Here is a 57671-nt window from a genome sequence, read left to right on the forward strand (position 1 = left end):
CTCAGTAAATATATTCTCTTTAAGATCTGTTGACTGATTGCTAGGAGAGGGGTGTTTACCGGTTTGAATTAATTGAATAAGATTTTGTATGTCTTCTTTTGTTGCAGGTTGTTTCTCCTTCTTCAACATATATCCTAATTGTCCATTCACCTCTAATGTAGCATATTGGACATCGCTAACCGTAGTAACACCTACTTGTCGTAGAAGTGTTTCTAATTTATCTATCGTAAACCTAAGTTTTTTTAAATTTTTTTCATTTATTTCCCCTTTTTCAATAATGGGTATAGCTTTACCAGAAACAATAGATTCGAATCCATCGAATTTTAATTCAACGAACTCAATTATGATAAGAGCTAGTATTAATAAGGTTCCGACTCCAATAGTAGGCCAAAGCCCTTTACTTACCACTGGATGAATCAATAATGTACCAATCATGACCATGATCACTGTGTGTGGTACAGTCATTTTAGCTATCGACCGTCTCCCGCTAATCCTTAACAATATCAATCCAGCTACTAAAATGATGACAGTTTTCCAAACCCAATCTAAATCCATAAAGGATCTCCTCTTTTTTTTATTATTAGTATTACGAACTTTCTTTATGGATATACATTATTTTGAATAGGAAGGGACAGGCTCCTCGTCCCAATTACTTAAAGATGGGAGATTTCCTTAGTGGGACAAGGAGCCCTAGTCGCCAATAATTTGATTGGCATATTTTCGTTTTACGATAAAATAATAAATCAATTGGAAAAGTAAATAAACGCTGCTTATTGAGAGGCTGCTGCGGTATATTTCAACATTCATTCCTGATTCTTTAAAAAAGGTACTCGTGTATACAAGGGAGATCCCGATTCCGATCAAGGGAGCGGCGAAAAAGAGAATTTTTAATTCCCCAGCGATGATTTTGCGAATTTCTTTTTCGGTAATCCCAATTTTATATAGCTTTTTGTAATTTTTCTTTTCATCCTCCAGTTCGGAAAAGAGGCGTAAGAGCAAAATAATTACGGTCGCAATAAAAAATAGGATACTGATAAAGGTCACAAGATAGAGGACTAGCCCGCCGCCTTGCTTATTATAATCGTAGAGACCTATTTTTGACCCTGGCTGGAAAAATTCCTGTTCCGTCATCAATCTTCGCTGAATCAGGTTCGCAAATTCAGGTGTTACTTTATTCGCAGCCGTTAATTTCTCCTGCAGCTTCATGACAGCCTCTTTCGAATTCTTCCAGTCCTTCACATTTAAAAGCTGGATCTCCGCTGTTTGTACTTCCGAAGAATTATTTTTTAACTGCTGATAATCTGCTGAATTAAGGACAATTAAGCTATTATCGATATAGTTTAGGCTATTAATCAGCCGTCCAAACATCGCTGACTGCAGCTTATGAATACCTATATTGGGAAGATCCTGCTGGATATCGGCAACCATTCTTTTTCGCTCTGCTTTCCCCTGCAAGTTTAATTGAACAAGAATCAGGTAGCTGCCTTTGTCAACCTGAATCGGTTTGTTCGCAATAGCTGAAAGCTGATCATCAGCGACAAAAACGGTTCGGTAATTGTAGTTTGCCGAATCAAAGTAGTTGCTCACTTCGAGTGTTTTATGCTCGGTGATGGGATTTCCCTTCGTATCCATCATGGCAGACAGTTTTTCAAAAGGAATCTCCGTTTGAACAAACGCAATATCATAGGGATGTAGATCGGTCGCTGCTTTTTCTGCACCTAAAAAAATATTGAGAACAAAGCCGATGTAAAAAATCGTCACAATGACCATAACGGTGATGAGGTAGATAATTTTTTTCACTTGTTTAAACTTATAATCCAGATTCGTTAGTAATAGCAGGTGACGGTAATAACCTGAAGGTCGTCTTTTTATGATGTTTAGACAGAAGCTTCCTAACTGTGAGATCATTATATATAAGGTAATCATGATGGAAATCGTACAAAACAACAGCAGCTGTCCGTCATTTTCAGGGACTGTCCCGAAGTTAGCAAAGAGAATATATAAAGTTGAAAGCAGCGCGATAAACGCAATCGCTGCCATTACAGGGTTTGCGTGTTTATTTTTCTTAGACGTGCGCTCCTCCTTTAACAGCTTAACAATCTCAAACTTACTGGTTACCACCATCGTGCCCCCTACAGCAATGGCAAAGATCAGACTGAATAGGCCAATGGAATATAGATAACTGTTTAAATTGAGTTCAAACGAAACGCTCTTTACACCAATCAGGCTCATTATGATGAGGAAAAAAAATCGTGAAAATAGCGATCCTGCAATAATCCCTAAGCAAATGGAGGCGCCGGCTATGATGCTATTTTCTACTAAAATGATTTTCCGAATATCCTTAGTTGACATCCCTAATGTCATAAACAGCCCAAACTCTTTTTTTCTGCCTTTAATAAAGGCAGAGTGAGCATAGCTGATAAAGAAGATTGAAAAAATCAGTAACGCAACAGTAGGAATCATCACCGCTTCAGAGATGCCTTCTTCGATTTCTTTTGAACGATGCAGACTTTCATTAAAGAGGAGTGTTGAAAACATGAAGAACACCATGACGGCAAAACTGTTACAAAGAAAGTAAAAGAGATATCTTTTCAGATTACTTTTGAAAATTTTAATAGCGATTTGCTTAATCGTCATGCGTCCCACCCCCTAAGATGGCAAGGCAGTCGATAATCTGGTCTAAAAAGTCCTTTCGGTTCCCTTTTTTAACGAGCTGCGAATCAAGCTGACCATCTTTAATGAAAATGACTTTGTTGCAATAGCTTGCTGCAAAGACATCATGGGTCACGACAACAATCGTCGTTTCCATCTCTTTGTTTATTTTTTCAAAGCATTCCATTATCGTTTTCGAAGACTTTGAATCTAGGTTTCCCGTCGGCTCATCGGCAAAGATGATACTCGGATCATTGACTAACGCCCTGCTGACGGCGACACGCTGCTGCTGACCACCTGAAATCGCATAGGGATATTTATCGGCGATGTCATAAATACCAAACGTAGACATGATTTCTTTCGTCTTGTTTTCCATATATACTGCGTCACGCTTTTCTAAAATCATCGGTAACATCACATTTTCTTTTAACGATAAACTATCAAGTAAATTAAACTCTTGGAATACAAAACCGAGATGCTGCCTTCGGAATAAGGCTAACTCTTCCTTTTTCATCATACTGAGTTCTTTATTTGCAATATGAATCGTCCCCGATGTAGGGGAATCAATGCCGCTTAAAAGATTGAGCAGCGTCGTTTTGCCGCTTCCCGATGGACCCATAATTGCGACTAATTCCCCTTTTTCAATCGTCAAATTGATGCGATTAAGCGCCTTTGTGGCAAATTGATCCTTCTCATTATCATAGATTTTTACGATATTTTTTACCTCTAAAACTGCTGTCATGTTCATCCCTCCTTCCTCTATGGTAGTTTTTCTAGTTGTGGTAAACCATCGAATATCCTTACGGGAATCTTACAATTTTGCAAGGTATTTAATCGTTACCTCCGTACCCTTACCAACTTCTGAGGTGATTTCCAGCCGATGCCCTAAGCGGTCGGCAATTTTTTTACAAATGTATAGGCCAATGCCAGTGGAGTTACGAAACTTACGGCCATTTTCCCCAGTAAAGAAAGGGTCAAAGACTCGTGGAAGATCATAGGCAGGGATTCCGACACCTTCATCCTTAATGGAAAGACAGGTATATTCCTTCTCTTGAAAAATCGTCATCACTAATTTTTTATTGCTTGCTTCCTTGCCGGTATACTTAATGGCATTTGAAATCAACTGGTCAAGCAGAAATTGGTTCCATTTCTTATCCGTAATTATCGAGTACTCTTGCCCAGCATTGACGAGCGGATACACATGGTTATAAATGAATTGACTTTTCTTTTCGTTGATAACGGTTTTGACAGAAGCAACGAGCGGAACAGCACGAGGTTCAAAATCCATGGCAATGTTTTCAAACCTGATCATATTCAGCACCTGTTCAATACTAGCAAACATGCTGTCATTCTCCGCTTTAATATTTTTCAACACTTCAACCGGGAATGTTTGCTGTGCCGAATACTTTTGAATAATGAGCTCAATGACGGATATCGGCGTTTTTAAATTATGCATCCATTGATAAAGAAATTGGACATTTTCTTCATGGGTGCTTTTTAACTCATTGATCTCACGGACGTACTTTTTATTTAAGGTATGTACGAGTTTTGACACTTCTGCTTGTTCGTTCGTTACTGGTTGCAAATCTAAACGGTCATGATTCGTTTGGTGTAAATGATGGTTAAATTTATAGTATTTACTCCATTCCATCACAATTAAGATGGCTAATAGGAATAAGGAAATACTAATAGGATAGAGGATTTCCAGATTACCTGGATGGATCATATTAAAAAAAATAATTAATATGGCTGCATTGATTAGGTACATCAGAATAATCGACTTCTTATCTTTAAAAAAATTACCCAGTAGCACTTTATTCATCGCCCGAGAACCTCGCTAATAGTTGATGATTAAATAGGTACCCAACACTCCTTTTTGTTTGAATCAAACCTTCGATTCCTAGCTGTGAAAATTTGCTTTTTATCCTTGAAATGTTGACCGTTAACGTATTGTCATCGACAAAGGCGATGTCGTCCCAAAGCTGCTCAATCAGTTCCTCTCTCGTTATAATCCGCTCTTTATTTTCAATAAAATATTTGACTAATTTATATTCATTTTTACTAAGTTCGACGATTTTTTCGTTAAAGCTCATTTTAAAGCTATCCTCATAAAGGGTTAATTGGTGGACGGTTAAATGGCTAGTGGTGCTGGAATATTCACCGTAGGCTCTTCTAAGAGCGGCTTTTACCTTCGCTAGTAAAATTTCAAAGGTAAACGGTTTTGTGAGATAGTCATCGGCCCCAAGCTCAATCGCCATCACTTGATCTAATTCTCCACTTCTCGCAGACGTGATGATAATCGGTACTTTTGATTTTTTTCGCATCGCTCTGCAAAGATAAAACCCATCAAAATACGGTAAGTTGATATCAAGAAGAACTAAATCCGGCTGGACCTGTTCAAATTGTTCCAAAACAGAATTGAAATCCGTCTGTTCATAAACCAAGTATTTATACTTCTCAAGGCATTCCTTCACAAGCGAACAAAGCTCACAATCATCTTCGATAAGCATAATTTTATACATCAATAGCCCTCCAATCATTAGGAGGAGGCGCCTGTCCCTAGATGGGACGCGGGGACAGTACCTCGTCCCTTTTATTTTAATAGAGAAGCCATTATTTTGGAAATACGGGACCTATTTATAGATATTCCACTAGTTTCGCAAATTAATAACAAAGTAATTGCTACATTGAGTGATCAAGAAATGGTTGCCATTGCCCGCGATCTAACAGTCCGAATGAATATTGGGCTTTGGGACGCAATGACGCCAATTCAGGCAAAACAGGATTGGACGGCCTATTACCAGGAATTATACTTTCCCGATGCACTAACGGAATCGCAGCAACGAACTTATCAAAGTACTGACGATGTAAATAGTTATAAATACGAAGCGAAATCGTTTGAAAATGAAAGTGTTCAGAGGGAAAATGATTGTTTTATATACACTGGGGAATTACATGATTCATTGACGGATTCCGGCGGTAAAGAGACCACCTATATATCACTATATCGAGTGTGGATTGCCCTGGATTCAGAAACACAATCCTTTAAAGTGAAGAAAAGCCTTGGGGTGGATATTAAAAGATAAAATGATTATTCCACTAGCTCAGAATAAGTAATTCTTATCTTTTGCCATTATTGCTCGATCAGACCTCCCTTCATGGACCGAGTTAGCAGCTTTTTGTCATTTTCGGGCCATGAGACCACCTTTCTGAGTAAAAGGTATACTCATTAAAGATAATTATTTCAGTATGATGGGGGTGAGTGTTTAGCATTCGCCCCCTTTCATTTTATGGTCTGCACGGAAAAGGTGAAAAAAATGGAAATCACTCCGATTCTCGAATACTTATTATCTATTAGCCATCACTTACAACGCCTTTTCCTCCAAATGAGCAACAAAGAGATCGCCCTTAGTAAGATACCGCCGTTTCCTGCCAACCAGTCAACGGTAAGAGGTTTTTTAAAATGTCGAAATATTGTGTTTGTTTTTCATTGACCTTAACTTAAGTTTAGGTTAACATAAAAGTTGCGTAAAGGAAAAACAATTTACACAATATAAAAAACGTGGCATAGTATAAAAAAATTGCCGCAATACTAGAATTGGAGGGTTTGATTTTGTTTCAGATGATAAAAAAGTGGACGATGATAGGGCTTGTCCTAGTAGTTTCATTAGCAGGCTGTTCCGCTTCTGATGTATCGAAAGAAGGGAAAGAAACTGGGAAAATCCGTGTGACTACAACCATTGGAATGATTAATGATATCGTGATAAATGTCGGCGGAGAGCATGTGGAAACAACAGGCTTAATGAAATCCGGAGTGGATCCGCATCTTTATAAAGCCTCACAAGGTGATATTAAGAAGTTAGATGCTGCCGATATGATTTTTTACAATGGGCTTCATTTAGAAGGGAAAATGGTGGATATTTTTGAAAAGATGGCCAAGAAAAAGCCCACCATTGCTGTCTCGAAAAATATTCCCGAAGAAAAACTTCATACGACAAAGGACGGATCCAAAAGCGTTGATCCCCACATTTGGTTTAATGTGAAGCATTGGATTTCCGCAACCGAAACGGTCGGGGAGGAACTGTCTAAATTTGATCCTAAACACGCTGACGACTATAAACAAAACGCTGAAAAGTATATGGAGAAATTGAGACAGCTTGATGAATACGTAACAGCACAAATTGCCACAATTCCAGAACAGACTCGCGTCTTAGTGACTGCCCATGATGCCTTCGGATATTTTGGCGAGGCATACGATATTAAAGTGATGGGACTGCAAGGCATTAGTACAGCTTCCGAATATGGCTCAAAGGATGTTAGTGAACTACGAGACTATCTTGTCAAAAATAAAATTAAAGCCGTTTTTGTGGAATCAAGTGTTCCGAAAAAAGCGATCGAAGCGGTAATTGAAGGAGCAAAAGAAAAAGGACACGAAGTAAATATTGGCGGCGAGCTCTTTTCCGATGCAATGGGAGCGGAAGGAACGGAGGAAGGGACCTATATTGGTATGGTTAGACATAATGTCGATACGATTGTGAGTGCATTGAAATAAAAGGAGATGATGATGGATGGCGTTCCCTCTTACGGTAAAGAATTTAACGGTTGCCTATCAGAAAAAACCAGTATTAGAGGATATTTCGTTTCGTGTTCCGGAAGGGAAACTGATAGGAATTATTGGGCCGAACGGGGCTGGAAAATCGACGTTGATTAAAGCGATATTAGAATTAATCCCGTCCATTACTGGGAAAGTAGAAATTTTTGGCGATTCTTATAAAAATACAAGAAAACGAGTGGGCTATGTTCCGCAGAGGGAATCGGTCGATTGGGATTTTCCAACGGATGCTCTGGATGTGGTAATGATGGGGAGATATGGGCATTTAGGGTGGTTTAAGCGTCCCGATAAAAAAGATAAAGAATATGCCTTGGAATGTTTAGATCAAGTTGGCATGAGTAAGTATGTCCATCGCCAAATTAGTCAGCTCTCCGGCGGACAGCAGCAGCGTGTCTTTTTAGCGAGAGCACTTGCACAGGATGCGCAACTATATTTCATGGATGAGCCGTTTGTCGGAGTAGATGCGGCGACAGAAAAAGCGATTATCGCGCTGCTAATAAAGTTAAAAAGCCAAGGAAAAACCGTTCTCGTTGTCCATCATGATTTAAATACGGTAAAAGAATATTTTGATTGGATCATGCTGTTAAATGTCAAACTAGTTGGAATCGGTCCTACGGAAGAGCTGTTTACAAGGGATTATTTACAGAAGACATATGGTGGGAGCTTAACCATGCTTGATTCGAATACCTCTCCTATCATTGTCAGCCCGAGGTGATGACATGAATTGGCTTTCACTATTTTCAGATCCCAATACCCAATGGATATTAATGGGATCGATGCTTCTAGGACTCTGCAGCGGCGTGATTGGAAGTTTTGCCTATTTACGAAAACAATCGTTAATGGGCGATGCCTTATCCCATGCAGCTCTTCCGGGGGTGTGTCTTGCCTATATGGTAACGGGGACTAAGTCGATCTTTTTCTTTCTCATCGGTGCCATTATTGCCGGGATTTTGGCGACGGTCGCAATTGGCTATATTACGAGGAATTCGCGCATTAAACAAGACTCGGCGCTGGGGATTATTTTAACCGTGTTTTTTGGAGTTGGTATTGTTCTCTTAACACAAATCCAACATAGTAGTAGCGGTAATCAAAGCGGTTTAGATAAATTTCTCTTTGGCCATGCTGCCTCGATGATTAAACTGGATGTTTACACGATTGCCGGGATTAGTGCGGTTCTTGTGGCCTTGTGTTTCTTGTTTTTTAAAGAATTTAAACTCCTCTCCTTTGATCCCGGTTTTGCAAAAGGGATTGGGCTGCCGACGATTCTTTTGGATCAATTTATGATGCTGCTGATTGTGACCGCTGTTGTCATCGGGATTCAAGCAGTGGGTGTCGTCTTAATGGCAGCATTATTGATTACACCTGCGGTTGCGGCCAGGTATTGGACCGAGAAGCTGCATGTAATGGTCATCCTTTCGGGATTGTTTGGAGCTTTCAGCGGCTTTGCCGGGACCCTGGTTAGTTCAATGGTCAATAATCTGCCGACAGGCCCCTTGATCGTTTTATCAGCAACCGTCCTATTTATTATTTCTGTTCTCGTTGCCCCGAATCGCGGCGTGTTAGCGAAAACTAGATTACGATTTTCCGTCAAGAATGAACATAAACTATTTACTAACAAGCAAGTAAAGGAGAAATCCTTATGAATCACTTTTGGATCATCTTAATTGGAGCACTAGTGGGGTCATCCTGTAGTATTTTAGGATGTTTTCTCGTATTAAGAAAAATGTCGATGATTGGCGATGCCATCAGCCATTCCGTCTTACCGGGGATTGTGATTGCGTTTTTAATTAGCGGCTCAAGGGAATCGCTGGTGATGATGTTTGGAGCTGCCGCCATCGGACTAGTCACCGTTTTTCTCATTCAGATGTTTCAAAACAGTGGGGTCCAGGCAGATGCATCGATTGGCGTCGTCTTTACCGCATTATTTGCGGTTGGGGTTGTGTTAATTAGTTTGTACACAAGGCAGGTAGATTTAGATTTAGACTGTGTGTTATATGGAGAAATCGCTTATGCCCCGTGGGATACACTGCATATTGGCGGACAAAGTATCGGGCCAAAAGCCGTTTGGGGCGTAGGGGCAAGCTTTCTCCTAAATATACTTGTCATAGGTTTGTTTTATAAACAGTTTAAAATCAGCACGTTTGACCCGGCGCTTGCCGCTTCGTTAGGAATTCCGGTTGTGTTTTTCCATTATTTATTAATGAGCTTAGTTTCAATCTCAACTGTTGCTTCTTTTGAAAGCGTAGGAGCAATCTTGGTGGTAGGGATGATTATTGTTCCTGCAGCAACTGCCTATTTATTAACCGATAAATTGAGCAGGATGATTATCATTAGTATCGTCTTAAGTATTGTCAGTTCGCTGCTTGGGTATTACGTTGCTTACCTTCTAGATGCATCCATTGGTGGAACAATGGTGGCTGTGACAGGCGTACTATTTATCGTTGCGTTATTCTTCTCGCCCAAGCACGGGGTACTAATTAAAAAATGGAGCAGGAAAAAAGTGCTTCAGCAAAATTAAGTTTTCACGGAGGTTAAGCCCGCTAAATTGGCGTAATCTCCTTTTTGTATGCAGAAATACCTATTTTTGGATTATTGTATTTACTTTTTTGAATATTCATATTATGATAGTGGTAATTATTTTGCGCTAGGGAAACAAAATAAGTGATAGTCAACATTAATGAATTCCGCCCAGCATATTATTTTTAGGAGTATATATCTATGTTACATAAAGTAAAGGAACTACAATTGGCGAATCGAATGAAAAAGGTCCTAAAAAGGCATGCGATTGAAATTGCTCATCAGATTCCCGGGAGAATTCGTTTAAAGTCGCCTAATTGGAAAAATAATCCCCATATAGTAAATCCTTTAATCAATCAATTTAAGCATGAAACAAGAATTTTCTCGATTGATTATACAGCTGAAACAGGCAGTCTATTAATTACCTATGATTTTAGTCCTGTTGATCACCTAAAGCAGCTTGAAGAATGGGTAGAACAGATTGAAAGAATTTCAATAGAAGGAGAGAAGCAATGATATCTTCATTGGTAGGTTTAGGAGCGTCATTACTTGCTCCTAAACTATTATCTTCCATAACCGATCAAAAAATAGAAGTCGTTCACGCTATGCCCGGAAGATTAAGATTAAAATGTGACCGATGGAAAAATGAAGTGGTGGCTACTCATCTCGAACAAACGTTTAGTCAGCTTACCATTATTAAATCCGTGAGTGGCTCTCCGATTACGGGGAGTCTCGTCATTGAATTTAACGTACCGACGCTTACCCCTGAACAATTTGATGAACTCCTAAAACTTGCTGTTGACACCTCAGTAAGTGCCTACCCCTATGTAGAAGCACAGCTTATGAAGACAATGAAGAAGACCGTTTCCACTGTAGATGGACTCATTAAAAAAAGATCTTCCGGCAAGGCAGATGTTGATTCGTTACTTTCCTTATTTTTATTAGTCTATGGAGTGACTAGATTTCCAGTGAATCCTGCTTTTTCCAGTAGTGTATTATACTGGGCATACACGATTATTACGAACGAGAAAGGGCCGAACAATGGTACATAAACTGGCCTTAATCCATTCGATTCCAGGAAGAACGAGATTAAGCTTAGGCGTTACCTATGCAAATGGGAAGGAAATTGAAGCCTTGTTTCGTTCTTTACCATATGTGTACTCGGCTTCCTATACAAATGAAACGGGATCATTACTCCTCTATCATGATGATTGCTTGACATGGAAAGAACTTTTTTTATTACTCGGACAACTTTTTCCGGAGCCAGAGGCAGTTGAAAAAAAGGAGCCATCGAAAGCAAAAATCCCGTTTATTGAAATTCTCGTCTGTTCGAGTGCTTTTATTTTTGAAATGTTAAAAACGACATCACTCCCTGCTCAAGGAATGAGAAACCTGACAAAAGCATCTTCTCTAGCCGTTCTGCTTTCTTCTTACCACATTTTAAAAAATGGATTTATATCGGTTATGACAACCGGAAAGCCAAATGCAGATACGCTAACTTCTGCTGCATTACTTGCATCAATCGTAAAAGGCAATCCAAAATCTGCGCTTATCATTTATTTAATGTCGACGATTAGTGAGTGGTTAACCGACTTTACTGCCTATAAAACAAGAAATTATGTTAGAGATATGTTAAGTGTCAAGGCAGACTTTGTTTGGAGAGTCGACCAAGCTGGAAAAGAAGTAAAGGTTTCGATTGAAGAAATTTCCGCTGGTGATCAGATAGTTGTTTTTCAAGGGGAGAAAGTAGTCGTAGATGGAACGATTCTGGAAGGAACGGCAGTTGTGGATGAATCATCGATAACGGGTGAATATATCCCACGGGAGCTGACAACTGGGGAAAAGATCTTTGCTGGATCAATCGTGGTCGAAGGCAGCATTAACATTCGCGTCGAAAAAGCCGGGGATGATACAGCCATATCAAGGATGATTCACCTTATTGAAGAAGCACAAACGAAACAAGCTCCGATCCAATCTGTCGCCAACCGTTTGTCGGAAAAATTAGTTCCTGTCTCGTTTGTTCTCGCCGGTTTAATCTTTGTTGTCACAAGGGATTGGAATAAAGTATTGAACATGTTAGTCATTGATTATGTATGTGGTCTAAAGCTTTCAACTGCAACCGCTATCTCATCGTCCATTGGCTTAGCTGCGAAAAATGGCATTTTGATCAAAGGCGGTCAAACCATCGAAAAGCTAGCCCAAATTGACACGGTTATTTTGGATAAGACGGGAACCATCACCGAAGGCAGGCCGATTGTGACAAAGATTATTACAGTAGAGAACATGTCAGAAAATCAGGTGCTCTGTTTAGCAGCGTCGGCTGAAGAACATTCCTCGCACCCGATTGCTGAAGCAATCTGTAATAAAGCGAAGGAACGTAATCTCGACGTACCTGAACATCAAGAAATTGACATGATTGTCGGAAAGGGAATTAAGGCAATCATCAATGAAAAATTAGTCCTCGTGGGCAGCAAATTATTTTTATCGGATTGGAATATCACGCTTGAGCCATTAAAGAAGCTGAACAACGAGATTAACCCGGAAGAAAATATGGTCTATGTCGCTTATGATCAGCAATTAATCGGCATTATTATTTTACAAGATAAAATCAGAGAAGGAATGAAGCGATCGATTAATCAGATGAGGCGAAATGGTGTGGACGAATTCATTATGTTAACGGGAGACCGTTATCATCCAGCGAAAAAGATCGTCGATGAACTGGGAATGGATGCCTTTATTGCGGAAGCACTTCCTGAAGATAAAGCAAACTTTGTCATGAATTATAAACAAAAGACAGATGCTTTAATGATGGTTGGCGATGGTGTCAATGATGCTCCGGCGCTTGCTTATGCAAATGTTGGGATCACGCTCGGAACGAAACGAACAGATATCGCCGTCGAAACAGCTGATGTCATTGTGACGACTGATGATCCATTAGCGTTGGCCGAAGTCATTAAAATGGCGCAAAAAACGATGAAACTCATTTACCAAAATATCGTCGTGACCATCTTAGTCAATAGCGGGGCGATTTTATTAGGAACGCTGGGATTTATATCACCTGTCCTTGGGGCTGCGATTCATAATGCGGCGACTATTGCTGTTGTTTTGAACAGTGGAAAAATTATTTTTTTAGGGGGAAAAGCGAGTGGAAATTAATTATCGGATCGCTCACAGTATTCCCGGCAGGCTGCGGGTCATTATTCCTGCCCTCAAAAACAACACTGCTTATATAACGATTGAACGGATGTTTTCTAGTTTAAAAGGAATCAACAAGGTTCGAATTGAACCATTAATTCAATCGATGGTCATAGTATATGAGCCTGATGTGGTAGGAAGAAACATGATTCTTCGCTATATTTCGTTATTTTTTAGACAGTCGCGGTTCGATTCACTAGACCGATTTACGTTCCAAGCCGGACCTGACTTAAGGAGGGACGTTTTTCGTTCCCTATGTACAGGGTTCCTTATTTTGACTGCGTATTTACGAAAAGGTTTCAGTCCTAGACCTGATTTCTTGGTGTATGCAGCAGTTATTTCGACAGCCTATATGGTCCTCACGCATGGGGAAAACAAATTCAGACACCCTGACGTGATAACAGGGATTGCGAGCATGTTCTCGTTAGGAGTAAGCAATATGTTACAAGTTGCCATGATCACTTGGGCAGTGAATGCGCTTGAAATTTTTCATGATATGAGGAGAAGTCACAGACTTCTTTACATATAAAATTATTTTTAGGGGGGAAACAAAATGGCATTAAACCGTGATTTCTTAATGGGTTTTCTTTCGGGAACAGTTGTTGGCGCGGTAGGATACCGTTTGTATGAACAAAACAGCGGCCAGCTTAAAAGCTTAGTCCAAAGCAATGTACCAACACTTAGCTTTCAATCACCCAGGGGAGAACTGACCGTAGAAGAACTAGTCAACCAAAAAGAAAGATTAGAAGATTTAATCGCAGAAAAAAAGGCCGTAGTAAGTATATAACATGAAGGGACAAGGGGCCTGTGGTCTTTTTAATCATTCTTTCTTGACTATTTTGCTATTCCGGACTATAATTTGATTAAATTTTCAAACAAAATACTGATTTAAAGCGTTGAAGAGGGAAAGTACGATTATGTTATTTTTCACAGAGAGCTTCGGGAGCTGAAAAGAAGCAAAAATACGAATCCGAACAATGGCCTCCGAGCTTCGTGCTGAAACAATCTGTCAAGGTTGGAGTAAGTTCCGACGAGATTTGGTACTCGTTATCCATACCACAGTATATGAAGCATCATTTGCGCTCACGTACTTGCAGAGGCTGATTTGCGTGAGCAAACAGTAAATTAAGGTGGTACCACGTGGATCTAAACCACGTCCTTATCTATTTTCTTGAAATAGATAGGGGCGTGGTTTTTTTATTTTTTTCAATAAGCTTAGGGACAGTAAACATATTAAAGGATGGAGGAAAATAGAATGAATAACAATCTCGTGTTACAAACTGATTTTGGGACAAGTGACGGTGCCGTTAGCGCTATGTATGGTGTGGCGATTTCTGTGAATCCAGCCATTCGAATATTTGATTTAACCCATGACATTCCCCAGTACCATATATGGGAAGGTTCCTACCGATTATATCAAACGGTTTCCTATTGGCCGGAAGGGACGGTGTTTGTATCGGTTGTTGACCCGGGCGTCGGCTCCGAGCGCAGAAGTATTGTTGCGAAAACGGCTTTAAATCACTATATTATTACCCCGGATAATGGAACGCTCACCCATATTAAAAACAGTATTGGGATTGAGGAAGTGAGAATCATTGATGAAAGCGTCAATCGTTTGCCGCGTTCAGGTGAATCATATACGTTCCACGGCCGTGATGTCTATGCCTATACCGGGGCGCGACTCGCTTCAAATTTAATTACTTTTGAGGAAGTCGGTCCTGAGGTGCCGGCTGAATCCGTCATCGAGCTGCCAAAAGCGGAGCCGAGCATTAGCAATCATATCCTCACAGGGAATATCGATATACTTGATATTCGCTTCGGCAATTTATGGACCAATATTGACCGCGTCCTTTTCAATGATTTATCGGTCGAATACGGCGATTCCTTTGAAGTGACGATTGAAAATGACACCCGTCAAGTTTATAAAAATATTATGACATACGGCCGGACATTTGCCGACATCCATTTAGGCGAGCCGTTGCTTTATGTGAATTCACTCGACAAAATTGGCGTGGCAATTAACCAGGGATCGTTTGCCAAGGCATATCATATTGAAACAGGGGCAGCCTGGAAAATTTCTATTCGCAGGATTCCGAAAATTGTATATAATTGAATTTTAAAAAAAATTTTGGGGGTTGAGGAAGTGAAAAGAAAGAATTTATCAATAAAAACGATCGTGGCAATTGGGATTGGCTCAGCCGTATTCGCAATTTTGGGCAGGTTTGCCGTCATTCCAACAGGGGTTCCAAACACAAATTTCGACACATCGTACGGCTTTTTAGCATTAATGGCGATTGTATTCGGACCGATTGCCGGCGGGCTGATTGGGTTAATTGGCCATGCCTTAAAGGATGCCATTTTCTACGGAACGCCGTGGTGGAGCTGGGTCGTCGTATCTGGCATTGTTGGTTTCTTAATTGGTCTGGCATCGAAGAAAATCAATATTGAGGCAGGAAAGTTTCCTGTCAAAAATATCATTCTGTTTAACGTGATTCAAATTGTCGTTCAAGCAATCGGCTGGTTCGTGATAGCACCATCGCTCGATATTTTCATTTATGTGGAACCAGCGAATAAAGTTTATTTGCAAGGACTTGTCGCCGGCGGGTTAAACATGGCGGTTGTTGCTGTCCTTGGTACGCTGCTGCTTAGCATCTATGCAAAAAGCCGCAGCCAAAGCGGCAGCTTGACGAAGGATCTTTAATTAGAAGGTTTGCAGTAGGGAAAAAATGTAAACATTGATATTTCTAACTTAAAAAAGAGGTAATTTGCTGTAAAATCACCCATTGTTATCATAACACATGATTTATCCGCGGAAAATTGACATTTATCTGCGATACTGGGTTATATATCTACGATACCGAGCTATATATCTGCGATACCGAGCAATATATCTGCGATGCCGGACTATATATCTGCAAAGCTTAGAAAAGAACAATTTTTTAAATAGAAGAGCACAGCGTTGCTAGGAGAAATTACATGAAAAAACCGGTTATTCAATTTGAAAATTATAGCTTTCAATACCGCAGTCAGACGGCACCAACACTGCATGAGATAAACCTAACCATCTATGAGGGGGAAAAGGTTCTCATTATCGGTCCCTCAGGGTCTGGAAAAAGCACACTTGGCCATTGTCTCAATGGCCTTGTTCCCTTTTCCTATAAAGGGGAAGTATCAGGAAGCTTGAAAATCAGTGGTGAGAACACAAAGAATTTAGACATTTTTTCCCTATCGAAAAAAGTCGGAACCGTTCTCCAAGATCCGGATGGTCAATTTATTGGACTTACGGTAGCTGAGGATATCGCTTTTGCGCTCGAAAATGATGGTGCACCGCAAACCCAAATGTTCGCTAAGGTTGCAGAAGTATCGAAAATGGTCGATATGGCGGATTATTTGGACTCCTCCCTGCACCAGCTTTCCGGGGGGCAGAAGCAGCGGGTCTCACTTGCAGGGGTCATGGTCGATGATGTGGAGATACTGTTATTTGATGAACCGCTGGCCAATCTTGACCCAGCGACAGGAAAATATGCGATTGAGCTCATTGACCGGATCCAAAAAGAAACAAACAAAACAGTCGTAATCATCGAGCATCGGCTAGAGGATGTTTTGCACTGCCATGTTGACCGCATCATTGTCGTAGATGATGGCAGGATTATCGCGGATATGACTCCAGACGAACTTTTAGCTTCACCTATTTTGGAGCAGTGCTCCATCCGCGAGCCATTATATGTGAAAGCGGTGAAATACGCCGGCTGTGAGATAACACCGGAAATGCAGCCTGCACATATCGAATCCTTTCAAGTGGATGGCTGCAAAGACCAGCTGGCAAACTGGTTTAGAAAAGCAGATGCCTCTATCCCTAAGCAGAAATCAGAATCCATTTTGGAATTAAAGGATATTACGTTTGGCTATACAACGGGGAAAAAAACGATTCAGGGTGTTTCTTTTTCAATCGAAAAAGGGGAAATGGTTAGTATTGTTGGAAAAAATGGTGCCGGAAAGTCGACGCTTTCGAAATTAATTTGTGGCTTTGAGAAGCCGAACGCAGGCCGGATTTATTATCGCGGTAAGGATATTAGCGAGGATACGATTAAAGAGCGAGCAGCAAGGATTGGGATGGTGATGCAAAACCCGAATCAGATGATTTCAAAGCAGATGATTTATGAGGAAGTGGCGCTAGGGCTCGTCATTCGCGGTGTACCAGAAGCCGAAATAAAAGAGCGCGTTTTGAAGACGCTGAAAATTTGCGGCTTGTATCCATTCCGTAACTGGCCGATATCAGCATTAAGCTTTGGCCAGAAAAAGCGGGTAACCATCGCCTCGATTTTGGTATTGGAACCAGAGATTATCATTCTGGACGAGCCAACCGCAGGGCAAGATTTCCGTCATTATAGCGAAATCATGGAGTTTTTGGCTGAGCTTAATCGCCATGGTGTCACGATTATCATGATTACTCATGACATGCACCTCATGCTTGAGTATACGCCGCGGGCGGTTGTGATTGCCGGCGGGAGAAAAATCGCCGATGATACTGCCGTCAATGTCCTAGCAGACTCGCAAATTATTAAAGAGGCAAACTTAAAGGAAACATCCCTTTTTGAGTTGGCAATTCGGTCGGGAATAGGCGAACCAAAAGAGTTTGTCCGCCGGTTTATTGCTTATGATCGGGAGGTGCGGCAGCAATGGCAGTAGAAATGCTTTCATATATAGAGCGAAAATCACCGGTCCATCAGCTTACAGGTGTAACCAAGCTAGTTTGCTTTCTAATCTGGTCGACCGTTGCGATGCTCACTTATGATACGCGGGTATTGCTCTTCCTCTTCCTATTCAGTATCTGTGTGTTTATCGTTTCCAAGGTAAAATTGAAGGAAGTTGCCTTTGTCCTGCTGTTTATATTGTTTTTCTTGATGATTAATAATCTTGCAATCTATGTCTTTTCGCCGCAAGAAGGGGTAAAAATTTATGGGACAAGCCATGTGCTAGTTGAAATCAGCGGGCGCTATACGATAACAATCGAGCAGCTTTTTTATCAAATAAATGTCACACTCAAATATTTCACCGTCATTCCTGCGGCGATTTTGTTTATCGTCACAACCAATCCGAGTGAATTTGCGGCGTCATTAAACCGCATCGGTGTCAGTTACCGTATTTCTTATGCTGTTGCGCTTGCGTTACGTTACATTCCCGATATTCAACGGGATTTCCGTACGATTGCACTTTCCCAGCAAGCCCGCGGGATTGATATGTCACGCAAAGAAAAGCTGCCAAGGCGAATCAAGAATGCCGCCTCAATCATCATCCCGCTTATCCTGTCCAGTCTCGATAAAATCGAGATGATCAGCAATGCGATGGAGCTGCGCGGCTTCGGAAAAAACAAACAGCGCACCTGGTACCGGGCCCGTCCATTTCAAAAAATTGATATATTAACCTTAATCTTATTTACATTGATTCTACTAGTATCCCTTTATGTGACCTTTCATGATGGCAATCGTTTTTATAATCCTTTTTCTTGAAAGGAATTGGCGTAGGGTGCTCCTATTTAAAAAGTGAAAAACTTTATCGAGAGGTGGATAAAATGAAGGCAGATGCTGTTTTCGAAGGCGGTGGGGTCAGGGGAATTGCCTTTCTTGGAGCGATTCAAGCGATGGAAGAGGAAAAGGTAGAATGGCAAAGACTTGCTGGAACATCTGCGGGGGCCGTAATAGCTGCTCTTTTGGCAAGTGGTTATAAAAGCGATGAAATTAGAGACAAGATGAATGATATCGATTTCGAAGCTTCGAGGTAGGACGATCCTGAATCGAATTCCCATTTTCGGAGTCTTTTTAGAACTAATGATTCATCTTGGAATTTATAAAAACGATTATTTAGAAACATGGATGGATTCACTTCTTTCGGAAAAAGGCATTAAGACATTTGCAGATATTCCTAATGGAAAGTTGAAGATTATTGCTTCCGATGTTTCGAATGGCCAAATGCTTATTTTGCCGGATGATTTGGAACGCTATGGGATGACTCCTGCCGATTTAAACGTTTCAACTGCCGTTATGATGAGTGCCTCTATGCCATTTTTCTTCCGTCCGGTTATTTGGAAATCAAAAGACCAAAAAAAATCCTATATTTTAGATGGTGGATTACTTAGTAACTTTCCAATTTGGATATTTGATACAGACAATCCTCGTTTTCCAACCTTCGGCTTCCATTTTGTGAAAGATGAAGTAAACATAGATGCAGTTATACCAACACCGATCCACCTTTTCAAAAATATATTTAAAACGATGCTTCAAGCCCATGATTTACGATATATGGACGAAGAAACGATTGAACGCACGATTCAAATTCCGACTGGCAACATCAACGCAACTGATTTTGAACTAAACGAAGATGAAACTGAATTTCTCTATAAATCAGGCTATACTTCTGCAAAGGAATTTTTGTCGCAATGGGATTTTGAACTCTATAAAGAAAAACGAATGCAAAGAGTAAAGAATAAGAGGTGCAAGAATGAAACAAGATGAGCCGTTACAACGGCTCATCTTGTATTTGTTTCAATATCGTTTTTGACGCTTCGACATTTATTTCCTTTTTAAAACTTGGCATAATCCTTGAAGAGATATAGGCAACAATCGGTACGGTCAAGATCACCCCTATACTTCCGGATACCCCCTGAATCACTTCGATGGCCACGAAATCCATATTAATTAATTGGTTAAACGGCACGTTGTAGGCATAAATCAACATCAGCGAAGTAAGAGAAGCGCCTGTAAAGGCAAGAATTAGGGTATTGACCATCGTTCCCATCATATCACGGCCTACATTGATTCCAGAGATAAATAACTCTCTTTTGCTAAGAGTCGGATTCGCTTCATACACTTCGTGAACAGAAGAGGCGATGGAAATCCCCACATCCATGATGGCGCCAAGGGAAGCGATAAGAATTCCAGCAAACAACAATCCCTTAACTTGCATGCCTGTTTCACTTGCGATGACAATTAAGGATTCAGATTCATTCGTATTGAAGCCTGTGACATGGGCCAAGATGCCAGCTGTACTGGAAATGATCCCAGCAATGACGACCCCGAGCATTGTACCTAGTATTGCTGACAACGATTTTGAACTCCAACCATCAAGTAAAAGTAGGGTTACACAGGTTGTGAGAGCGACAATCACTACTGAAGCAACGATCGGTGAATACCCTCTATAAAGCATTGGAATAAACAAATAAATCAGACAAGCAAAGGTAAACACAAGTCCAACAGCGGACTTCAGCCCCTTTTTTCCGCCAATTGTGCACAAGGCAGCTAGTAAAATGAAAATCATACCTCCCAACAGCGGGGCGCGATAATAGCTGTAAACCGAAACCTGATATGTATTTGGTCCTGCCGTATCGACGACAGCGATGATCTTAAGCCCTTCCTTCCCATGAACATTAAAAAGTGTACTTAAATAGTTTTTAACCTCGTGAATCTCCCCTTTGTGTTCTCCGGAAAGAATTTTAACTTCAAGATCTTGGGTGCCTCGGTATAATCCGCTAACCGTCTCATCCTTTTCTAAAGATTCACTGAGGACTCTTACTACCTCTGCCTTTTCATATTTTACATAAGATGTGCCGCCTTGTTCATTGAACGTAACCTCAGGGCTCTTATTAAAAAAATACATTAATGCAGAGAAAAGTAGGCCTACGACCACGAGTAGTAATGTTCGGCTTTTCGTTGATTTAAGCATAGTGTCCCTCCTAAACAATCTTCCTAATTAGTTAGATTATAAGAAAGTAGTATTAAGGGAATGTATTGTATTAGTAAATTAATGTTAAATTTATAGAAAAAGGTCAAAACTCCAAATTTACAGATAATTTACATGGATATGATCTTTATTTACATGGATTTTATTACTGCTTTACAAACATCTCTTATGATAGGTATGAGCCTTCTTATGAAACCGCGCGGGTGGAGGTAAAAAATTGAGGGAGTGTTTTTTTCGATGAGAAAAGGATTTAATAAAAAGAATCGGGATCGATTGCTAGCAATATCGATGGCTTCAGCGATTGTATTCTCAGGATGGACAAGTGTTAGGGCAGGAGCTGCAGAACAAATCACACCTGTTATAAACACACTCAGTAATTATTCTGTCACCGATCTAGGGCTCACTCCCGGAAAAAATGAATCTGAATTGAATCTAACTTGGTATACTCCTCGAAACCCGGGGACTGCTGTAGTTCAGATTGCCGAGAAGTCCAAAATGACGGGCGACAATTTCCCAGCCGAACAGGCCATGATAGTCAATGGGAAAGCAACAGACGCAGTACCTGAATTTTCTACTAACAAAGTAACCGTAACGAATCTGAAAGGCTCAACTGAATATGTTTACCGTGTTGGTGACGGCACAGATGAACACTGGAGCTCAGTCTATCAATATACAACCCGAAATACTGAAGATTACAGAGTCATGTTAGTGGGTGACCCGCAAATCGGCGCGAGTGGAAATGCGACAACCGATACGGAGGGATGGGAGGACACGCTTAAGAAAGCGGTTGAAAAATTCCCTGATTATAGCTTCATTATGTCTGCCGGTGATCAGGTGAATACGTCCACTAGTGAAAAAGAATATACTGGATTTTTCCAGTCAGATGTACTTAGAAGCTTACCGCTTGCACCCGTAGTAGGGAATCACGATAACAGTGTGAACTACAAGTATCACTTTAATCAACCGAATGAATCAGCTGATTATGGAGTAACCAATGCCGGCGGGGACTACTATTATACTTACGGCGATACTTTGTTTATGGTACTGAACACCAATAATATGAGCGGGGCTTCTCACGCAGCATTTATGAGAGAGGCGGTTGCGAAAAATCCAAATGCTAGATGGAAAATGGTTACTTTTCACCATTCCATTTACAGTGCAGCCAGCCACTCTACTGAAGCGGCCATTGTCAATTTACGAGCAGCCCTTTTTCCGACGATTGACGAATTAGGAATCGACATGGTTTTAATGGGTCATGACCACTCGTATGTTAGAACCTTTAATATGTTAGGTGACCTACCTCAAAAAGATCAGACTGTTGATGAAAACGGCAGAGTGTTGAATCCGAATGGGACTACGTATGTCACAGCGAACTCTGCAAGTGGCAGTAAGTATTATACGTTAAAGACGACACCAGAAATTTATTCAGAGGTTAGAAGCCAGCTTAAGGTGCCGACATTTTCAAACATCCATGTCACTCCGAACAGCCTTGAGGTTTCAACTTATCGAACAGATACGATGGAAGAGGTCGATACGTATACCTTAGTAAAAGACAAAACAGCTCCGACCTATACATTAGAAGCGAATGGGGCTGCTTTCGCTGATGGAGCTGTCTTTAAGGATAATCAAATTGTTAAGTTCAAACTGAACGCAAAAGATGAAATTTCCAGCGTGGCCAGCCAATCCCTGATACTTGACGGAAAGCCATATGAAAATGGGGCTGAAGTGGACTTAGCAGGTAAATTGGGAGTACATACACTCCGAATCCTTGCGGTCGACAAGGCGGGAAATACCTTGGATACCACCTTAAGCTTTAAAGTTGAGACAAGTATCTCGTCGATGCAAAGTTTGCTGGACCGATATACGGCCCTCGGCGATGTGAACGGTCCGCTCAGCAAACAACTGAAGAATAGCTTGGACCAGGCTGACCATCAGTTGAACAAGGGCTCCAAGGAAAAAGCAGCTAAGCACATGCAGGATTTCCTAAAGCATATCAATAACAAACCAATGCAAGGCCATATAAGTAAGTCAGTTAAAGACGTACTGTCAGCCGACGCAGAAGCACTTATCAACCTCTGGCTGGGAAAATAAACGAAGCTGAGGTGCCATTAACCGGTTATCCAGCATTAACGGGCAGTAAGACCCCCACTTCAAGACTTTGAGATACAAAAAAAGGATAAGTGTGGGTTCAACTGCCAATCAGTGGGGGATAGAACCCCCCACTGATTGAAGTTTCACCTTATCCCACTGGCTTTCAAGTTCAGTGGGTTTTTTTTCAGGGTGTGGTTCATTTTTTAGAAAAGCATAGTGGGGGAATTCAGGATGGTTAAAAAATGGCTTAGTTTAATGGTTTTAACTTTTGCACTATTGGGGTTTCATGTACCTGTTTCGTTTGCCCATACGGGTGATAGTCAAGCCTATTCAGATATTTTGGAAAAGGATGGCATGATTCAATATATTTTACGAGTGGATATGGTTGAATTAAGAATAGCGGTAACTCCAAATGACCCAGAAATAGGGACCAATACACCGGAAGTGATTAACCAGTTTGTAAAAAACTCTCAACCGGAAGTGGAAACCTATCTTTTATCTAAAATCAAATTGCACGCCGATGGTATTCCACTTGAAGGAAAGTTAACTCGGCTTCAAGCAATCGAAGTGAATAACCGTCCCTTTGCAGAGGCGATTCTTGAGTATTCACAAAACCAAAAACCAGAATATTTGGCACTTACATACGACATGATTTTTGATGATGTAGATCAATGGCATACCAATTTTGTCACAATCACCCATGATGGAAAAAAACAAAATTCCGTTATTACCAATGATTCGCGTGAAATCCAACTTGGACAGTTAAGCTTCATTCGTGCCATCCAGCAGTTCTTTTTGCTTGGAGTGGAACATTTGATTACCGGTTATGACCACATTCTATTTCTTTTAGGATTATTAATAGGAGCCCGGTCAGTTAAGCAAATTTTAAAAGTCGTGACCGCTTTTACGGGAGCACATACCGTTACTTTGATTTTGTCCAGTATGCATATCATCATGCTGCCCGAGAGGTTTGTCGAGTCTCTCATTGCTTTGAGCATTATTTATGTAGCGATTAATAATGTGTTAAATAGGAATATGAAACATAATTTATGGTTAGCTTTTGGATTTGGGCTAATTCATGGGTTCGGTTTTGCCGGATCCTTATCTGAAATGCGGATGGACGGCGGACATTTCATGTCTTCATTGTTAACTTTTAATCTCGGTATCGAAATGGGTCAAATCCTGCTTGTATTGGCTATCTATCCCGTGATTCATTACCTTCGCAAAGTGAAATGGTCGATTCCTTCCATCTCGGCAGCAATATCACTTTTCGGAGCGGTATGGTTTATTCAAAGGGCATTTTTATAATGTTTAGATAAGAAATTCTAAGGCTTATTCCCGAAGCCCTAGTAGAATCAAGCTTTTGAAACATTTATAAGGATTTTCGGTCTGAAATACTATATATTTATAATATTTAATCCTTGACAACTTAACAGATCTCATTTTATAATTCGTTATACTAAAAAAATGTTATATATTGTAGAGCGTTGAAAGGAATTTAGTAGTGCTTAGCAATTTTGTCTTCAGAGAGCTGATGGTTGGTGCGAATCAGTACAAACGTAAGCATGAATTACACTCCCGGAGTTTCTTTTTCGTAGTAAAGGCAACAGCCTTTATGAAGGGGAAGACGGCATCAGAGTCGTTATTAGAATGAAGTGGCGAGCATAAGCTCGCAACTAGGGTGGTACCGCGAAGTCTATTCGTCCCTACTGGAATTTTGCCAGTAGGGACTTTTTATTTTGATAAAAAATTTCATAGGATATAAGCATGGAAGGGAATACAGTAGTGCTTAGCATTTTGTCTACAGAGAGCTGATGGTCGGTGCGAATCAGTACAAACGTAAGCATGAATTACACTCCCGGAGTTTCTTTTTCGTAGTAAAGGCAGCAGTCTTTATGAAGGGGAAGACGGCAACAAAGTCGTTATTAGAATGAAGTGGTGAGCGTGTGCTCGCAACTAGGGTGGTACCGCGAAATCTATTCGTCCCTACTGGAATTTTCCAGTAGGGACTTTTTATTTTAATAAAAAATTTCATAGGATACAAGCATGGAAGGGAATACAGTAGTGCTTAGCATTTTGTCTTCAGAGAGCTGATGGTCGGTGTGAATCAGTACAAATGGAAGCATGAATTACACTCCCTGAGTTTCTTTTTCGTAGTAAAGGCATAAGTCTTTATGAAGGGGAAGACGGCATCAGAGTCGTTATTAGAATGAAGTGGTGAGCGTATGCTCGCAACTAGGGTGGTACCGCGAAGTTTTTTCGTCCCTACTGGTTTATTCCAGTAGGGATTTTTTTTATGGAAGGAGGAACAAAGATGAAATGGAGAATTCGTTTACCTTGTTAAAAGAATTCACAACAACATTGAAAAGATAGAGAGGATGTAATCTAGTATGAAACAACTATCAAAATCCAGAAAACAGATTCCCGCTCATTTGCGACAATTTGTCTCAGAGCAGCACTACGAGGAGTACACACCGATTGACCATGCGGTATGGCGATATGTGATGAGACAAAATCATCATGCCCTAAAGGATACGGCCCATCCGGCATATGTGGAAGGTCTCCGCGCATCAGGGATTGACACAGAGGCTATTCCGAATGTATCAGACATGAACGAGCATCTTTCAAAAATTGGCTGGGGCGCTGCGATTGTAGATGGATTAATTCCAGGTGTTGCCTTTTATGATTTTCAAGCGCATGGTATTTTGCCAATTGCCGTGGCTATTCGAAAAGTAGAAAACATCGAATATACACCAGCACCGGATATTATCCACGAATCCGTCGGTCATGCACCAATATTATTTGATTCTAAATATGCTTCATACGTCAAACGATTTGGAGAAATTGGTGCCAAAGCATTTGCGACAAAAGAAAAACATGAAGTATTTGAGGCTGTAAGAAATCTTTCGATTGTAATGGAAGATCGCCATTCAACACCTCAACAAATCGAAGATGCAAAACGATTGTTAAACGAAAGGAAAAAAGCAGTAAAGGGTATGTCAGAAGCAGATCAAATCTCTCGGATTTTCTGGTGGACAGTGGAGTATGGCTTAATTGGAACGTTGGAAAACCCGCAAATATACGGTGCCGGACTCTTATCTTCTGTCGGAGAAAGCAAGCATTGCCTGTCTGATAACGTAGTAAAACTTCCTTTTTCTATTGAGTCTTGTATTCAGACAAGCTACGATGTAACGACGATGCAGCCGCAATTATTTGTTTGCGAGAGTTTTGATCAATTGACAGAGGCAATCGAAGAGTTTTCCAATTCAATGGCATTCCGGAAAGGGGGAACCGAGAGCTTAGATAAGGCGCTTCAATCAGGTAGTACGTCAACATTTGTCCTAAACTCCGGATTACAAATTACAGGAACGATCGAAAAGATGCTTAAAGATTCAGATGGCGAGGCCATTTATGTGAAAACAACAGCACCTACAGCTTTGGCTATTAATGATAAGGAACTTCCTGGACATTCGAAAACGACTCATTACAGCGGTTTTGGCACTCCAATTGGTTTATTAGAAGGGGGCATCTCTCTTGAAGAATGTACCGAAGAAGACCTTCAGACTTTAGGAATTGAAAATGGTCGTAAATCGACTTTGGCTTTTAAGAGTGGCATTCAAGTAGCAGGTATTGTCTCTACTATTATCCGAAACAACAACAAACTAAATCTCATTTCCTTCGAAAGCTGCAAAGTCACATTAGGGGATCAAGTGTTATTTGAGGAAAAGTGGGGAACGTTCGACATGGCGGTAGGATCAGCCGTTACGTCTGCATTTCCAGGCGCTGCCGATGCAGAAGCATTCTTCGGTGTAGAAGAAATACCTAAAAAGGTTGCAACAGAACCAAGACAGTTAACAGAACTAGAAAATCTGTACCAAACAATCAGAGAAATCCGTGTAAAAGAGTCACTGGATGAAAATAGTATGATGACTGTTCAAAACGTTCTTCAAGTGTTGAGAAGCACTTATCCAAAAGAATGGCTGCTTCGCTTGGAAATTCTGGAATTGTTCTGTGAGCATTGTGTGCAAACAATGGAAACAGAACAGGTCCATCAAGAATTGCTTCGTCTCAGCACAACAAAAGAACTTCAACGTCTGATCAAAAATGGATTATCGTTACTTCCGATTCAAAAGGAAAGTCAAAGATGTTAACAGCATTGACTCCTTTAGAACTTCAATTGGAAGGTAAAAAACTTCAAAACTGGAAGATAAAAAACGATAAATGGATCGAAAGGAAATATATGTTTAAAGATTACCTGCAAGGAATACAGTTTGTTTCAGAAATCGGCCAAATTGCTGAAGCAAACAAACATCATCCATTTATCAACGTTCAATATAAAGCTGTTATTGTCTCGCTCAGCTCCTGGGCTGCAAAAGGTGTAACAACTTTAGATATTGATCTAGCAGTCGAATTCGAAAAAGCATATGAACATGTAAATCATACTATTTCATCCATAAGGTGATTAGTATATCGAAAAAATGATTTTATGTACAGATGAATGAAAGAAGCAAGGGGACGGACGGTTCTCTTGCTTCTTTTCGCTTTTCCGAGCCTGGCACGACCTGATGAAAAGATTCAATACAGTTCTATTTGCCTGAATTGATTGACGGAGTTATTCTAAGGTTGGCTCTTCCCGTTGTTTAGCTCCATGAACCAATTTCACTTTTATATCTAACTTAATGGAATCTTTCGTTAACGGAATTTTTCCATTATGCTCTGCTTGTTTCCAGGCTTTTACGTTTTTTCGATAAAGAACCTCTGATAGTCGATACACATCTGCGTCGAAGTTAAGTCCTTTTGAATACGTTTCGATAATTTGTTTTTTTATTTCCTTTTCTGAATCTGATGCTAGACTAGCTAGATTGACTTTTTTCACTAGGACAAGCATTTCAGCTTTTGCTTTGATCTGCACATTAAAATGAATGTCCGAATTTTTTACGACTGGATGTACCTTTACTTTTGACTTTTCAATTACTAGATCAACCATTGGCCCTTCTTTACTTCTTACCTGTAGCACATCTCGAACAAAATCTTTATTCATCCATCTAAAACCTAAGGCGTGATCATTTGTTATTTTTCCCTTAAGAGCATCTTTTGTCGTAACAGCTAGCCCATCTGTTTTAATTGCTTCATGTGCTCCTTTATCTGTTACCCAGTTATTTTTGGAAATGCTTATGAAAGGGATACGAGCCTCGTGTCCGGGCTCGTTCAGCGCGATAAGCAGTTCTCTCATATCGATCGGACGAATAAACGAACTTTGATGGAATGTGGCTTTAGGATCACTTAGCCTTGAGAGGGCAGTAGACATATCAAGAATGGGAGTAGTAACGAATACTTTTGAAAGTGGTTCCTTTGTTGCGTACATCCAAATGCGATAACGCGTCTCCCGATAGCGATCCAACATATCAATCGTTGCTTTGACCCCCACTTGCTTTAGCGCATTTTCTGAGAAAACAACATAGGAAAGATGGCCCCAGAAAATCCGTCTTTGGGAACTTTTATACAGGTTGAAAATGGCTTTATCAAACGTTTTTGCCGAGGCATGGCCGACTTCAACATTTACTTGAGGTCCTCCGCCTCCGCTGGACTCAGATTTTGCCAGCAATCGTAAATTTATTATTTGTAAATAAATGGTATAGTGGCCGTCCTCATAATCCACTCCCAACCCTTGAGCATATACCATTCGCTCAGACTCATTTGTATCCCAGCAGCCTGCTATTGGGATAACAGCCAGCACGGTCAATGTAAGAAACAAGTGTTTGATCAGTTTTCTCCTCATTAGGGTTCCTCTTCTTTTCGGGTAGGATCGTTAGGGTTTAGAGAGTTTGCTCTACTGACTTTTTTGGAATCGGGTAAACGAAAAACAGATTTTAAGATAGTCATCATATCAAGACGGGTGGCTAAGCCTAAATAAGGAACCCCAAAAATCCGAATTTTAGCAATGTAAATAAGAACAATAAAGATTGAGATAAAAAAACCAAAAAAACCAAAAATAGAAACACAAAAGATGACAAAAAACCGGATTATAGAAACTGTTCCAATTAACCACTGGTTTACCAGTGTAAAGGTAGCAATAGTCGAGCCTGAAATGACCACAAGCATGGCAGGACTTGTTAATCCTGCTCGAATTGCGGCATCTCCGATAATCAGTCCACCAATTACGCTGAGAGTTTGTCCTACTGCAGTTGGCAAGCGCAGACCAGCTTCCCTAAATAATTCAAAAATAACCAGCATTAATAAGGCTTCGAGAGAAGTGGGTAGTGGAACTCCTCTTCTCGATTCTACAATGGTTGCTAAAAGCGTGAGCGGAAGCTGATTCTGATGGAAAGCAGAGAGGGCAACCCAGAAACCCGGAAGGAAAGTTGCTATAAGAATTCCGACAACCCGCATCAATCGCTCAAAGGAGCTAAAAGCATAGTTCTGTTCTTTATCCTCGGAACTCTTTAACAGAAAGAACAGGTTTACTGGTGTTATATAAGCATAAGCAATCCCATCGATTAAAATAATGATTCTGCCATTTAGGAGTGATTGAACGGCAAAGTCTGGTCGTCCCGTATAGGCATGACGTGGAAACAAACCGAATGGGTTTTTATCTATTAATTCTTCTAATTGTGTACCGCTAAAGAGCCCATCGATATCAATAGCAGACAACTTTTCCATGATTCTTTGTAAAATTTCTTTATCAGTAATATCGTCTACATATAGTACAGATACCTTTGTTCTGGTTCGCCTGCCAATTTCCAGCGATTTACTTGCAAGCGAGGTAGTTCGAAGTCGTTTTCGAATTAATGCGGTGTTGATTGAAATGTCTTCAATAAAATTGTCTCGTGGACCTAAGAGACTTACTTCTGTTTTTGTTTCTTCCGGGTTTCGCTGCGGCCGTTCCGAAATGTCAACTAGAAACATTCTTCCCGGTATATTGAAGTCCAACAGCATTTTGCCGGAAAAAATCTCTGCAACTGCTTCATCTTCATTTTCTAGCAATTTAAGAGAAGGGAGGTGAAGAAGATCGAGAATCTTTTCCATACTAGGTTCCGCATGTAATGGCGAAAAAAAAGCTTCAAGACGATCGGGAACCGTTTGATAAAGCATATCGTTTCTAACTAACCCTTTACAGTAAATCATCATCACCTTGTGCTGATTGAATTTAAAAGGTTCAAATTTAACATCTTCGTTTTTTTTGAATAACTCCCGGAGAGTCTGTTCGTTTGGATACTTTGATGATGTTGAAATTTCCTTCTCTTTAGGAGTTTTAGTTGTATTCTGAGTCTTTTTCTTTTTCTTAAACATCTTTGTTCGGCCTCCATACTTTTCTTTCAAAGATCGCTGCCAATAGACCGAGGAAAACTGAAAAGCCTAAGAAGAACCAGAGTGTAAAAGGTAAAATATTCGCGGATAATATTCGCAAGTATTGAAAATCACTGATCGGCAGTAATGCTATGGCAGTAATTGCAGCTAAAATAATTAACAGAAACCAATTTCGTTTTTGTTTAAATGGAAGGTACTCCCTTATTAGCAGTAAAAGTAATGAAATTCGGATAAATGCACCTGATAGCCATTGGTAGATGGATAAAAAGTCGACGTGTTCAATAAAATTCCCCAGAGAGGCCAGTCCCCATTCCTCATATGGAGGAAATCGCTGTTTTGATGCTTCAACGGGTCCAAATTCAATCACAGCTCCTATCAGTGGGCCAACTGTTAATAATGTTAAGATGACTGAAGTTATTATTAAATGGCGAAACCGAAAAGGTGTTTCAGTTTTGTGTTGAAGGAACAGAAAGAATATTAATTCCACCATTCCTGAACATTGGTATACTGTCCCTTTTAAAACAGGCCGAAACCCATGTTCGAGAAAGGGCATAAGAAGTGAAAAATTTTTGTATTGAATATTGGTAAACGACACAAAAAAGCCGAGAAGGACTATAAAGAATAAAAGAAAAACATTAACAATACTCAAGGTTCGCAGACAAGTTCCTGCAAGCATCCAACAAACCAAAGCAAAACAAGCTGCCAACAAAAAAAAGGGGGTTCTCGGCAGGAAAGTAATATTGACCCAAGTAATTGTCTCCCTTAATGTCACTCCGGCAATAATGGTAAGATACAGGATAACAATGAAAAAAATAAAATTCCCCAGCCATTTTCCAGTATGTTTTTGCATCCATTTATTCAAGTGCTGCTGCTTTGTTTTTTTATGAATAAAGAATAAAAGAGGAACCCAGAGAAGTACAAAAAAAAGTGAAACAATCACACTTAACCAAGAATCTCTTCCTGCGGTTTGTATCATAGGTGAAATAATAATGACATGATTCTTTAAGCCAATAGCAGTCATAGATAATAGGATTAATTGAAATACGGTAATCGAATCTGACTTCTTTATAGCTATACCTCCCAAAAAGTATAATAATGGTAATATTATTTGTATTTCACTATTATTTATCCTTGTTATATTTTTTTAGAGGATTCTTGATTAGTGTACTTTTTCTTAGGTCATTTTGACTTCGTTGCTTCCCAGTCCATCAGATCGGTATAGTCTTGGTTAAATTTGCCCCAAACTAAGAAATCATCCAAAAAATCAGCACAGCTAATGGGGTAGTTAAGATGCAAGCATACTTTCAATTTCATTCAAAACTTGATTCATTTCGTCTCTTTTCAGTGGAACACCTCTTGACGATCGGGATTATTTTTATTCTATGCCTTCTCCTATTTTTATTGAGGAATGAGCTTAAAGAGGAGGAAAAGGGAAGGGTTATTCGTTTCTTTCTTGCGGTGCTCTTAGTGGTTTCTGATGTATTGGAACATCTTTGGCTTGTGGTTGAAAATGCTTGGTCTATAAGGAGAGATTTGCCGCTGCACCTTAGTGATCTGGTTGTCATACTGGCCATAGTCATGTTGCTTACGAGAAGTGAAAAACTTTTTCGATTTATGTATTTTGCGGGACTGGGCAGTTCTATTCAAGCCATCCTGACACCAGATCTTGGCAGGTTTTCGTTTCCACATTTTCAATATATCGAATTTTTTGTTTCACATGGAGGAGTAGTGCTAGCATGTTTGTTTATGGTGGCGGCCTTCCACTATCGGCCCACTATTCGTTCCATGTGGGTGACCATTTTACTAGCGAATCTATATGGAGTATGTGTCTTTTTCCTAAATAAGCTACTGAGTGCAAATTACCTGTATATCATGAAAAAACCAAAAAGCACCTCCCTGTTAGATTATCTAGGACCGTGGCCATGGTACCTCTTTTCAATGGAACTTGTGATGATCCTGAGCTTTTTCATACTCTACATTCCATTTTGGAACAAAAGAAAATAACGGAGAGACAGGGGAGTTACGTAAAACAATAATAGCACCATGTGAATTTTTCACATGGTGCCTGACACCCTATAATGTTTTCTAAAACTAGGGAACTCCTACTCTTCAAGTTGGAAAGTATGGCTGAAATGGATTTTTCCATTCTCATCCCGGATTTCAACTGTAGCTTGCTTATTTGCCGGATCTACCTGGAACACACCGAAGTTGAAAAAATCACCTTCTGCATACATGCTCTCTGGGCCAAACGTGGGATCCAATGTACCAGGATTTATTTTTACTGCTCCAATCGGACCGCTGATCAGTTCGTGATAATCGGTTTTGCCATCTTGATTGGCATCATATTTGATGACTTGGGCAAAATGGACATCGGTCGTGACGAAAAATACGTTCTTAATTTCTTTTTTCACGATAAAATCAGAGATTTTTTTGAACTCGTTCTCAAACCCGGTAGGATCATTCGGGTTAACTTGATTTCCATTTGCCCATCCATCCCTAGCATTTGCTTTTCCGGTTGGAACAGAAATTGGGACAGAAGTTGCTACAAGTTTAACCTTAGCATCTGACTCGAGAAGCTGCTGCTCAAGCCATTGCAACTGTTCTTCGCCAAGCATTGTTTTATCCGGACCATCCGCTTTGGTGTTCGAATCACGGTAACCGCGGTTGTTAAGTATCATCATATCAACGGTATTACCCCAAGAATATTTGTTGTAAAGCTTGTCCGCTGAACTGCGTTCCCCCGAAATGGGCCAATAATCCTTGAATGCACGTAAACCGGTCGGAGTTAACGATTCAGATGGGCCTGAAAAGTCATTGGTTACTTCATGGTCATCCCAGATAGAAAAGGTTGCCGTTTTTTGTAAAAGACTGCGTAATCCCGCATCTGTTCGGTTCTCCTTATATTTCGCCCAAAAATCCTGTAAGGTTTCGGATGGAGGATAAGGAACAGCCGGTGTCTTATTATCAGCATAAATGGTATCCCCGCTGAACAGGAAGAAATCCGGATTTAAGGCTGACATTGCCTGAAAAGTTTTATATGGTGGAATCTCTCCCTGACCGCCAGTATCTCCGCCCCAAACCATTGTCATTGGTTTTAGGCTGTTTTGTTCTGGCGCTGTTTTGAATGAACCGTTCACGGTATATTTGCTTGAAACAGTATGTGCGCGATAATAGTAGGTAGTATCAGGCTTTAATCCGTTGACAGGTACGTTTACTGTAAAATCATGCTTAGCATCTGCATGACTGGTTTTGACGATGGAACGGTGTTTAAAGCTTGGGTCCGATGAAACCTCAAATTGAATATTGGCAGGTCCGTTTGCACGTGCCCATAATACGGCTGAAGAATCGGTTACATCTCCGCTTGCTACACCATGTGAAATAAACGGCTTATCGAGTAAATCTACTAACAGGTCAGGGTTATTCGTGAATTCTCCATCAACACCAAGTGAAAGAAGGGCTGCCAAATCGTCCTGTGAATTGACCGTCCATGGATGGACAAGAAGTTGATTCTGATGTGCGGCTTCCATAAATGTTGGGACAACAAGTTCTTTACTAGGGCCTACTCCGGCTGCGTATTCAGAGATGCGCTTGAATTCCTGATAGACATCCTTCCCTTTCAGCAAAGCGGCCGTGTAAAGTTGAATCAGCTTTACGTTTGGCGCCATGGTTTTCAATTTGCGAAGGCTTTCCTCACTGAATGATTCGAGAATAAGATGCTTGTCATTCAGCACATTCGTTTTTTTCAGGATATCAATCAATTTTTCTTCCATTCCAGGGTAGACATTTGGTGCTTTTGTTTCCATATAAAGGCCAACTTTTCCATTTCCTTTTTGTTTAACAAATTTAATCGCTTCTTCAAGTGTTGGTATGGGCTGTCCGACATATTCTTTTTTCGCCAGGTTCGGAAATTTTGCATTAAACCATGAACCTGCATCGAGACGTTTTATTTCATCCAGTGTAAAATCTTTCACTCGCCATGGTGCCCGGTCTGGATATAGTTCCATTACATTTGTCGTTCTTTCAAGCGTTTCATCATGCAGGGCAATCAAGTGGCCATCCTTCGTCATTTGTAAATCGAATTCCACATAATCTGCTTTCATTTGCATTGCCTGCTTATAGGCTGCCAGAGTATGCTCCGGCCCGTATGCAGATGCACCGCGATGGGCAATGACTGCAACATCAGACGTAATAGGACGTAAGGTAGATTGCCCATTGTCAGAAACTATCCTCTTTTCTGGAGCAGCAAAAACGGCCCAAGGTTCAGCGGTAGTTACAGCAATGGATAGACAAGCAAGACCAGCGATCAAACTTTTTTTCATTTTCAATCATCTCCTATATGGTTTGTGTCTGTCACAAATAAAGTTATAGGAGATTTGTAAAGATAGATTTAATAGAATATTAATATTTAGTAAATTTAGAAAAAATAGTAAATTATTATTATGAAATAATAGGCTGATAGTAGTTTTTGCGTGATAAATTACCTAATCACAATGATACGAAGGACGGTTCTTTTGCTTTTGGGTGATTTTGGAAGTGAGAAAACAAACCACCCCTCTGTTACCTTAAAAAAAAATTGTAGCTTTCTTACATGAAACCATTAATATATTATTAAGAAATTATTAATAAGGGAAGAATTAACAAAGTAAGTGGTACAATGGTATCAGGGTACCTGTCACGTTCAGAAATGGGTAGATGGACTAGAACGGTGTGTGTGCGTATCCCCCGCTTATTTTTTTTCATCAGTTTGATATGGATTAACAATGTTAAGAAAGGGTCTTTTATATGACTAAAAAAATATTAATTATTTCTTCTGATAACACCGGTCATGGCCATAAAAGCATCACAGAATCCTTGTGTGAAAAGATTGGAATGGATCATGATATTAACGTGCATGTAGTAGATGGCTTTTCTTTGGGTGGACACTCACTATTGAATATCGGCAAGACCTACGGACCGATAACGAGAAGGTCCGAAAATTTATGGGAGAAGGTATTTAACTATTCTGCTGAAAACCCAGAATTAATTGACAAATTTATCGAAATGCTTATAAGAAAAAATTTCCTGAAATTACTTGATGAAGAAAAACCCGATTTGATTTTATCTGTTCATCCAAATTTTAATGGTTCTATTTTGAATATTTTGGAAAAGGAATTTATAAAAATTCCATTTCTTACGCTTATTGCCGACCTTGTGAACATATCGCCACTTTGGGCGGATAAGAGAGCTGATGTAATCATTTGCCCCACAATTGAAGCGCGTGATAAGTGCATCGAGTATGGGGTGCCAGCTGAGAAAATAAAAGTAGTAGGGTTCCCCGTTCGTTCGAGATTTTTTAGAAATAGCACTAATAAAAAAGTGAATTATCGAGTTGGTACACCATTAAACTTCTTAATCATGAGCGGTGGTGAGGGTGTAGGGAATATGAAGAGTATTGCTGAGATTCTGTTTGATCAATTTGATTGTTCCGTGAAAATTGTGGCGGGTAGAAATGCAAAGTTAAAGGCTGAGTTAGAGCAATCGCTTAAGAGGAAGTATGGAAATAAAGTGGATATTTACGGTTTTACTAAAGATATTCAAGATCTCATGTTTCAGGCAGATATCGCTTTTACAAGAGGAAGTCCAAATGTTATGTTTGAGGCGTTCGCTTCCAATACTCCGATTATGATCACAGGTGCATTACCTGGTCAAGAACAGGACAATCCAACCTTTGCTGAAAAATTGAATTTGGGTGTAATCTGTAAAGATCCAAGCCAGATTGAAGCTAAAATCAACCAATTACTTGAAAATGATGCTGAAAAGCTGAATCATATCATCCATTGCCAAAGAAAGTTTATCAACTCTCGAGCTGCAGAAGAAATCATCCAATTTATGTTAGAAGTGGAAAATCGTTTTGAGTGGAAGCTACAGCTTGCTTAATACGTTTAAAAATGTACTTATTATGACTAAATGATAAAATATAACCAGATAAAGGTGTGTTCTTTTTTTTGAAAAGTACGAATCCTCAAAAGGTATTCACCATATTTGTATTTATTGCCTTGGCTGCTTTTGATAATATCATCGTCGGATTATTTCCGCCACTTTTTCAGTATATTGCTGACGATTTGCATATGAAAATTGCTAAATTAGGGACGATTTCAGCTGTGAATATTTTAGTTACAGCTGTTTCTTCCGTTTTTTGGGGATATCTATCAGGAAAATTCAAACGTAAAAAGTTGATTATCATCGGAACGTTGATTTGGGTTATCTCCGTATTTTTGACATCGAATAGCCATAGTTATGGAGAGCTTCTCTTTTATCAAATTTTTACGGGAGTAGGTTTAGGGTGTATTGCCTCTATTGGCTTTAGTGTATTAACCGATTCTATTCCATATGAGAAACGTGGGATGATTTTGAGCCTTTGGGGCATGGCCCAAGGCTTAGGGGGAATTGCAGGAGCCCTTTTGGCTTCTTTAACTGCAACCAACACAAGTTGGAGATGGCCTTTTGAAATCGTCGGTTTTGTAGGCTTTTTTCTCATTATTTTATACCTTTTCGTAAAAGAACCTGCAAGGGGTGGAGCAGATCCTGAACTGAAAGGTCTCATGGAAAATAACCAGTCCTATCATTATGTGATCGAAGCAAAGCAAATTGTACCGATTATATTAAAAGGAAGTAATGTGTATCTTTTCTTGCAGGCACTTTTTATGAATATTGCAACAGGCAGTCTCATATGGCTCCCAACCTTATATATTTTTAAAATTCAACAACTAGGATACAGTATAGAGACATCGATGATTGCTTCGGGGTACCTATATGCCATATTTCAAATTGGAGGAATGACATCGGTTTACTTTGGTCACCTCGGCGACAAATTTCAAAAGAAAACGTATAAAGGAAGGGCAATGTTAACCTCATTCTTTGTATTTCTTACGATGCCCCTATACATACTAATGTTTATGATTCCAATGAACAACCTGCGGCTGCCTGATGACAATAATGCTTTCAGTATTTTCGTTAGTTTATTGGGTCAGCTATTCATGAACCCATGGATGGCTTTATTGTTTATTTTGTCCTTTTTTGCTTCGGCTGCTCAATCCGCAAACACACCAAACTGGCTCGCACTTATTACCGATGTGAATTTACCAGAGCATCGAGGGACGGCTTTTAGCATCGCCAATCTTTCCAATAGTTTAGGCAGAACCATTGGAAACGTAGGAGTCGGTATCGTGCTCGGCATGATTTCCACTCGCTATCATGGACCAACTTCTTATATAATAACCTTATCGGTCCTTCAAATTTTTCTCATTCCTTCAGCCATTTGTTATCTTTTAATGGCCAAAAAAAATATGTTTGATATACAGAAGGTGAAAGAAACATTGAAGTCACGATCAGAGCCAGAACCAGAGCCGGATAAGGGCTAGTATTCGTGGGGTTGGAAACAGATTTCTTAAAATGATGTTACAAGTTTTATATGGAAAGTAGAAAAATAGTATATTACCTTGTTGGTGGAGGGAAGAAACGTGAATAACCTATTACAAAAGGGTCAAAGTATGTTTACGAGATATTTTGCCTTTTTCTATGTGGCTGTATTTCTCATTTGGATGAAGACATACATAGCACAAATAACGCAGTTTAGATTAGGGGTGGAAGGACCATTTCAGCACTTTCTATTATTTATCAATCCTTTGGGATCTTCCTTCCTTTTTTTGGGACTGGCTCTCTTTTTTAAAGGACGAAAAAAGTATAGTTGGCTAATGGTCATTTATTTCCTTTTATCTGTTCTTTTGTATAGTAATATTTTGTATTATCGCTTTTTTAATGACTTCATTACGTTACCGACGCTAACTCAAACAAAAAATGCTGGAGAAATTGGCGGCAGTGTCGTTTCCTTATTAAAACCATATGACTTTTTATTCTTCATTGATTTCTTTCTGTTGCTGGCCTTACTTGCATCTCGCTTTATAACAATTGAAGTTAGAGATGTGAATCGCCGGAAGGCAGGTGCGTTATTTTCACTTTCATTGGCGATTTCTTGTGCCAATTTAGGTTTAGCGGAAATAGACCGACCTGAATTATTAACAAGAGGATTTGACCGGAATTATATTGTCAAATATTTAGGGATGTACAATTACACCATTTATGATGCAGTTCAAAGTACGCAAGCATCGGCACAAAGGGTAATGGCAAACAGCGACGATATTACAGAAGTCAATAATTATACGAAATCAAATTATGCTAAACCCAATCCTGATTACTTTGGTCTCGGAAAGGGAATGAACGTCGTTTATTTCCATCTTGAGTCGTTCCAAAACTTCCTTATTGATTACAAATTACACGGAGAAGAAGTAACTCCATTTTTAAATTCAATGACGAAGGATAAAAATACCGTTTATTTTGATAATTTCTTCCATCAGACGGCACATGGGAAAACGTCTGATGCCGAATTTATGTTGGAAAACTCATTATATGGATTACCCCAAGGTTCTGCTTTTATGACAAAAAGTTTAAACACGTACCAAGCGGCTCCTGCCATTTTAGGAACCCATGGCTATACTTCTGCGGTCTTCCATGGGAATTCCGGAAGTTTCTGGAATCGCGATGAAATTTATAAATCGTTTGGATATGATAAGTTCTTTGATTCAAGCTACTATCAAATGGACCCTGAGGACCTGGCACAATATGGGCTTATGGATAAGCCGTTTTTAAAGGAATCTATGCCGCTTTTAAAATCATTGCCTCAGCCATTTTATACCAAGTTCATAACAGTTACGAATCATTTTCCGTTCCCAATTGATAAAAAAGATGCTTCGATTGAACCACATACCACTGGTGTCTCATCTGTCGACTCGTACTTTCAGACTGCCCGCTATGCCGACGAAGCGTTCAAGCAATTTTTTGCATCATTGGAGAAAGATGGATTATTAGATCATACGATTATTATTATGTACGGTGACCATTATGGAATTTCCAAAGATAATAATAAGCAAATGGAGCAAGTTCTAGGGAAAGAAATTACACCATTTGAAAGCACTGGCTTGCAGCGAGTACCGTTATTGATTCGAGTTCCAGGATTAGTTGGTGGCGTGAACCATGAATACGGCGGGCAAATTGATCTTCTTCCCACACTGCTTCACTTGTTAGGAATTGATACGAAAGAGTATGTCCAATTTGGTACAGACTTGTTTTCTAAACAGCATGATGATCTAATTCCTTTCAGAAATGGTGATTTTGTCAGTTCAACCATCACATCCATTGATGGAAAATTCTATGATTCAACAACGGGAATGGAATTAGGAATTGACAAGTTAGCAAAGGCTGAGAAAGGTCGGAATATGGCCGAGGAGAAATTATTGTTATCCGATCGAGTAGTAAATGGAGATTTATTACGTTTCTACAATCCAGAAGGTTTTGTTTCAGTGGATCGTTCTAAATACAACTATCATCAGAAATAAAGAAGCAAGAGGTCCTTTCCTCTTGCTTCTTTTCATTATCATTTGCGACAAGGAGCCTGTCCCCATGGTTTCCCATTGTTCACAAAAATACCCTTAGTAAAAAATTCAAATAATTGTATTTTATGTTATACTTAAACTAAAATAATAGGAAAGTTGGTAGATAGTTTTATGAAAAGTACTGGGATTGTCCGTAAGGTTGATGAATTAGGCAGGATTGTGATTCCAAAGGAATTAAGAAATACGCTCGATATTCAAATTAAAGATCCATTAGAGATATTTGTCGAAGATCAGCGCATCATTTTACAAAAATATATACCTTCTAATGTTTGTGCAGTTACTGGCGAAGTTACAAGCAAAAATAAACTCTATCCAGGAGATATTATTCTAAGTCCAAAAGGGGCGGAAATTCTTTTTGAGCAATTAAAAGCAAGTATCCAGGTAATAGGCTCATAGGGTTAAAAAAGCTTGCGTTTAAAGCGATAACATAAGAAAGAGAGACAAGGGCAAACTGCTTTTTCTCTCTTTTTTTGATAGTCAAATAGATTATAAGGGGTATAAGCGACCTTAAACTGAGAAAATCATCAAAGTTCGGTCGCCAATAAGAACCAATCCCCTCCCAGCCTACCTCCTATTACTGAAACTGCCCCTTTTTGTGGTATGCTGTAGAATATAATCTAAGGTTGGTAAATTTGAGGTGGTTTGAATGGCAAAGTCAAAAAGATTCTGGGTGTTTGCGTTAATTATTTGGATGGCGGTAATCTTTTTCTTCACCCAGCTGCCATATTTCACAGGGGAAAGTACGTCCAAAGCCCTCTTTAAGTTGTTTGCTGTACAACATGATACCACTCATTCAGCTAATGGAGGTTCGGTTCTTATAAAGGTTGTTAATATTATTCTCAGAAAGGCGTCACATCTAACAGCATTTGGAATTATTGCCATTTTGCTGTTTCAAGTGTTCAGGAACTTTCGATATCCCTATTTCCTTTCATGGTTTCTAACTTTTCTATATGCGATAACGGATGAATGGCATCAATCGTTTGTGCCGGGCAGAACTGCCTCATTTCAAGATGTATTAATTGATTGTCTAGGGGCATTCATCGCCTTGCTGATTGCACATTCATATACCTCTCGAAAAAGAAAAACTCTGCAGAAAAGGTAACGTTTGCTTTTCCAAAAGTGCCGTTATCCGAAGAAAGAATCCCAATCACAAAAAAGACTGGGATTCTTTTGGTTTCTATAATCTAAACATTGGATAACGACAATAATTTTTTTAAGTCATCCTCAATTCTGCTTGGTTCCGTAGTCGGTGCATAGCGTTCAACGACCTGACCGTTCCTATCGATAAGAAATTTGGTGAAATTCCATTTGATATTTTTGCTTAGAAGGCCTCTTTTCTGTTCTTTTAAAAAGGTGAATAAGGGATCAGCGTGGTCGCCATTTACATCGACTTTTGCGAAGATTGGAAAGGTTACACCGTAATTCCTCTGGCAAAACTGAACTGTTTCTTCAATAGCAGCGAATTCTTGATTGTTGAATTGTGCGCATGGGAAGCCTAGAACCATCAACCCATGTTCGTTGTATTTCTCATATAACTCTTCAAGTCCCTTAAATTGGGGAGTAAACCCGCATTTGCTGGCGGTGTTTACAATCAGTAATGGTTTGCCCACGTATTCCTCTAATGACTTCTCCTCACCATTGGTCATCCTCACATGAAAATCATAGACCGTTTTCATGGCGCGCCACCTCCTCATTTTCACCTTATCAATTCGGATTCCTTTTTGTGGTAAGTTATCGCTAATTTAATCTTAAGCGATTTCTTCAATCAATACAAAACTAATGCTTGATGTCTCTAATGTATCAGAGACTTCTTTTTTTTCAAAACCCATCGCCTTTAGAAATGGGAAAGTGGGAAAATAAAACTATTTATTCACGGAATTCCAATATTTAGTAACCTCAATCAATCATATAGACTAGGAAAAATGAATCTTTTTTCAAAAAAATAGAAATTTAATGCGCTAGTAAGACCAATAAAATGGTGCTTTAGATTTATTTATTATAGGAAACAAGCACTGTCGACCTCAATTTGGACTAATTTACTAATTTTCCCAACAACAACTAAACTACCAATTTCTAATAATTGGAATTTCGATGACGTAATTCGACACAAACGCAAGCCGTAAAGGTCTATTTTTAAAGTAGCACCTAGATATTGACATATAGTAGGCGCCAAGAAGGAGGGTAGTAGATTAAGTGATGACGGAAAATACTTAGGGGGGGAAGAGGATGAAAAGAAAGCAACGCAAGTGGTTATCGATTCTACTCACAGCAATTCTAGTTTTGCCGCTAATGATGCAGCCGCAAATGAATGTGGACGCGGCAACAAAAGGGGCCAATGTTTCAGTGAAAGATGAGCTAACTCCAAAGCAAAAAGTAACGAATAAGTTGTACAAACAATTTGCAGATCAGGATAAAGTCACCTTTCTGATTAAAATGAAAGAGCAAGTCGATGCCGCAAAGGTTGCCAAGGCAGCGGAGGACAAAGCCAAACTGCAAAAGGCAACTCCTGCAAAAGCAAAATCATTAAAGCGAAACACGCTTGTTTCCGAGTTAAAAGCAACGGCACAGGAAACTCAGACTGACGTGTTAGCGTTTCTTCAGGAACAAGTAAAAGCTGGGAAGGCGAAGGATGTACATTCCTACTTTATCGTGAATGCGATTGCGGTAACAGCAACACAAGAGGTAATGGAAAAGGCAGCTGGTTTCGCGGAGGTAGAAAAAATCCTTCCGAACGAAACAAGACAATTATTCGTTCCGGAAAAATCTTCTGCAACAGCGGTTCAAGAGCCTGCAGCTGCAACAACAGCGGTTGAATGGAATATTGACCGTGTTGGAGCTCCAGCAGTTTGGGAAATGGGGATTGATGGCAGCGGAGTTGTCATCGGATCAATTGATACCGGGGTTCAATGGGATCACCCGGCATTAAAAGAAAAATATCGCGGCTATAATGCGGCTACAGGTCAAGCGGATAATACGTATAGCTGGTTAGACGCAACTCGAGGTCAAACTACACCATATGATGATCTCGGTCATGGAACACATACAATGGGAACAATGGTGGGCTCAGAGCCGAATGGCTCCAATGCGATTGGTGTCGCACCGGGTGCAAAGTGGATTGCGGTTAAAGCATTCACATCAGCTGGCGGCACGGACGCAGATTTGTTAAGAGCGGGTGACTGGATGATTTCCCCAGGCGGAAACCCTGACAAGGCACCAGATGTCATCAATAATTCATGGGGCGGAGGTCCTGGAATTGATGAGTGGTATCGTCCGATGGTTCGGAACTGGAGAGCAGCAGAAATCTTCCCGGAATTCTCGGCAGGAAATACAACGTTAAGTAATCCTGGCGGCCCGGGATCTGTTGCCAATCCGGCTAACTACCCGGAATCCTTCGCAACAGGGGCAACCGATATAAACAACAAACTTGGAAGCTTTTCCTTACTAGGACCATCTCCATATGGAGAAATCAAACCTGAAATTGCTGCACCGGGTGTTAATATTCGTTCTTCCGTCCCTGGCGGAAGCTATGAAGGCGGCTGGAACGGGACATCGATGGCTGGCCCCCATGTTTCCGCAGCGATTGCCTTACTGAAGCAAGCAAATGCAAGTTTAACAGTTGATGATTTAGAACGAATTTTACAAACCTCAGCGATTCCTTTAACAGACAGCAAATATCCGGAATCACCAAATAACGGCTATGGCTCAGGCTTATTGAATGTATACGATGCTGTTTCTTCCGTGATGACCGGTTTAGGCAAACTTAAAGGCCAGGTCACGAAAGAAGGAGACGACAGTGAAGCACCGGTGTTAACGCATTCCCAACCTGCCACGGTTTTCGCAGGAATGCCGCTAACGTTACAAGCTTCAGCTGCCGACAATATTAGTGTAACAGAAGTATCGTTCCAATATCAAAAGCAAGATGGTTCATGGACGACCGTTGCCGCACAAAGGATTGGCGGCGATTACAAAAATGGAACCTACCAGGTGACGATTCCTGGTGAAGAGATTTCCGGCACGGTTTTCATTTATAAGTGGAAAGCACGTGATTTCGGCGGCAACGAAGCGGTGAGTGAACATACGATTACTGTGCTTCCAGGAATTACAGTCGGCTATGTGCAGGATTTTGAAAGTAATCCGGACGGATGGACTTCCTACGGTGCCAATGATTCATGGCAGTGGGGTAAGCCGACAAGCGGTCCTAATAAAGCCTTCTCCGGTGAAAAAGTCTATGCGACCAATTTAAGCGGAGCATACGCGAACAGCACAGACGCATCACTGCGGATGCCGCCAATTGATTTACCGGCAGGAAGCAGCTACCTGCAATTCAAGCAATGGTATGAACTTGAAAGAAACTATGATTTCGGTCATGTGTATGTTTCAACAGATGCCGTGAATTGGGTTCAAAAGCTGCGTGTTAATGATCTGTCAAATGGCTGGATTGACGGTCAAGTGGATTTAAGCGAATACGCCGGCCAGCGAATTTATATTGCCTTCAATTTAAAAACGGATGGCAGTGTCGCGAAGCTTGGCTGGTATTTGGACGATGTCCGCTTAACCAATTCACCGCTGCCGGCAGCTCAGAATACTGGCTTAGGTGTTGAGCCCTTGAAGGAAGAGCAATCCTCCAATGTAGGATTGAAGGAAAAGGTGAATCCGGATAAATTCACGCTAATGATGCCTGAGGTGAAAAAGGAAGCAAGTGCTGAAAAGGCCGTAGCACCAATGCTGTTGCCAATGCAGGCGCAAGTAACGGTTGTGGAATCCGGCCGTTCAGTAAACACCAATCCGGCAAACGGAAGCTATGAGCTGACACATGCGACAGGAACCTTTACGGTTATCGCTGAATCCTATGGCTACCACTCACAAACAAAAACAGTAACGATTGATCGCGACGGGGAAACGGCAGCAAACTTTACGCTCCAAGAATTGGCGAAGGGAACTGTATCGGGAACGATTAAGAACCAGGCATCAGGTACTCCGGTTGCCGGAGCGACTGTCTATGTCGTCGAAGATGCCGCCGTTCAACCTGTTAAAACAGATGCAAATGGACATTTTACCATCACGGCCTATGAAGGAGATTATACGCTAAAGGTGATTGCACCACGCTTCTATAGTCAAGAAGCAACGATTAAACTAAAAGGGAATATTGTGCAGAATTTCGATATTAAGCCTTTCATCGGTTTCCCGAGTGAAATTGGCTATGATGACGGCACAGCTGAAAATGCACGAGCATTTTACGATGCCGGAAATGGCTGGGCAGTCAAAATGTCATTAGCTAACGGTCACAAAAAGGCCTTAGTGACAGGAGGATTATTCCGCTTCTGGACTTCGGAATGGCCAGTTCCAGGCGGTACGGCCTTCAAAGTAGCCGTCTATGATGCTACAGGTCCTGACGGAGCACCAGGTAAAAAACTTGCTGGTCCAATTGATGCGACCGCGCTTCGAAATGGTCAGTGGACGATGGTGGATTTAAGCAGCCAGGGAATCCTTGTTGAAGGAGATTTCTATTTGGTCTACATCCAAGCAGATATCAATACGAAGTCACCTGGTCTGGCAACAGATGAGAATGGTCCAAATGCAAAGCGGAGCTGGCAGCTTGTTAGCGGCGCTTGGTCACCATCACCAGCAGACGAGGGTAACTATATGATTCGTGCTGTAGTTGATTATGAGGTTACGGCACCATCGATCACCTCTCCTGTTGATGGAACGTTTACAAACGTTGAAACGGTCACCGTGAAGGGTGAAGCCGCTCCAACAACAAAGGTTCATATTTTTAATAAAGGCGAAGAAGTTGCTTCCGTTAATACGAAGGATGATGGCAGCTATGCCGTAGATGTGAAACTTAAAAAGGGTGAGAACCAATTAACGGCAAAAGCTTCGACATCGCAAGGGATGACGGATGCATCCGCACCTGTCACTGTCACCTTTGATGCTGAAGCACCGGAGTTAACGATTGACTCACCAACAGATGGAAGTAAAATGAATACGGAAACGGTCACGGTTAAAGGAAAAGTGAAGGATGACCATTTGAATTTCGTCCTAGTCAATGGCACAACCGCTAAAGTTGAAAATGGCACCTATTCGGCTAGAATCATGCTCGATGAAGGGATCAACAATATCAACGTTGTCGCCAAAGATAAGGCCGGAAACACGACTGAAAAGTCAGTGAAACTTGACGTGAAATACACAGCACCACTAATTAAAAATGTAAAGCCAACTGAGGATATGGAATTGAAAAAAGGCGAAAGTGTCAAGATTGAGTTCACAAGTGAGCCTGGCTTGAAAACTTCCTTCTTCATTCATATGCCGCTGACACAAACGAATTCAGTTCAAGCACAAGTGGCGAATGCGACTGAACTTCCGATGATGGAGGTTTCACCTGGATCCTATGTCGGCTATTACACAGCTACGAAAGACATGAAAGCCGCTGGTGCCGTCATTGAGGTGAAGGCTGTAGATTCCTATGGCAATGAATCAAGACAAACAGCTGACGGAAAATTGTATATTAATGAGAAAATCAAGAAGCCGAAGAAATAAGGAACGTTAGCATCATTAAAAAGGAGCTATCCACTATATGTGGCTGTGCTCCTTTTTATTTTGTGTGCCCTTTTTGGCCGGTTCTTGGATAAAAAAACAACAGACCAATCGGAGGCTGGCTCCTATTGGTCTGTTTTATGTCAAAAATATTTAGAGGTTAGTTCTTCAATTTTCTCCGGGTCAATGACTAATTGATAGTTATTGGCTTTAAGGATGTCATCGTACATTCTTTTTCCTTCTCCCTCAATTTGATGATATTCCAATTGGGTGTCAGGGTTGAAATTCTTGGCTGATAATCCCAGGCTTAGCATATCAGACGTTGACATATTTGTAGCGATAACAAAGTCGGGAACTGATTTCACTAATGAAGGCAGGCTACCGATGCTGCTTGGGCTTAAGGCCTTTTTGGCAAGTCCTTTTAACGCTTCCTCCTGCATGCGCTGGCGGCTATATTCTCCGTCCGCAAGCGAATAGCGCTCATGAACAACCTCGGCTACCATTTTTCCATCGAAGAAATGAGAACCTGCGGTAATCTCTTTATTCTTATTTTCGCTGTACCATGGATGGGTTAATGTTACATCATAAGGTACATTCATATCAATGCCGCCGACAGCATCGACCAAGGCTTGAAAGCCCCAATAATTGGTTTCTACATAATAGTTAATCGGAACGCCTACTAAGTCGCTAACCGCGCTAACGGCCGCTTCGACTCCAGCTTGTGCCCCTTTTTCGGATTGCATAATATATTGAACACTTGTTAGTTTCGTATAGCCATAGCCATCTAAATGAACACGTGTATCACGAGGGATACTAACGGCTTCAAATTTCTTTTGTTTTAAATCAGCATGAATGAGGATCATCGAGTCAGAGTGGCCAATTTTGTCGCCTTTTCGTTGATCAGAGCCAAGTAACAGCAGGTTAAATACCGGTTCTTTTATATCTGTCATCGCTAGTGCTGGATTTGCCGAATTTGATGTGCCTGAACTGACGACTGGCACCTTTTTAAAATGATTTTTTGGTTGTAACTGATAATATTCATATCCGAAAACAGCCATTCCTATAATAAAAATTCCCAAAACGCTAAAACCGACAATTTTCCATTTGCGTTTACGCTTATTTTTCATACTTTCCTCCGCCCGAAACTGTATTATACGAATTCATTGTAATGGATTAATTTTAAGGAAAATAGAGGATGGATGCAATAGATTTTTCTTGGAAAGTTTACAAAAGTTGTGACGAATTACCCATAATCTGAGTGGTGCCTCAACAGTCGACTTGGAAAGTAAATTTGTCTCTTCTGGTAATTCATTTTTGTACCTAAAATTCATTCCCTGTTTTAATAGAAAATGTCCAACATCCAAACATAGTTAAGGGATTTATGGTGCAAAGTAGTAAGACTTACGTCTATGTAAGAAAATTTGTTAAAGGGGCTTTTATTGTTATGAAATGGGTCCGTTTCGTTATTGTCATTATCTGTTTCTATTCCAATGTACAAACGATTGCGTCTGCAGAGATGATAAAGCGAAATCAAGTGGAGCCAACCGGGCAGGTCGTCTGGGATGTGGCTACCCAGAAAAAGGTCATTGCCTTAACGTTTGACGATGGACCAAGTCCGGTTTATACCCCACAGGTTCTTGCAGTCTTGGAGCAGTATGGTGCGAACGCAACATTTTTTCAGATTGGCAGCCGCATGGAGCTGTATCCGGAGGTTGTCCAGCAGGTGGTGGAAGCCGGCCATGAATTAGGCAATCATTCGATGACACATCCCTATGAAAATAAGGTAGGGTTCAAGCAGATGCGTCACGAGATTATTCGCGCTGAGCAGATCATCCAAAAGTACCAGCCCAACCATCCGAAGCTGTTCCGGCCGCCAGGAGGATATTTAGACAATGACTTATTGCAGGAAGCCAAAAGCCAAGGGTACAAGGTCGTGCTTTGGTCATATCATCAGGAATTAAAGGACTGGTCCCAACCAGGGGCACAAGTCATTGCTAATCATGTGATCCGCCATGCAAGAAATGGGGACATTTTACTCCTTCATGATGGCGGCGGCGACCGAAGACAAACCATCCAGGCTTTAAAAATTTTCTTGCCTGCCCTCAAGCAAAAAGGATACCAATTTGTCAGTGTTTCGGAGCTGCTTTCTAATAAGGAATAGGAATTAGCCGTGAGTCTGACCCTAAAAGGACTCCCAAAGATTAAATTTCATGAATTATTTATCGACAAACTCTGTCTATGGGCGAATTATGGTGTTCAATGGGCGAATTTGCAGTTTCAATGGGCGAATTTCAAGCTTAATGGGGTAGGTCTTTTTCAATCAGCGAATTTGCCTCTCCTATCGGCGAATTTAGTATTTTTATAGGCGAAATTGCAATTTCTATCGGCGAATCTAAGAAAACAACTATCTTTTGGAAATAAGCCTTTGAAAAAAAGAACCAAAGAAAACAGCCAATTATTTGTTTTCTTTGGTTCAAATATTTGGTGAGGATACCTCATTCAATCTTGCTTAACAGCCTGTGCCAATAAATCAACGATATGCACGCCGCGGATTTTGGAGGAGAGTCCTTCTCGTTCAATCCCCAGCTGCATTTGTAATAGGCAGCCTGGATTGGCGGTGACAATGGTTGTTGCATGGGTCTCTTTCGCTTGCTTCATTTTGTAGTCGAGCATCACCATCGACATTTCCGACTCGACGATATTATAAATTCCGGCGGAGCCGCAGCAGCGGTCGGCGTCGACCATTTCTTTATATTTCACACCCGCAATTGCTTGAAGCAGAACTCTTGGCGCGGCCGCCGTTTTCATCACATTGCGCAGGTGGCAGGAATCCTGATAGGTAATGACCTGTGGCGGGAGCTCCATTTTGACCTTTTTATGAAAATCAACAGCGACTAGGACTTCGGAAATATCCTTAACTTTTTCTGCGAATGTCTTTGCCCGGCCCTTCCATTCGGGATCATCCTGCAGCAAGTGGTCATAATCGACTAAAAAGGCACCACAGCCGCCGGCATTGGTAATGATAAAGTCGACGTCTAATTCTTCGAAGGCGATGATATTTTTTTTCGCCAGCTCCTTGGCCGTTTGTTTTTCGCCGCTGTGTCCATGCAAGGCCCCGCAGCATACCTGGCTCTCTGGAATCACGACCTCACAGCCGGCTAATTGCAGCAGCTTCATCGTGGCATCGTTTGTCTTCAAGAACATCGTGTCCATTAAACAGCCGCTGAAAAAAGCAACCCGGTGAACCTTTTCAGCGATTGCTGGCAGATAGTCGGGCCGATTCTTCATCTCTTTCATCGTCGGCACCTTGGGCAGGATTTTTTCCATGGTGGCTAAACTATCAGGCAGCAGCCCTAAAAAACCGATTTTCCGCGCTAGCGTTTGAATTCCGGAGCGTTGATAGAAGCCCAGTAAGCCTACCGCTCCGCGCATCCGATTAGGGTGCGGAAATAATCCTTGAAAAACCGTCTTTCTAACGACCCGGGCCGGCAAGGAATGTTGCTTGTTTTGATTGATAATGTCCCTTGCATCCTCTAATAAATGACCATAATTGACGCCGGAGGGGCAGACTGGCTCACAGGCCCGGCAGCCGAGGCAGAGTTCGAGCGAGCGCTCAAACTCCGCGTCCGGTTCAATCAGCCCATCGACGACCGCCTTCATTAAGGCAATTCTTCCGCGTGGTGACTGCGATTCTTTGAAGCCCGATTCAATATAGGTCGGACAAGTCGGCAGGCAAAAACCGCAGCGCATGCAGTTTAGCAATTCATCTTCGTCCATCCGCTCTTTAAATTGTTCCTGGATTTTTTCTTGCTCTTTTATTGTTGTCATCTTGTGATCACCACACGTTTCTTGCTGTCCTTGGCAAAAACTTTCCCCGGATTCATGATATTTTGAGGGTCAAATGCTAGTTTAATAGCTTTCATCGCGGCGATTCCCTCTGCTTTCAGCTTCCATTCAAGGTAGGGGGCCTTCATCGCGCCGACTCCATGCTCTCCGGTAATCGTGCCGCCTAAGTCAATCGCTTTTGCAAAAATTTCCGCAAAGGCCTGTTCGACTCGTTCCATTTCCTCATGATTTCTTGCATCCGTGGCACAAGTTGGGTGGAGGTTTCCGTCCCCGGCATGGCCGAACGTACAAATCTCGAGCTGATATTTTTCGGCAATTTCATTGATGGCCTGCACCATTTTCGCAATTTCAGACCTTGGAACGGTCGCATCCTCTAAGATGGTCGTCGGCTTTAACCGGGCAATTGCGGATAGCGCGGCGCGTCGAGCGGTCCGCAATGCCTCTGCTTCTGCTTCCGACGCGGCGATTTGAATCGAAACCGCCTGTTCCTGCTTGCATATTTCCGCCATTCGTATTAAATCCCGTTCGACCACTTCAGGAGGACCATCCTGCTCGATTAAAAGAACGGCCTGCACATTGGTAGGCAGCCCGATTTGCGAAAACTCCTCAACCACCTTTAAGGTTGGCTGGTCAAGAAACTCAAGCGTTGTCGGAATGATTTTATTAGCGATAATCGCCGAAACAGATTTGGCCGCGGCGTTTAGGTCTTGGTACAGAGCGAGCATCGTTTTTTTTGTTTCCGGCATTGGAATCAGCTTCAGGGTCGCCTCAGTGATGACACCAAGTGTTCCTTCAGAGCCGACAAACAGGCGGGTTAAATCATATCCGGCAACATCCTTCGCCAGCTTTCCGCCCGTCCGGATGACGTCACCATTCGGCAAAACAACTTCGAGCGCCATCACATAGTCCCGTGTTACTCCATATTTAAGACCGCGCAGGCCGCCGGAATTTTCATTGATGTTCCCGCCAATCGTCGAGATTTTCATCGAGCTTGGATCGGGTGGATAGAACAGCCCTCGCTTCTCCACGGCATTTATCATATCAAGGGTAATCACCCCAGGCTGGACGGTAACAGTTAAATTCTCCTCATCGATTTCAAGGATGCGGTTCATCTGTTTAAAAAGCAGAACAATCCCCCCCTCGGTCGGACATGTCCCGGCACAAAGGTTCGTCCCAGAGCCGCGCGGCACAATCGGTACTTGATGTTGATTACAAACCTTTAGGATTTCCGTAACTTCTGTCGTATTTCTCGGGCTAATCACCGCATCCGGCATAGATTGGAAGTTGGGTGTAGCGTCATAAGAGTAAACCAAGCGTTCCGTTTTCGAATCATCGAAATTAGCCTTCGTCACAATCGCAATCAGCTGTTCTTTTACTTCATTAGCAAGCATTCCATTTCCCCCGATCAATCATTACAATCTAATTTAAGTATAAAAAAAACAGGCCGCTGCCTGCTATAGATAAACATCTAAATAACAACAGATTTATTCCCCTTTTTTTGGTTATTCATCTAAAAAAAGAATTGCAAGGTACATACAAAGCAAATCATGGATATTACCTGGAGCTAATTGTGTCAGTTCTTCTGTCTTTTTTAAGCGGTAGTGTAAGGTATTGATATGGATATGTAATGAATTGGCGGTATTTTTTAATGAATGGTTTTGTCTAAATAATTCCCTCAACGTATCCAGCAGTTCGTGTTCGTGTAATATCGGACCAATTGTCCGCTGGATATAATCCGCTTTTACTTTTGATGTAAGATCCCCAGTAATCATTTCAAGCGATAAATCCTCATCAAAAGTAATATTTCGTTTGCTTTTGGCAATTTTCAATGCTCGTTTTGCCTGACTGTAAGAATAACGTAATTCAAGCGGATTAGCCTTTTGTCCAACCCCTGCATAGGCAGAAATTCCAAAGTTATTTTTTAAAAAGGACAAAAAGGCCTCAAGTCGTTTTTTGATAACGGAATTTGAACTGTCGATTAAGAGAATAATTCGGCCATTTCCTGATCGGGCCGCCACATCGGTATTATTTTGTACTATCGATTTTAAAATAGAGGACCAAGCATCCCTTGAAAGTGGATGGTCCTGGTGATCAAACTCGATGATTGCCGCCGTTCGATTTATGTCCAAATTGATTGCGAGCGCTCTCGCCCTATCGATTAGAGCAGGGCTTGGTTCCTTCGCTTGGAGCCATTCCGCCACAAAGGTTTCAATCGCACGGGAATGCCATTCAAACTGTTCGCTGTAATAATTTTCACTGATTAATAGCTCCGTCATTTTACGCAGGATTTCCGCAAAGGGCGTGACGATTTCAGGGTCTCCGGTAATCCCAATCACACCAATGACCTCACGTTGAAAGAAGATAGGAAGATTAATCCCCGCTTTAGCCCCTTTTAAGTGCAAAATATCTCTTTCGGTGATGATCAGCTTTTTCTTCTGTTGTGAAGTGATTAATGCCCCTTCATGGAAAGTGCCAACCCTTTCCGGACGGGTGCTGGCAATAATAAAACCTTCCGTGTTTACGACAATGATCTCTTCCCCTATTAATTTCCTAACTTCCTTGACGATTTTCTCCGCGAGCTCAGGTAATAACAAGATTACCACCTCCCTAAACTAATTATATAGAATTGGTTCATTTCAATCTATTACAGCTTTTTTCGGCAGCTTTGGGCTGATAGCAGCGAGGGCTTAATAGAGCGGCTTATTTATAAAAAAGACTTAGTACTAAAAAATGGGAAATAGTGTCAGGCACCACATAGAGGTACCACTCTGTTTTGAAATAAAATTTCAATAAAATTATAATGGAAATAAAAATAAGATACAAAGGGAGATATGTACATTGAAATATCCATTATTAGCGACAGACTTGGATGGGACTTTATTGAATGATGAAAAGGAGATTGATGTTGAAACGAGAGAGGCGATTAATGAGTACCGTCAGAGAGGCGGGAAGGTTGTGATTTGCAGCGGGCGTTCTCCGCTTTCGACTCGATGGATTGCCAGTACCATTGGCTTAGCGGGTGAGCCAATCATTGCATACAATGGTGCGATACTGCTTGATGAGAATGGCGAGGTCAAAGAGCAGGCAACTTTCCAAGATGAATCCCTATTAAATTTCTGGGAATTATGCGAGACAGAAGGCGTCTATGCCCATTTTTATGAAGGCGATACGCTTCTGGTCCCTAAGGTCAATAAATGGAACGAGAACTGGATTGAAAACAATATACCTACCCTTGGGAAATCAGGCGGCGAGCTCAAAAACTGTGAAAGTTTTCGGGAGAAATGCCAGGTCAAGGTCATGGAGGATTTCTACCGATACCTGAAGGAAAAGCAGCCGAAGATTACCAAAATCGCTGTATTTGACGATGGCGATAGGCTCAGTGATTTTTCGAAACGGATTGGCGAACTGATCACAGAGATGGAAATTAGCAGTAGTTTTAACTTCCTAAATTTAGAGATTTCTCCTATTGGTGTGACAAAGGCGTCGGCACTATTAAGGCTGGCGGAGGAGCTTTCAATCCCTATCACTCAAACTGCTGCCATTGGCGATAACTATAATGATTCCCTGATGCTCTCCGCTGCAGGACTGGGCATTGCGATGGGAAATGCGCCGGAAAAGGTCAAACAAATGGCGGATCAGGTAACTAGTACTAATAATGAGGCAGGGGTTGCGAACGCCATCCGCCGCTATTTACTTGATTAAGTGCCTGCCCGCTTATTCCGATTTTCCATTCCATTCATTTTGGTAAAATACTTTTTTGAAATATCATTTCATAATTTTTAAAAATATATTGAATTATCATTTCAATAATAATATAATGAGTGTACAGGTAAACGCTTTCAGCTAAGAAAAGACCAACAGGAGGTTAATGATACGATGGAAGAAAATCTTGAATTATTAACAACCGAATCACGTAATCAACTATCGATAACAATTGATACGGCTTCACCACTGGATATATTGCGCATCATGAATAATCAGGATCAATTGGTGGCATTAGCCGTCAAAGAAGTCTTACCAGAAATAGAGGCAGCCGTTCAATTTGTCTTTGAATCCTTTCAAAAAGGTGGACGTCTGATCTATGTAGGTGCAGGCACAAGTGGCCGATTAGGGGTGCTTGATGCCGTCGAATGCCCGCCTACCTTCAGCACGGACCCGGAAATGGTCCAAGGGATTATCGCCGGAGGAGAAGGGGCATTCTTGAAAGCAGTCGAAGGAGCGGAAGATCAGCCGGAATTTGGTGTTGCTGACCTGAAGGAAGTGGGGCTGACAGAAAACGATACCGTTATTGGCATTGCCGCCAGTGGCCGGACCCCTTACGTGATTGGGGCGCTTCGCTATGCCCGCAGCATTGGGGCGAAAACAGTCGCACTTTCATGCAATAAAGATGCGGCCATTAGCAAGGAAGCCGACCAAAGCATTGAGGTGATTGTCGGTCCGGAGGTTTTAACTGGTTCGACTCGCTTGAAAGCCGGGACAGCCCATAAAATGATTTTGAATATGATTTCCACGTCCTCGATGATTCTTTTAGGAAAAGCCTATGAAAATTTAATGGTTGATGTTCATGTAAGCAATGAAAAACTAAAGGAACGGGCGATTGGCATTATTCGAAAAATTACCGGGGCTTCCTATGAAATCGCAGCGGAGACCTTAGAAAAAGCAGATCTGCAAGTGAAAACGGCCATCGTTATGATTAAGACAGAGACAACGAAACAGGAAGCGGAACAATTGTTATCAAAAGCAAATGGGTATGTAAAAAAAGCGATCCAAAACTAAAGAAAAATGATGGGAATGAAAGTGGGTTTATCAGATGGCAGCAGGCGGTCTAAAAATGATCCAAAACATGCTTGAACAGCTTCCGGCTTCTGAGCGGAAAATTGCTGAATTTATTCTTGAAAATCCTCAAAGTGTGTTAAACAGTACGGTCAATGATATCGGAATCCAAGCAAATACAAGCGGCGCAGCCGTGATAAGGCTTTGCAAGTCACTTGGCTTAAATGGGTTTCAAGATTTAAAAGTAAGGATTGCCGGCGATTTAGTGAAGCCTGTGGAACAAGGGTATCGTGACATTGAGCCAGATGAATCCTTTTACACCATCGTTCAGAAGACAACCAGCAATAGTATCCAAAGCCTCCGCGATACCGAAGAGATGATCAATTATGATGAATTGGAACGAGCTGTTCACACCTTGTTACCTGCTCAAAATGTTCATTTCTTTGGCATTGGCGCATCCAGTATTATCGCCAAGGATGCCCAGCAGAAACTCCTACGGATTCATAAAAATGCAACCGCTTTTACCGATACGCATCTTGTCGCCACCTTAATCGCAAATGCCAATAAGGATGATGTGTTGTTTGGGGTTTCTCATTCTGGGGAAACACCGGAGGTCATTAAAGTGATGGCACTGGCGAAGGAGCGCGGCATTAAAACGATTAGTTTAACGAAATACGGGCAATCACACGTCGCTTCACTGGCAGATATTAAGCTGTTTACCGCATATTCCGGGGAGGCGCCGTTTCGAAGTGCGGCCACTTCATCAAGGCTGTCGCAGTTATATTTAATCGATATTTTGTTTTTGGCGATGGCGACCGTTCAATACGAGGAAACGGTTCATTCGATTGACAAAACAAGAGAAGCTATCCGGTTTATTAAACAAGGGAAATAACCTTCAGGGGGGTGATGTGAATACCATTCCGTTTCTTATTTTTAAAAAAAATTACCAACAGAGAGAAGGGGAAGTAACATGGCTGGAGAGAATAAAATTTTAGCCGATAAGATTCTAGAACAATTAGGCGGACCAGCGAATATTGGCAATTACACACATTGTATGACAAGACTTCGCGTGACTCCGAAGGATGAGTCGAAGGTCAACAAGGCGGCAATAAAGAAAATTGACGGAGTACTTGGGGTAGTCGAAGAAGAGACACTCCAAATTATTCTCGGTCCTGGAAAAGTTAATAGAGTGACAGAAGAGTTTGGTAAGTTAGTAGATGCTGCTGGCGGGATTGACTTAAAAGCAAAGGCAGCGGGCACAAAGGCTGAAATCAATAAAAAGAATGCGACACCATTTAAGCTGTTTTTACGAAAAATCTCAAGCATCTTCATTCCATTAATTCCGGCACTTGTGGCCTCCGGACTAATTACCGGGATTACAAAAGCAATCATTCAGGCGGGATGGCTGGCAGGGGATTCCCAGCTTGCGACAATTTTATCGGTCATTGGCGGCGGATTATTTGCTTACCTTGGAATTTTGGTGGGTATTAATGCGGCGAAGGAATTCGGCGGTTCACCAGCACTTGGGGCACTTGCAGGTATTCTAATTATTAACCCAGCTGTTGCGGGAATTAAATTGTTCGGAGCGGATTTGGTTCCTGGACGCGGCGGCTTGATTGGCGTTCTGTTTGCGGCGATTTTTATTGCCCTTGTCGAAAAACGAGTTCGCAAGTTTGTTCCACAATCTCTTGATCTATTTATCACACCAACGGTTGCTTTATTGGTTACTGGTATTGTTACTTATCTTGTATTTATGCCGCTTGGTGGTTTCGTTTCAGATATTATCACAAAAGGATTAACTTCTCTCCTTGATATGGGTGGGGTAGTAGCTGGCTTTGTCCTCGGGGCAACCTTCCTGCCTCTGGTAGTTACTGGTTTACATCAGGGCTTAACACCGATTCATCTAGAGTTAATTAATTCAACAGGCATTGACCCGCTTCTTCCTATCTTAGCAATGGGTGGTGCTGGGCAAGTCGGAGCAGCGTTTGCGATTTACTTTAAGACGAAGAAAACTCGCTTAAAAAGAGCGATTGGCGGTGGTCTGCCAGCAGGTATTCTTGGAATTGGTGAGCCGTTAATTTTCGGTGTTACCCTTCCTCTAGGCCGTCCATTCTTAACCGCTTGTCTAGGAGCCGGTGTCGGCGGAGCGTTTCAAGCAGCGTTCAAAATCGCTACGGTCGCAATCGGAGTATCTGGTTTACCGCTTGCGTTCTTAGTGGTAACAGGTCAAGTTCTCCTATATTTATTAGGGGTATTAATTGCTTATGCAGCCGGTTTCTTGTTTACGTACCTATTCGGTTTCAAAGACGACATGGCTGGTGAATTTGATTGATTGGCATTTCCTTTTATTTAAATGATCCTCAAGCTGTGGATCGGATTGAACTTGCTGGGAAAAAAGGTGTGAAGCGGGCGTTTACCTCGCTTCACATTCCTGAAGAATCCGGAGATTTAGCGGGCCGCGCTAGACATTTGCTGCAAACGGCAAAGGATTCTGGAATTGAGGTTTATGCAGATGTATCGGCGCGGACACCTGCCCATTTGGGATTGGAGCGTTTGGAGGAGTTAAAATCCTTAGGGGTAATTGGCCTCCGGCTAGATGATTTTTTTGAGCAGGAAATGATTTTGAACCTGGCGAAGGATTTCAAGCTTGCGCTCAATTCTAGTATATTGTTTGAGGAAGATTTGCAAGCTCTGATTGCCGGCGGGTTAACGGCAAGTCAGCTGCTCGCCTGGCATAATTTCTATCCAAGGCGTGAAACTGGATTATCTGAATCATTTTTCCGCACGCAAAATGAGCTTTTTAAACGGTATGGAATTCCGGTCAGTGCTTATATTCCAGGTGATGGTGAGAAACGCGGTCCGCTATTTGAAGGGCTGCCCACTCTCGAGGATCATCGTGAAGCGGATCCATTTATTGC

At 41.2% G+C, this 57671-nt stretch carries 46 protein-coding genes, 1 pseudogene and 4 other annotated features (2 of these 51 cut by a window edge); of the genes and pseudogenes, 32 read left to right on the forward strand and 15 right to left on the reverse strand.

Annotated features, from left to right (window positions below; all coding sequences use genetic code 11):
- The 5 genes from BANVL01_RS15190 to BANVL01_RS15210 form a co-directional block, all read right to left on the reverse strand.
- Positions 1–555, reverse strand: the 5' portion of a protein-coding gene (locus BANVL01_RS15190; RefSeq protein ID WP_066092337.1) for a DUF421 domain-containing protein. Its footprint begins 48 nt before the window's first position; 555 of the gene's 603 nt are visible here — the first part of the coding sequence; its start codon is at positions 553–555; its stop codon lies off the left edge, out of view.
- A 135-nt stretch (positions 556–690) separates the two neighbouring features.
- Positions 691–2637 (reverse strand): FtsX-like permease family protein, encoded by a 1947-nt coding sequence (locus BANVL01_RS15195; RefSeq protein WP_066092334.1) that lies wholly within the window; start codon positions 2635–2637, stop codon positions 691–693.
- Positions 2627–3394 carry an ABC transporter ATP-binding protein gene (locus BANVL01_RS15200; protein ID WP_066092331.1) on the reverse strand — a complete coding sequence of 256 codons (768 nt, stop codon included), beginning with the start codon at positions 3392–3394 and terminating at the stop codon, positions 2627–2629. Before BANVL01_RS15200 ends, BANVL01_RS15195 begins: the two co-directional genes overlap by 11 nt.
- A 69-nt stretch (positions 3395–3463) precedes the next feature.
- On the reverse strand, positions 3464–4474 hold the full coding sequence (locus tag BANVL01_RS15205) for a sensor histidine kinase (protein WP_066092328.1): 1011 nt from the start codon (positions 4472–4474) through the stop codon (positions 3464–3466).
- Positions 4467–5174 carry a response regulator transcription factor gene (locus BANVL01_RS15210; RefSeq protein ID WP_066092325.1) on the reverse strand — a complete coding sequence of 236 codons (708 nt, stop codon included), beginning with the start codon at positions 5172–5174 and terminating at the stop codon, positions 4467–4469. The genes BANVL01_RS15205 and BANVL01_RS15210 overlap by 8 nt, the downstream gene beginning before the upstream one ends.
- 96 nt (positions 5175–5270) lie before the next feature.
- Here BANVL01_RS15210 and BANVL01_RS15215 point away from each other — a divergent pair, with 96 nt between their 5' ends.
- From BANVL01_RS15215 to BANVL01_RS15285, 15 genes and pseudogenes are all read left to right on the forward strand, one after another.
- The gene (locus BANVL01_RS15215) at positions 5271–5738 is read left to right on the forward strand and encodes a hypothetical protein (protein WP_066092322.1); all 468 of its coding nucleotides are present in this window, start codon (positions 5271–5273) and stop codon (positions 5736–5738) included.
- Positions 5739–6274: 536 nt separating this feature from the next.
- Positions 6275–7204 carry a metal ABC transporter solute-binding protein, Zn/Mn family gene (locus tag BANVL01_RS15220; protein ID WP_066096973.1) on the forward strand — a complete coding sequence of 310 codons (930 nt, stop codon included), beginning with the start codon at positions 6275–6277 and terminating at the stop codon, positions 7202–7204.
- A 16-nt stretch (positions 7205–7220) separates the two neighbouring features.
- A complete protein-coding gene (locus BANVL01_RS15225) occupies positions 7221–7979 on the forward strand; it encodes a metal ABC transporter ATP-binding protein (protein WP_066092319.1) in 759 nt (252 codons plus the stop codon).
- 4 nt (positions 7980–7983) lie between these two features.
- A complete protein-coding gene (locus BANVL01_RS15230; RefSeq protein WP_066092316.1) occupies positions 7984–8907 on the forward strand; it encodes a metal ABC transporter permease in 924 nt (307 codons plus the stop codon).
- Positions 8904–9782 (forward strand): metal ABC transporter permease, encoded by an 879-nt coding sequence (locus BANVL01_RS15235; protein ID WP_066092313.1) that lies wholly within the window; start codon positions 8904–8906, stop codon positions 9780–9782. Before BANVL01_RS15230 ends, BANVL01_RS15235 begins: the two co-directional genes overlap by 4 nt.
- A gap of 200 nt (positions 9783–9982) precedes the next feature.
- Entirely contained in the window at positions 9983–10297 is a 315-nt protein-coding gene (locus BANVL01_RS15240; protein WP_066147940.1) for an HMA2 domain-containing protein, read from the forward strand.
- Entirely contained in the window at positions 10294–10833 is a 540-nt protein-coding gene (locus BANVL01_RS15245) for an HMA2 domain-containing protein (RefSeq protein WP_066092311.1), read from the forward strand. Before BANVL01_RS15240 ends, BANVL01_RS15245 begins: the two co-directional genes overlap by 4 nt.
- Positions 10823–12937, forward strand: a complete 2115-nt coding sequence (locus BANVL01_RS15250; protein WP_066092308.1) for a heavy metal translocating P-type ATPase — start codon at positions 10823–10825, stop codon at positions 12935–12937. Before BANVL01_RS15245 ends, BANVL01_RS15250 begins: the two co-directional genes overlap by 11 nt.
- Complete coding sequence (locus BANVL01_RS15255) at positions 12927–13505, forward strand: HMA2 domain-containing protein (protein WP_066092305.1); 579 nt, start codon at positions 12927–12929, stop codon at positions 13503–13505. The genes BANVL01_RS15250 and BANVL01_RS15255 overlap by 11 nt, the downstream gene beginning before the upstream one ends.
- A 24-nt stretch (positions 13506–13529) precedes the next feature.
- The gene (locus tag BANVL01_RS15260; protein WP_066092302.1) at positions 13530–13763 is read left to right on the forward strand and encodes a hypothetical protein; all 234 of its coding nucleotides are present in this window, start codon (positions 13530–13532) and stop codon (positions 13761–13763) included.
- 100 nt (positions 13764–13863) lie between these two features.
- Positions 13864–14140 (forward strand) — a binding site (T-box leader).
- Between the two features lie 91 nt (positions 14141–14231).
- Complete coding sequence (locus BANVL01_RS15265) at positions 14232–15089, forward strand: SAM hydrolase/SAM-dependent halogenase family protein (RefSeq protein WP_066092299.1); 858 nt, start codon at positions 14232–14234, stop codon at positions 15087–15089.
- Between the two features lie 30 nt (positions 15090–15119).
- On the forward strand, positions 15120–15677 hold the full coding sequence (locus tag BANVL01_RS15270) for an ECF-type riboflavin transporter substrate-binding protein (RefSeq protein ID WP_066092297.1): 558 nt from the start codon (positions 15120–15122) through the stop codon (positions 15675–15677).
- A gap of 275 nt (positions 15678–15952) precedes the next feature.
- On the forward strand, positions 15953–17665 hold the full coding sequence (locus BANVL01_RS15275; RefSeq protein WP_066092294.1) for an ABC transporter ATP-binding protein: 1713 nt from the start codon (positions 15953–15955) through the stop codon (positions 17663–17665).
- The gene (locus BANVL01_RS15280) at positions 17656–18486 is read left to right on the forward strand and encodes an energy-coupling factor transporter transmembrane component T family protein (protein WP_066092291.1); all 831 of its coding nucleotides are present in this window, start codon (positions 17656–17658) and stop codon (positions 18484–18486) included. The genes BANVL01_RS15275 and BANVL01_RS15280 overlap by 10 nt, the downstream gene beginning before the upstream one ends.
- Before the next feature lie 62 nt (positions 18487–18548).
- Positions 18549–19488: pseudogene (locus BANVL01_RS15285) on the forward strand (patatin-like phospholipase family protein).
- A 4-nt stretch (positions 19489–19492) separates the two neighbouring features.
- On the opposite strand, the gene BANVL01_RS15290 reads toward BANVL01_RS15285, so the two are convergent.
- Entirely contained in the window at positions 19493–20695 is a 1203-nt protein-coding gene (locus BANVL01_RS15290) for a YibE/F family protein (RefSeq protein WP_066092288.1), read from the reverse strand.
- Positions 20696–20950: 255 nt separating this feature from the next.
- Between BANVL01_RS15290 and BANVL01_RS15295 the strand changes: the two genes are divergently transcribed.
- The 4 genes from BANVL01_RS15295 to BANVL01_RS15310 all read left to right on the forward strand — a co-directional run bounded on the left by BANVL01_RS15295 (position 20951) and on the right by BANVL01_RS15310 (position 27266).
- Positions 20951–22804 (forward strand): purple acid phosphatase family protein, encoded by a 1854-nt coding sequence (locus tag BANVL01_RS15295; protein ID WP_066092286.1) that lies wholly within the window; start codon positions 20951–20953, stop codon positions 22802–22804.
- 231 nt (positions 22805–23035) lie between these two features.
- Positions 23036–24112 (forward strand): HupE/UreJ family protein, encoded by a 1077-nt coding sequence (locus BANVL01_RS15300; RefSeq protein ID WP_066092283.1) that lies wholly within the window; start codon positions 23036–23038, stop codon positions 24110–24112.
- A gap of 170 nt (positions 24113–24282) precedes the next feature.
- Positions 24283–24515: a binding site (T-box leader), on the forward strand.
- A gap of 48 nt (positions 24516–24563) precedes the next feature.
- Positions 24564–24795, forward strand: a binding site (T-box leader).
- Between the two features lie 47 nt (positions 24796–24842).
- Positions 24843–25074, forward strand: a binding site (T-box leader).
- A gap of 120 nt (positions 25075–25194) precedes the next feature.
- Positions 25195–26955, forward strand: coding sequence for an aromatic amino acid hydroxylase (locus BANVL01_RS15305; protein WP_066092280.1), 1761 nt, complete (start codon positions 25195–25197; stop codon positions 26953–26955).
- Positions 26949–27266 carry a 4a-hydroxytetrahydrobiopterin dehydratase gene (locus BANVL01_RS15310; RefSeq protein WP_066092277.1) on the forward strand — a complete coding sequence of 106 codons (318 nt, stop codon included), beginning with the start codon at positions 26949–26951 and terminating at the stop codon, positions 27264–27266. Before BANVL01_RS15305 ends, BANVL01_RS15310 begins: the two co-directional genes overlap by 7 nt.
- 150 nt (positions 27267–27416) lie before the next feature.
- Here BANVL01_RS15310 and BANVL01_RS15315 read toward each other — a convergent pair whose 3' ends face one another.
- Genes BANVL01_RS15315 through BANVL01_RS15325 form a run of 3 tightly spaced genes read right to left on the reverse strand, consistent with a single transcriptional unit; the run spans position 27417 to position 31196 of the window.
- Positions 27417–28583 carry a Ger(x)C family spore germination protein gene (locus BANVL01_RS15315; protein WP_066147944.1) on the reverse strand — a complete coding sequence of 389 codons (1167 nt, stop codon included), beginning with the start codon at positions 28581–28583 and terminating at the stop codon, positions 27417–27419.
- Positions 28583–30094 (reverse strand): spore germination protein, encoded by a 1512-nt coding sequence (locus BANVL01_RS15320; protein ID WP_066147947.1) that lies wholly within the window; start codon positions 30092–30094, stop codon positions 28583–28585. Before BANVL01_RS15320 ends, BANVL01_RS15315 begins: the two co-directional genes overlap by 1 nt.
- The gene (locus tag BANVL01_RS15325) at positions 30087–31196 is read right to left on the reverse strand and encodes a GerAB/ArcD/ProY family transporter (protein WP_235845588.1); all 1110 of its coding nucleotides are present in this window, start codon (positions 31194–31196) and stop codon (positions 30087–30089) included. The genes BANVL01_RS15320 and BANVL01_RS15325 overlap by 8 nt, the downstream gene beginning before the upstream one ends.
- 206 nt (positions 31197–31402) lie before the next feature.
- Here BANVL01_RS15325 and BANVL01_RS15330 point away from each other — a divergent pair, with 206 nt between their 5' ends.
- Positions 31403–32116, forward strand: a complete 714-nt coding sequence (locus BANVL01_RS15330) for a YwaF family protein (RefSeq protein WP_066092274.1) — start codon at positions 31403–31405, stop codon at positions 32114–32116.
- Positions 32117–32214: 98 nt separating this feature from the next.
- Here the strand turns inward: BANVL01_RS15330 and BANVL01_RS15335 are convergent, their stop codons facing one another.
- Positions 32215–34431: a glycerophosphodiester phosphodiesterase family protein gene (locus BANVL01_RS15335; RefSeq protein WP_066092271.1), complete on the reverse strand. Its 2217-nt coding sequence runs from the start codon at positions 34429–34431 to the stop codon at positions 32215–32217.
- A gap of 463 nt (positions 34432–34894) precedes the next feature.
- On the opposite strand from BANVL01_RS15335, the gene BANVL01_RS15340 reads away from it, so the two are divergent.
- The 5 genes from BANVL01_RS15340 (at position 34895) to BANVL01_RS15360 (ending at position 40702) form a co-directional block, all read left to right on the forward strand.
- On the forward strand, positions 34895–36028 hold the full coding sequence (locus tag BANVL01_RS15340) for an MGDG synthase family glycosyltransferase (RefSeq protein ID WP_066092267.1): 1134 nt from the start codon (positions 34895–34897) through the stop codon (positions 36026–36028).
- 68 nt (positions 36029–36096) lie between these two features.
- On the forward strand, positions 36097–37512 hold the full coding sequence (locus tag BANVL01_RS15345) for an MFS transporter (RefSeq protein ID WP_066092264.1): 1416 nt from the start codon (positions 36097–36099) through the stop codon (positions 37510–37512).
- A 99-nt stretch (positions 37513–37611) separates the two neighbouring features.
- A complete protein-coding gene (gene ltaS, locus BANVL01_RS15350; RefSeq protein ID WP_066092261.1) occupies positions 37612–39543 on the forward strand; it encodes a lipoteichoic acid synthase in 1932 nt (643 codons plus the stop codon).
- Positions 39544–39711: 168 nt separating this feature from the next.
- Entirely contained in the window at positions 39712–39996 is a 285-nt protein-coding gene (locus tag BANVL01_RS15355) for an AbrB/MazE/SpoVT family DNA-binding domain-containing protein (protein WP_066092258.1), read from the forward strand.
- A 250-nt stretch (positions 39997–40246) separates the two neighbouring features.
- A complete protein-coding gene (locus BANVL01_RS15360; RefSeq protein WP_066092255.1) occupies positions 40247–40702 on the forward strand; it encodes a VanZ family protein in 456 nt (151 codons plus the stop codon).
- A gap of 82 nt (positions 40703–40784) precedes the next feature.
- On the opposite strand, the gene BANVL01_RS15365 is transcribed toward BANVL01_RS15360, so the two are convergent.
- Positions 40785–41276, reverse strand: a complete 492-nt coding sequence (locus tag BANVL01_RS15365) for a glutathione peroxidase (RefSeq protein WP_066092252.1) — start codon at positions 41274–41276, stop codon at positions 40785–40787.
- A 550-nt stretch (positions 41277–41826) separates the two neighbouring features.
- On the opposite strand from BANVL01_RS15365, the gene BANVL01_RS15370 reads away from it, so the two are divergent.
- Positions 41827–46137, forward strand: a complete 4311-nt coding sequence (locus tag BANVL01_RS15370; RefSeq protein ID WP_066092249.1) for a S8 family serine peptidase — start codon at positions 41827–41829, stop codon at positions 46135–46137.
- A 140-nt stretch (positions 46138–46277) separates the two neighbouring features.
- Here the strand turns inward: BANVL01_RS15370 and BANVL01_RS15375 are convergent, their stop codons facing one another.
- On the reverse strand, positions 46278–47261 hold the full coding sequence (locus BANVL01_RS15375; protein WP_066092246.1) for an LCP family protein: 984 nt from the start codon (positions 47259–47261) through the stop codon (positions 46278–46280).
- Between the two features lie 317 nt (positions 47262–47578).
- Between BANVL01_RS15375 and BANVL01_RS15380 the strand changes: the two genes are divergently transcribed.
- A complete protein-coding gene (locus BANVL01_RS15380) occupies positions 47579–48295 on the forward strand; it encodes a polysaccharide deacetylase family protein (RefSeq protein WP_235845590.1) in 717 nt (238 codons plus the stop codon).
- Positions 48296–48633: 338 nt separating this feature from the next.
- Here BANVL01_RS15380 and BANVL01_RS15390 read toward each other — a convergent pair whose 3' ends face one another.
- From BANVL01_RS15390 to BANVL01_RS15400, 3 genes are all read right to left on the reverse strand, one after another.
- Positions 48634–49962 (reverse strand): (Fe-S)-binding protein, encoded by a 1329-nt coding sequence (locus BANVL01_RS15390; RefSeq protein ID WP_066092241.1) that lies wholly within the window; start codon positions 49960–49962, stop codon positions 48634–48636.
- Complete coding sequence (gene glcD, locus BANVL01_RS15395; protein WP_066092239.1) at positions 49959–51371, reverse strand: glycolate oxidase subunit GlcD; 1413 nt, start codon at positions 51369–51371, stop codon at positions 49959–49961. Before glcD ends, BANVL01_RS15390 begins: the two co-directional genes overlap by 4 nt.
- Before the next feature lie 111 nt (positions 51372–51482).
- A complete protein-coding gene (locus BANVL01_RS15400) occupies positions 51483–52583 on the reverse strand; it encodes a CdaR family transcriptional regulator (RefSeq protein ID WP_235845591.1) in 1101 nt (366 codons plus the stop codon).
- 235 nt (positions 52584–52818) lie between these two features.
- On the opposite strand from BANVL01_RS15400, the gene BANVL01_RS15405 reads away from it, so the two are divergent.
- The 5 genes from BANVL01_RS15405 to BANVL01_RS15425 form a co-directional block, all read left to right on the forward strand.
- Positions 52819–53682: an HAD family hydrolase gene (locus BANVL01_RS15405; RefSeq protein ID WP_066092235.1), complete on the forward strand. Its 864-nt coding sequence runs from the start codon at positions 52819–52821 to the stop codon at positions 53680–53682.
- Between the two features lie 174 nt (positions 53683–53856).
- Positions 53857–54756, forward strand: coding sequence for an N-acetylmuramic acid 6-phosphate etherase (gene murQ, locus BANVL01_RS15410; protein WP_066092232.1), 900 nt, complete (start codon positions 53857–53859; stop codon positions 54754–54756).
- 34 nt (positions 54757–54790) lie between these two features.
- Positions 54791–55645, forward strand: a complete 855-nt coding sequence (locus BANVL01_RS15415) for a MurR/RpiR family transcriptional regulator (RefSeq protein WP_066092230.1) — start codon at positions 54791–54793, stop codon at positions 55643–55645.
- Between the two features lie 78 nt (positions 55646–55723).
- On the forward strand, positions 55724–57085 hold the full coding sequence (locus BANVL01_RS15420) for a PTS transporter subunit EIIC (protein WP_066092227.1): 1362 nt from the start codon (positions 55724–55726) through the stop codon (positions 57083–57085).
- On the forward strand, positions 57082–57671 hold the 5' portion of the coding sequence (locus BANVL01_RS15425) for a MupG family TIM beta-alpha barrel fold protein (RefSeq protein ID WP_066092224.1). It continues 412 nt past the right edge of the window; 590 of the gene's 1002 nt are visible here — the first part of the coding sequence; the start codon lies at positions 57082–57084; the stop codon falls past the right edge of the window. Before BANVL01_RS15420 ends, BANVL01_RS15425 begins: the two co-directional genes overlap by 4 nt.

This window comes from Neobacillus novalis NBRC 102450 (genome assembly GCF_001591805.1).
GTDB lineage: Bacteria > Bacillota > Bacilli > Bacillales > Cytobacillaceae > Neobacillus > Neobacillus novalis.

Coding starts and splice junctions, on each gene's coding strand:
- BANVL01_RS15205 (WP_066092328.1), bottom strand. CDS start 4,474: ATGAATAAAGTGCTACTGGGTAATTTTTTTAAAGATAAGAAGTCGATT.
- BANVL01_RS15210 (WP_066092325.1), bottom strand. CDS start 5,174: ATGTATAAAATTATGCTTATCGAAGATGATTGTGAGCTTTGTTCGCTT.
- BANVL01_RS15245 (WP_066092311.1), top strand. CDS start 10,294: ATGATATCTTCATTGGTAGGTTTAGGAGCGTCATTACTTGCTCCTAAA.
- BANVL01_RS15220 (WP_066096973.1), top strand. CDS start 6,275: ATGATAAAAAAGTGGACGATGATAGGGCTTGTCCTAGTAGTTTCATTA.
- BANVL01_RS15225 (WP_066092319.1), top strand. CDS start 7,221: ATGGCGTTCCCTCTTACGGTAAAGAATTTAACGGTTGCCTATCAGAAA.
- murQ (WP_066092232.1), top strand. CDS start 53,857: ATGGAAGAAAATCTTGAATTATTAACAACCGAATCACGTAATCAACTA.
- BANVL01_RS15375 (WP_066092246.1), bottom strand. CDS start 47,261: ATGAAAAATAAGCGTAAACGCAAATGGAAAATTGTCGGTTTTAGCGTT.
- BANVL01_RS15235 (WP_066092313.1), top strand. CDS start 8,904: ATGAATCACTTTTGGATCATCTTAATTGGAGCACTAGTGGGGTCATCC.
- BANVL01_RS15295 (WP_066092286.1), top strand. CDS start 20,951: ATGAGAAAAGGATTTAATAAAAAGAATCGGGATCGATTGCTAGCAATA.
- BANVL01_RS15330 (WP_066092274.1), top strand. CDS start 31,403: ATGCAAGCATACTTTCAATTTCATTCAAAACTTGATTCATTTCGTCTC.
- BANVL01_RS15290 (WP_066092288.1), bottom strand. CDS start 20,695: ATGCTTAAATCAACGAAAAGCCGAACATTACTACTCGTGGTCGTAGGC.
- BANVL01_RS15305 (WP_066092280.1), top strand. CDS start 25,195: ATGAAACAACTATCAAAATCCAGAAAACAGATTCCCGCTCATTTGCGA.
- BANVL01_RS15230 (WP_066092316.1), top strand. CDS start 7,984: ATGAATTGGCTTTCACTATTTTCAGATCCCAATACCCAATGGATATTA.
- BANVL01_RS15340 (WP_066092267.1), top strand. CDS start 34,895: ATGACTAAAAAAATATTAATTATTTCTTCTGATAACACCGGTCATGGC.
- BANVL01_RS15390 (WP_066092241.1), bottom strand. CDS start 49,962: ATGACAACAATAAAAGAGCAAGAAAAAATCCAGGAACAATTTAAAGAG.
- BANVL01_RS15355 (WP_066092258.1), top strand. CDS start 39,712: ATGAAAAGTACTGGGATTGTCCGTAAGGTTGATGAATTAGGCAGGATT.
- BANVL01_RS15195 (WP_066092334.1), bottom strand. CDS start 2,637: ATGACGATTAAGCAAATCGCTATTAAAATTTTCAAAAGTAATCTGAAA.
- BANVL01_RS15280 (WP_066092291.1), top strand. CDS start 17,656: ATGGCAGTAGAAATGCTTTCATATATAGAGCGAAAATCACCGGTCCAT.
- BANVL01_RS15380 (WP_235845590.1), top strand. CDS start 47,579: ATGAAATGGGTCCGTTTCGTTATTGTCATTATCTGTTTCTATTCCAAT.
- BANVL01_RS15240 (WP_066147940.1), top strand. CDS start 9,983: ATGTTACATAAAGTAAAGGAACTACAATTGGCGAATCGAATGAAAAAG.
- BANVL01_RS15260 (WP_066092302.1), top strand. CDS start 13,530: ATGGCATTAAACCGTGATTTCTTAATGGGTTTTCTTTCGGGAACAGTT.
- BANVL01_RS15265 (WP_066092299.1), top strand. CDS start 14,232: ATGAATAACAATCTCGTGTTACAAACTGATTTTGGGACAAGTGACGGT.
- glcD (WP_066092239.1), bottom strand. CDS start 51,371: ATGCTTGCTAATGAAGTAAAAGAACAGCTGATTGCGATTGTGACGAAG.
- BANVL01_RS15320 (WP_066147947.1), bottom strand. CDS start 30,094: ATGTTTAAGAAAAAGAAAAAGACTCAGAATACAACTAAAACTCCTAAA.
- BANVL01_RS15420 (WP_066092227.1), top strand. CDS start 55,724: ATGGCTGGAGAGAATAAAATTTTAGCCGATAAGATTCTAGAACAATTA.
- BANVL01_RS15275 (WP_066092294.1), top strand. CDS start 15,953: ATGAAAAAACCGGTTATTCAATTTGAAAATTATAGCTTTCAATACCGC.
- BANVL01_RS15300 (WP_066092283.1), top strand. CDS start 23,036: ATGGTTAAAAAATGGCTTAGTTTAATGGTTTTAACTTTTGCACTATTG.
- BANVL01_RS15310 (WP_066092277.1), top strand. CDS start 26,949: ATGTTAACAGCATTGACTCCTTTAGAACTTCAATTGGAAGGTAAAAAA.
- BANVL01_RS15365 (WP_066092252.1), bottom strand. CDS start 41,276: ATGAAAACGGTCTATGATTTTCATGTGAGGATGACCAATGGTGAGGAG.
- BANVL01_RS15200 (WP_066092331.1), bottom strand. CDS start 3,394: ATGACAGCAGTTTTAGAGGTAAAAAATATCGTAAAAATCTATGATAAT.
- BANVL01_RS15370 (WP_066092249.1), top strand. CDS start 41,827: ATGAAAAGAAAGCAACGCAAGTGGTTATCGATTCTACTCACAGCAATT.
- BANVL01_RS15415 (WP_066092230.1), top strand. CDS start 54,791: ATGGCAGCAGGCGGTCTAAAAATGATCCAAAACATGCTTGAACAGCTT.
- BANVL01_RS15250 (WP_066092308.1), top strand. CDS start 10,823: ATGGTACATAAACTGGCCTTAATCCATTCGATTCCAGGAAGAACGAGA.
- BANVL01_RS15360 (WP_066092255.1), top strand. CDS start 40,247: ATGGCAAAGTCAAAAAGATTCTGGGTGTTTGCGTTAATTATTTGGATG.
- BANVL01_RS15315 (WP_066147944.1), bottom strand. CDS start 28,583: ATGAGGAGAAAACTGATCAAACACTTGTTTCTTACATTGACCGTGCTG.
- BANVL01_RS15335 (WP_066092271.1), bottom strand. CDS start 34,431: ATGAAAAAAAGTTTGATCGCTGGTCTTGCTTGTCTATCCATTGCTGTA.